We start from the raw sequence: 57,671 nt of genomic DNA, 5'->3' as shown, positions 1-57,671 counted from the left end.
TGGCTATCGAAAATTAGATGTTACAGGGTTTACCTCACCAAATATTCGAGTGTTTGATACGACATTGGATGGCCATCCGGAGTTGATCACCGATCTGCCCATAACGCAAAACGGAAGCTCATATTCAGTGCGAATGCCGTCAAATCGGCCTGCGGTTATGTATGGAGTCGAAGATACGGGGCTGTTACAGTCACCGTCTATCACGATGAATAACGCATCGACTTTAGCTAGCCCGAACAATAACGCTGATATGGTAATTATTTCGCATTCAGCAGCGGATTTTATGGCGGCGTCTGAGACGTGGGCAAACTATCGACGAAGCGTGGCAGGAGGCGGTTTTACTGTGAATGTGATCGATGTAGCCGATATATTTGACGAATTCAGCTACGGTGCTCATAGTGCGACGGCGGTAAAGGACTTTCTCGTTTACGCCAAAAATAATTGGCAAACTTCGCCCCGTTACGTTTTGCTTATTGGCGATGCTTCTTACGATCCTCGCAATTACATAGGATTGGGTTCAAACGACCTGGTCCCGACAAAAAACGTTGATCTCATTTATGAGGAGACCGCAAGTGACGAAGCCCTGGCGGATTTTAACCATGATGGCCTTGCTGAAATGGCGATCGGAAGAATACCGGCTCGAACGGCCTTTGTCATTAACACCGTGCTTAATAAGACAATTGGCTTTGAAACGCCTCTCAATCAGTCCTTAGATCGCGGGGCTCTTTTTGCATTTGATAGGCCGGATGGCTTTGATTTTGATGCTATGAGTCAGTTTTTAGCTGGTCAACTGCCTGCCAGCATGCCAAAAACTTATGTAAACAGGATGATACCTCCGGCTAACACACAGCCCGATCCAAATGGAAATGCCAATCTGCGCAATGCGATGAATGCCGGCAAATACATCGTCAACTACTCCGGGCATGGGTCGGCGGGAACTTGGGCGTCGTCTAATTTTTTCAGTTCTAATGATTCGCCATTTTTGACCAACACGAATAGCCAATCAATCTTTACGATGCTGACATGTTTTAACGGGCTGTTCTTCTGGGCACTTAATGACTCGTTGGGTGAAGCCTTATTGAAGGCTAATGGAGGAGCGGTCGTAACATGGGCGTCGACCACTGAAACCACACCTGATTATCAATTAACGATGGGTGCCAGATTTTACACAAAGCTCGGCGAGGGCAACATCAACCGGATGGGAGATCTTGTCATTGATGCAAAATCGAGTATCGCCGGAAGCGACGTTGGGTATTCGTGGGCGTTGCTGGGTGATCCTGCTCTAAAGGTAAGACAATAATCAGACTCGCAATTCTAATAAAAGAGGCCGTCCAAGTTGGACGGCCTCTTTTGATTGGATGATCGACTATCGGTTTTGCACTCACTCGCTGATCATAGTCAACGGAGTGATCGTAACCAACCCGTTTGCTGCCTCAACGCTTGGAGCACCTTCGTTAAATACGATGCGTTCCCAGGTAAGCGGTGAGTTTGCCCCTAAAGTTCCAACGATCCAGAATCTAAGGTTCAAAAGCGTTCCCGCTTCGGTCATCGGCGTTGTTCCATAAACGGCGACTCTCAATAGTCCCGGCTCGATAGTGTTGTACGCGATCGAAAAGCCTCGGCTAGCAGTTGCGTCCAGACCGACCGGATTGCTTTGCGGCGTCATCACTGCCGGATCATATCTCAAATCGAATTCATACGAGATAATGTTTTTTCCAGTGAGGCCGCTAACGCTAATGGGAATGTTAGCATCGCCAGTCTGACTCAGTATCTTGGGTGCTGCGACCAAAATCGGTCTTTCCGGCCCATTCGTGTATGTAGGACGAAAGCCCGCATTGACCCAATTACCTGTAACATCGCCCATAAGCAAAGCAGCGTAATCTTCGCCGGTGATGCTTGAGGTAACCGACGGATGAGTAACATTTACCGGAATGAATTTCCAAGTGCCGGACGATCCAACGTTTGGTGCAGATACAGCGAATGATGCCACCATTGCAGAATCAAAGGAGGAAACGCTTCCTGAGTTGCTCACGTCTCCAACTATCAGCTGTGTGGCATTTAGTGTGTTCGCCCCAACTACATACTGAGCTATTCTTGCAGCGTCAAACGACGTTATTGAGCCGTTCTGGCCGCCTGATTTAGAAGGCGTAATCGTGTACGAACCTGCCCCGAATCCGCTTAACGAATATGTTCCTAAAGCATCGGTTGTAGCCGATATAGGTGTCGAACCGGCACCGCTTAGAAGAACGTTAGAAACCAATCGTGTTGCAGGTGCTCCGATCGCGTTGCCGTAAGTGACGGTACCGGAGATCGTTGCTGCAGCCGGTGTTGGAGTGTTTGTTGCAGTTGCTGCGGCAGTTGGTGTATTTGTTGGTGTTGAGGTGTTTGTGGGCGTGTTTGTTGCCGTTGCGGTTGGCGTAGAGCCTCCTGCAGCGTTAAATGCGGCGAGGGCATCAATTCGCCCGTAGCCAAAGGAATTATTCGGAATCTGCGTCGAAGGCGTTCCACCGCACGTTTGCGTACCGGTTGTTATGTTTACGTTTGGATTTGCCGTATTCTGCAGTAAAGTTTTTGTCGCTTCTATATTTCGCTCAAGCGCCGGACGTGCGGACCATAAAAGTGCAACTACGCCTGCAACGTGCGGGCCTGCCATAGAAGTGCCGCTCAAATTACCATAACTCGTATCACTTGAAAATGTTGAAGACCTGATGCCCGATCCGGGAGCCGAGATATTTGGCTTGAGGAGGTTTGGTGTATAAAAAAGGCTCGGCCCGCGGCTGCTGAAACTAGAGAGGTTGTTAGAGGTCGGACTTATTGACCCCACGGAGAATGCAGCATTGTAAATCGCGGGAGCGTCTTCCACCGTTGAGCAGCTCGGACCGGCGTTGCCTGCCGAAACTACAACAAAAATACCCGCAGCCTGTGTATTATTTACTATCGTTTCCAACTCGGCACCAGTTGTGCAGCCCTCGCTGGCAGGACAGCCCCACGAGTTGTTCATTACGTGTGGACGAAGCGAAGGGTTCGCATTGTTGCCCGTAAGATCTGTTGGGGCAATGAAGAACTGAAAACACTCAGAGTATGTTGCGGGCGTGCCGTTACCGGAGTCCATATTACGGCATCCGATCCACTTCGCTCCGGGAGCGACACCGACCTGATTGGTGCTGCCGTCATCACCAACGGTAGTGCCTGTTGTATGAGTTCCATGTCCGTTGTCATCGCACGGAGCTAAGGCATTCCGGCCACAGGGATTAACTGCGGGAGATCCTGGAATCTGAGAATGAATAGAATCATACCAGTTGAAATTATGATCGGCCGTCGTGCCGTTCCAGCCACGATACTTGGGTTTAATTGCGGTGTGTGTCCAACGCATGCCGGTATCCTGATTGCCGATGACCATATTTTGACCTGTAAACCCAAGTGCCCACACGGCCGGGGCATTTACATTTGTTAGGCCGGGTTCCACCGTTTGAGGTGCGTCAGGACGTTCCGAACTTTCCTGAAAATCAGCAATGGCAGGATCTTCGATCCATCGTGCCTGCCTGTTAGAATCGATCCGTTTTACATCCGACCTCAAACTGAGTTGGTCAGCCGTAGTACGGTCAACCTCGGCGATCAGCATATTCGCGATCCAATAGGATTTGAACTCCACGCCGCGTGCCGTGAGAAAAGACTTTAGATCACCCTGCGTTTGTTCGGCGTGGGTACGAAGAGTGTTATAAACGTACCAGCCGCGTTCGTCTTGGTCTTTAATGCCGTAAGCGGCACTCAGATCAGCCTGATCCGCCAAAAAGATCACTACAGAGGCTGTTTTGCTGTCGAACAGATCGTCCACAACAGCAGGGGCGATCTTAGATCCCGGTTTGTTTTTGAGAACATTTACAAACAGGGAATCGACACTTGTCTCATTCACCAAAGACGCGTTAGCTTTAACCGTTCGTGTTTTTGTTTCGAAAAGGGCAGTGATGGTTAACAACAACAAGAGCGAGCCAACAAAAATCGCTCTAAAACCAAGCAAAGTTGATCCGCGAAGATCAAAAGTATTGTGTTTCATAAGATTGTATTTCAAGGTCGGACTGCCGTTATGATAACGCTGAAATCGTATTTATTCAAGGTTTAAGTCTGTTCAAATACAAAAAAAGAGCATTGAAAGCAATGCCCTTACAAGAATAAAACTGGTACTCGCGGCGGGATTTGAACCTGCGACTTCTTCCTTCGGAGGGAAGCACTCTATCCACTGAGCTACGCGAGCGCTAGGCGATCTATTTAGGTTGGATGGTAATGCTCTTTATCTTGACCGGATCTAACGGCCGTTCACCGTTCTTTGGAACACCCACGATCGTGTCAGCATTATTCATTCCTTCGATAATTTTGCCGAAAACAGTGTAGTTTTTATCCCATCCGGGATAACGCTGCATGGTTATGTAAAATTGACAGTTTGCCGTGTTCGGATCGTTTGTTCTGGCAGCACCGACAATGCCCTTTTCAAATGGCACATCTGAAAACTCTGCGGGAACATTCGGTTTAGATGAGCCGCCTGTTCCATCACCTTTCGGATCGCCGCCCTGAATTACGATCCCGCTGATGCGGTGAAAGGTAGTGCCGTTATAAAAGCCTTCTTTAGCAAGCTCCTTGAAACGTTCGACCATTTTGGGAGCAATGTTGGAATAAAGCTCCATTTTCATTTTTCCGTAAGCCGGATTGTCCATCTCAATTATCGCAACCTCATTGTCGGCGACCGGAGCGACACCCGTTTTTACGTCAGGTTTATTTGAGTTCGCCTTGGTTGCATTAGCAGGTTTATTCTCACCGCAAGAAATTATGAATATGAGCACCAAAAGAAACAATGGATAAGCGAGTTTTTTCATAATGTAATATTTATCAAATTGAGTTTTTACTGTCCAGAATTATAGTCACCGGTCCATCATTAACCAGTTCAACATTCATCATCGCGCCAAATTCACCGGTTGCAACCTTTTTCACCGATTCTCGAGACTTGGTTACGAAATAGTTATACCATCGTAGAGCAGTTTCTCCTGAAGCTGCTTCTATAAATGATGGCCTTCGGCCTCGACGCGTATCGCCGAAAAGCGTAAATTGCGAAACAACGAGCAATTCACCGCCTATGTCGGCGAGAGAAAGGTTCATTTTGCCTTCTACGTCGTTAAAGATCCGCAAGTTAACTATTTTATCAACAATATAGTCGGCATCCTTATTGTCATCCAGATGTGTGACACCGAGCAAGACTAGCACCCCTTGACCGATCTCGCCCAAAACACAGTTATCGACAGTTACCATTGCCTTCGTCACGCGTTGGATGACGGCGCGCATTATGCTTCTTCAATATACACGCGGTTCATTACGACCGGATCGTGCGGCTTGTCATTGCTGTTTCGATCAACCATCGCTATCGCATCGACCACATCTTGCCCTTCGATCAACTTGCCGAATTTGGTATAGCTCGGCGGCAGCGGATAATCGATGTGCATGATGAAAAACTGCGAGCCGTTCGTGTTTGGCCCTGAGTTCGCCATCGCAACAGTGCCTTTGTCATATATACCGGCGTAGAGATCAGATCCACGGTCGATCTCGTCGTCAAACTTGCCGCCCCAAGCCGATTCACCGCCATAACCTTCACCAAGTGGATCGCCGCCCTGGATCATAAAGTTTGGTATTACACGATGAAAAATAACGCCATCGTAATAATTCTTGTCTGCGAGAAGGCGAAAGTTCTCGGTTGTTTTCGGAGCGTCTTCTTCCAGAAGCTCAAATTTGATAGTGCCCTTATTTGTTTCTAAAACTGCAGTTCTGTTTCCCACTAAATATTCTCCTGATTTAAGATAAAACGTTCTATAGCAGCGGCAACGCCGCTCTCGTCATTACTTAAAGTTGTATAAAATTCCTCGCGTTCAAGCAACTTGGTGTCGGAGTTTCCCATTACGACGGCGGTTCCAGCGTACTCGAGCATTTCAAGGTCATTGAAGTTGTCGCCTATTGTCATCACGTTTTCAGGCAACAGGTTATTCAGTTCAGCCAGCATTGCGACGCCGTGTCCTTTCGAAGCGTCAGCAGGAAGAATATCTATCAGCGTAAAATCAAGACGTGGATAGATCGTCGGCAGGATCGTGACCGAATTACCCAATTCACGGCCAAGCACTGATATCATCGCGCTCATGGCATCGCAACTTCCGGAAAAGGAGATGTGAACGATCTCGTGTTCGTGAAGAATGGCTTCAAGGTTGGGCACGTGAGCTACGCCCTCGCGGCCCGGCGCGCCGCCGTGTAAATTCTCCGACCAACGAAGATATTTCCTCAACGGGAGATTGTCTTCCGAAACGCGGTCATATAGCAGCGTACCGTATCCGCACGGATCGGTGCTGACCAGGGCGTCACCGCCATAGTCTTTTCCTACGCGAACAATTTCAAGACTCGTTTCGGTCGGGAGGGGCGAACAGGAAACCACCTCCTCCGACTGGGCATATTTTAACAACGCACCATTATGAGTGATCAGCGGGGCGTTCAACTCCAACTCCAACCCAACAGGCCGCGCATCGCGAAAGCGTCTGCCAGTTGCGATCGTTACAAGAACGCCGCGCTCCTCTGCAGCTCGTATAGCGACGCGGTTTGCGTCTGAGAGCTGGCCATTGGAATCAAGTGTTGTTCCATCGAGGTCGAGGGCGAGGAGTTTGATCATTGGTTGTTTTGCTCTGCGCGTTTTTCCTGTCGTTCCTTTTCGAGCCACTGCTGATACCTTGCCTTACCCTTCTCAAATTCTGCCGCGGAAGCATAAAACCAATGCGAGCCGTCGTTGCGATCTACATCTCGGACGTAGAATATATAATCGTTCCGATCAGGAAACAGCGCGGCTCTTATAGAACTTTCCGATACAGATGAGATCGGGCCGGGCGGAAGTCCAACTTTTATTCGTGTGTTGTAAGGCGAATCGACATCGAGGTCACTGCGATGTATCGTGCCGTCCCAACGGCCCATCATTTTTGCAATGTAAACATTGGTCTGGTCGATACCAAGCGGCATATTTTTCGACAGTCGGTTGTTGATAACGCCGGCAACGATTGGCCGTTCGCTCTCTACACCAGTTTCGGTCTCGATCAGCGATGCAATTGTGACGATCTCATGCGGCGTGTGGCCGGCTGATTGTGCGAGCGCTGTCCATTCCGGCTTCCAAGTTTTCTTGAACTGTTCGACCATAACTTTGATGATTTGCGCTAGGTCTGCATCTCTAGATAGGCTGTAGGTACTTGGATAGATATAGCCCTCGAGACTCGTGGCCTGAGGGGCAATGTCCTTAATAAGTGATGTGTCGTTCATCATCTCAAGTACAACTCGCGTCCTGCGACCTTCGACCGTTTCTCCTATTGTCTCTACATTAAGAAATGCATTAGGGAATTTCTCGGCGATGCGTTTTGCAATATCAAAGCGAGTAAACCCTTCGGGAATAGTCAGCTTGGTCGTCTGTGTTTCACCTTTCTCGAGTTCCTTGAAAACTTGCAGCGGCGTGATCGGCGAAGGGAATTGATATTCGCCGGCCTGCAAATTGGACGTGTCTCCAAACAGTCGCAAGTAAATTAGCGTGGCAGTATAGTTTGCTATAACGCCTTCGCCAGAAAGTTTTGCGATGATCTGTTTCGGAGTCGAGCCTTTTTCAATAACGATGAACTGATCTGCTTTGCTGTGTTCTTGCGGCGCTTTGACGGCGCTGAAAATCCAATACGAAAATCCTGCGCCGGCCAGCACCGCAACTATCAAAAGCACAAAAACTATCTTTACAACCTTCATAACAATAAAATATCCACGAATGCCCCTGACGGCGATATCCGTGGATAAAAATCAACTCAGAAACCTCATTTCGCGGCTAGATATTTTTCAATAGCTGCAGTGACTGCCTCGCTATCGGGCTTGTCCTTTGAACCGAACCGCGCGACAACCTTACCGCTGCGATCGACGAGAAATTTATTAAAGTTCCATGATACATCGCCGCTGAATTCGGGGTTTGTCGCCTTGTTGGTTAAGAAGTTATACAGCGGATGCTGGTCTTCGCCCTTGACGGAGATCTTAGCGAACATCGGGAATGTTACCTTGTACTTTAGAGTGCAGAATTCTTTTATCTCAGCCTCAGTTCCGGGTTCCTGTCCCATAAAGTTGTTTGCCGGAAAGCCTAAAACCACCATGCCTTTGTCCTTGTACTTATCATAGAGTCCTTGCAGACCTTCGTACTGCGGCGTGTAACCGCATTTGCTGGCCGTGTTGACGATCATTATAACCTTGCCTTTGTAGGTGTTGAGTTTAACTTCCTGACCGTCGATATTCTTCATCTTGAAATCGTAAATTGATTTCTCGAATGTCGCGGTCACAGGTGACGGATTGAGTATCATCCCGTATTTGTATACAACGCTTGCGACCGCAACTGCGGTCAACGCCAATATTACTATTCCTATCTTCAACATAATTTATTTCTCCAATTCTCGCGGTGAACGCGGTGGTTTTGGCAACTCTTCGGGAACCTCGCCCGTTGCAGCGAAAACCTCTTTGAATGCACCGACGCTGGCGAGAACTCCGCTGGTTTCCATAGGCATAAAGATAACCTTTGAATTTTGCGTCCGTGCCATGTCGCGCATCGAATCAACGTATCTCGAGGTGATCAAATACTGGGCGGTCTGACCGCGGTCGCCGATCGCGCTTGCGATCTGGGCGATTGCCTGAGCCTCAGCCGTAGCGTTCACAAGTCGCGCTTGGGAAGCGCCCTCGGCGTCGAGAATAGCTGACTGCTTGTTTCCCTCAGAACGTGTTACGGCCGCTTGTTTTTCACCTTCGGCACGCGTGATGGCGGCTTGCTTATCACCTTCGGCTTGCAGGATCAGAGCTCGGCGATTTCGCTCTGCGGTCATCTGTTTTTCCATCGTTATGCGGACATCCTCTGGAGGATTGATGTTTTTGACATCGACACGCGTTACCTTTACGCCCCATTTGTCGGTTGCCTCATCAAGGATCAATCGTAGCTTTCCATTTATTTGGTCACGATTTGAGAGCGTATGGTCGAGGTCCATTTCGCCCATAACCGAACGCATGCCGGTGATCGTAAGCTGCACGATCGCACCAACAAGATCGGCAACCTCATAAACGGCCTTGCTCGGTTCTGTGATCTGCCAATAAACCACCGAATCGACATTTATCGTCACATTGTCGCGAGTAATGACAGGCTGCGGCGGCATATCAATGAACTGTTCGCGTAGATCAATAAAGACTGTTCCGGGACGAGTGCCCGACCAATAGACCGCACGCGGTGCGTCGAAAAAAGGCCAAATAATATTTAATCCGCTGGCGGCGATGCGATTAAACCTGCCCAGGCGTTCGATTAAAAGAACGCTCGATTGCGGCACGATCTTCACTGTTTTATACGCAACGACAAGTAAAGCTATGCCCAAAAAGGCAAGAAAAATTGCTCCGACACCGAAAAGTTCTGTCATACAAACCTCCGTAAGTAATCACTGCCAATATATCTCATTACGGGCCGAAACGCGACTGTAAAGGAGCGTGCCTTGGGGAATATGCACGCTCGTCAACACTCGCGTTTCTGGCCGCAGTTTCCTATAATTCACTCATCTATGACAGTCACACTCGTCGACATCCAAGCCGCTCGCGAACGCCTAAAACCCATTGTGATTTCGACGCCGATGATCGCTGACGCGCGGCTTTCGCGCGAGATCGGCGCGAACGCTTTTCTCAAAGCAGAAAATCTGCAGAAGAGCGGTTCGTTCAAGATCCGCGGGGCGTATAACAAAATCTCTCAGCTTACCGATGATGAAAAGAAGCGCGGAGTTATCGCTGCGTCGGCGGGAAATCATGCGCAGGGCGTCGCTATGGCCGCGTCGCTAAATCACATAAAGTCCACAATCGTTTTGCCGGTAAATGCGCCGTTGACTAAGATAATCGCGACGAAGAATTTCGGTGGTGACGTTGTTCTGCATGGCGAAACGTTTGACGAGGCCGTGGCGTATTCGCGGGAATTACAAACCAAACACGGTTACACATACGTTCACGCGTTCGACGACGAACTCGTGATCGCCGGACAGGGAACTATTGGTATTGGAATTGTTGATGCTTTGCCGGACGTGACAACGGTCGTCGTTCCGATAGGCGGTGGCGGATTGATCTCGGGCATTGCGACGGCCATAAAAGAGCTGCGGCCTAACGCAAGGATCATCGGAGTTCAGGCTGAGAATGCGTCGTGGGTCAATCCTTCGCTAAAGGCAGGCCACCCTGTTATGGCCGAGATGGGGCAGACAATCGCGGACGGCATTGCGGTAAAAAGTCCCGGCAAGCTGACGTTTCCGATCATTCAGAAGCTTGTCGATGAGGTCGTCGATGTTAGCGAAGAGGAAATTGCGAGGGCTATATTCTTTTGCGTGCAGAACAACCGTCTCGTCGTGGAAGGCGCTGGCGGAGCCGGACTTGCCGCGTTGCTCGCCGGTAAGGTTAAGGTCAAGCCGGATGACACGGTTTGTGCGCTGCTCTGCGGCGGCAACATCGACGCCAATCTGCTTGCGCGTGTGCTCGAACAGGTTTTAGTTCGACAAGGCCGCTACATTATGCTCAAGCTGCTCGTTCTTGATCGTCCGGGAATGCTCGCGACGCTGCTTGCGGCGGTTGCCGAAATGCGGGCGAACGTGATCGAAGTCTTTCACCGCCGTGCGATGTGGCTGGCTCCGCTTGGTCGCGTCGGCATCGAGATGCTCCTCGAAGTCCGCGACAATGAGCACGGCCGAGAAGTCCAAAAACATCTCGAAGACGCCGGCTACCAAGTCGAACGCGAAGGCCATGGCGACTGGGAGGAATAGCATGCGAATTAGATTCACCTATTTATTTCCTTTATTTTATTTTGTTCTTAGCGTTCTCGGGCCGTTCCTTGGACCGGTTGCATATATCATTGTATTTCTTGGAATGCCGTTGACCTTTATTGCAAATGATTGGTATATAAAATATGGCGACCCGACGTTTGTGGCGATTCTCGGTGGAACGCTGCAATGGTTGATTATAGGTCTTTTCCTCGATCTATTCATCAAGTATTGGAACCGCTGGTTGGGACCACATTAAAATTCACATCTAAAGGAAGTTAGGGCGATTGGGAAGAATATCCAGCCTGCGGAGCGGGCGGCATAATTTTAGCCACACGTGCTAACGTGTGGAAAAACGCCGAAAAAAACAACGAGCGTGCGAAGCATGCGACATAGTATGCCCGTGTGTTTCACCCGCTCTAATCATTTTGTGACGCGAAACCCCACGTTCCGCTACGCTACAGATGGGGCTACAAATATGCCGTCTGCTCCGCAGACTAAAACCAAATTTCATCGTTACAATGCGAGAGAATTAGCCGCCAAACGTCAATTTCGAGTCGCAAGAGCGTGTTTTCACGAAAATAATGCCCTTTGTCACGACGACAATGTGGTTTATCGGTCTTACAATGGCAATTGTCAGCGGTACGATGCCAATCGGCGGCCTTACAAAGCCGATTGTCAGACTTACAAAGCCAATTGTTAGCCTTACAAAGCCAATTGTCAGCCCAACAAAGCCAATTGTTAGCCTTACAATGCCGATTGTCACCCTTACAAAGTCAATTGTTAGCCTGAAAAAGGCGATTGTTAGCGTGAAAACGTATTTGGTTTCGCTTTCCTGCGGGTGATCGGGGAAGGCTTTTGGTCATTTTACGGGCAGAAACGCGAGTGTTTACGAGCGTGCACTGAGCAACGAGACTTCTTTGTTAAATGCACGCTCCTTTACAGTCGCGGTTCAAGACGGTGAAAACGCCCCAAAACGCTGAAAGTAGGCGTTATTTTCCTTGGATAGCAACTGAATGTTGTTATACAATCGACGGCGCGGAGGAATCGAGTATGAACAACCACCTAACGGACCGAATTCTCACTTTTGCCTTGGTAATGATGGCGTTTGCTATTTCTGGTTTTTCTCAGAAGGTTGAGGATGGGTGGAAGGGTTTGCTCCCGTTTAAGTCGACAAGGGCCGACGTTGAAAAGATTTTTGGGAATGGTAAGCCAGAGCCCGACCGCTGGCTACGTGAGGTTTGGCAGTATAAATACGATAGCGCTGAAGCAGTAATCGGGGTTGTCTATTCAGGAGCTCCCTGCGATAAAAAAACTCCGTTCGTTAATCGTTACGATCTTCCCGCCAACACTATTCTTCGATATAGAGTGCAATTGAAACAACCCGTTCCGATTACAGAACTCCGTTTTGATGCTGACAGGTTCGATCAGCGTGATCCATTCAAATATGAAGATGTGGAATTTATCTATTGGAAGTCGAGCACTTTTTACGACCTTCATCTCGAGGGTTTCATATCGGCGGGTCGAGATTACATAAAGTACATAGATTATGGAACACCGTTTAAGGAAGCCGAGAAACGACGTTGCACTAAAACTGTCGACTAGGAATCACTAATTTCTAAAACGTCGCGTCTGGGTCGTATTTTGTTTCGCTTTCGTGCGGGTGGTCGGCGAAGGCTTTGGTCATGCCGAGGCCGAAGTGGTCTACCTGGACGGCTCCGTGGCGGTGCATGATGTCGGCGGCTTCGTCGCGGCGGGGCGTTTTGTGGATGTGAACCGTCATTACGCAATGGCCGTCCTGCAATGCCGCCTGGTAACGCTGCATTATTATCCGGTCGAAGGTGATGCCGCGAAACTTTCGCAGGAACTGTGCCGCAAGGCCATGCTCTTCGCCGGTGAAATCGTAGGTCTCGGCTCCCGGAACGCCGCAGAACAGTTCAATGTCATTAGCATCAAAGCCGTCAGCCTTCAGATCCTCAGCCGCCGCGACCCCGGCGTCGGAGTCTTCGAAAATGCCCATCATCTTGTAAAGCGGATCCGGCGTGAATGCCTGTTCGCTGTTGATATCGACGACTTTGGTCGTGCCTGCTTCGCTGCTCATAAACGTTTCCTCCTGATTTTGTTGCTATAGGTTGGATTCTACGCCTATGTGATCGGGTTTGCCAATAAATGCGTATGGTCAGGCACGCGTGTCCGTAGCCCCCACGTAAGTAAGGGCTCATCTAGGTCAAGGAGAGCCCTTACTTACGTGCGGGCTACGGACACTTAGGTTCTCGTCGTAAAGTTCGCGGTAGATGCGGTAGTTTTTCATTACCTTGAAGACGTAGTCCTTAGTCTCGGCAAAGCCAACCTCGGCCGCGAAGATGCCGGGCTCTTTTGGCTTTGAGCGTTTCCACCAGCGGGCAGCGTTGTCTTCGCCGCCGTTGTAGCTTGCGGCGATCGCTTCGTAAAGACCGCCAAACTCTTCTTTGAGTGCCGCAATGTATTCGCAGCCGATCGCAATATTTGTGCGAACGTCGTAAAGATCGTCGGGCTGGATCGAGGGAAATCCGGCTTTCTGGTTGTACTTCAACGCGGTGTCATAAACAAGTTGTAATAAACCGCGAGCTGCCGCCTGAGATTTGGCGTCGGCACGAAACGAACTCTCCTGTTTCATGATCGCAAGAATAAATCGCGGGTCGATTTTACGCTTTTTTGTTTCCTGCAAAACCTCTTCGCGAAAGAGGACAGGGAAATCAACGTTGGTCGCTGTTACTTTTGCAATGCGTTTAACGCGGCCGGTATTTATTTTTTCCGACGCAAGCCCACCATAGAAAGAGCCATTGACGTCCGCGATCGTCCCGAACATCGCCAATGCCTCATTACGTCTGCCAGCGTTCTCAAGCGCGATGCCGCGAAGATATTTGACTTCGTCGAGACTCGTCATTGAGCCTGCAAACTTCGATTGCGACTGCATAATAGCAGCGGTCACTTCGGCTTCGTTCCAAAGCCCACGATAGATATACATCCGCAAACGGCCTTGCATCGCATTCGTCTCTGTCGGCTGTCCGGCGAACTTCGTGCGTTTTATCGACCCATAAATTTGCTTCGTCGTATTTACCAGCCTCGCGCAATGCGTCGATGATATTCAGGTGAGCACCGTCGATCCGCTCACCTGTTGGATACATAATCGTGTATTGCTCATAAATCTTCGCGGCCTCTTCGTTGTTGCCGAGCCGGACGTTGCACGCGCCTTTGAAATTCAAGCCTTCGCGCCCGTCCTTTGTGCCGGGATATTCACGAGCAGCACGGTCGAGAAATGGAATCGCTTTTGCGTACTCGCGTTCCCAGTAATACGAACGGCCAGTCATAAACAACGCGCCGGACATCGAAGGATCTGTCGGATAATTATCAAAGATCTTCTGAAAATGCTCACGCGCCTGAGGAAATTGTCTGTTATCAAAATACGTCTGTCCGCGCTGTAAATGTTCGGCGGCCGACAGTGTCGGAAGTTCACCGTCTTTTGATTTATCGCTTCTATCTTTCCCGATAACGCCGCGCAAAGCAGAATCGGACTGCTGGCAAAAAGCCGCCGAACAAAGCAAGAGTGAAAAAAGGATGATGCGAAGTTGTTTCATGTCTATTTCTATTATTTTCGATAAACGAACATTTCTTTGCTATTATTCGTAATTGGGCGTGTAACAAACAACGGGCCATCTATGACGACTTGCCAAAATTGCGGAAAACTCAACTCTGAAGACACCAACTTCTGCCGTTTCTGCGGAACGAAATTTACGTTCCAGCAGCCGGCACCGCACAACCCGTATGGTCATTCCTCTCCGCGTCCTTACGCGTGGAAAACTGATGAGTTTCAAACTCAAACCGAGCCTCGTCAAACGGAACATATGCAAAATCCGATGCCTGCGCCGCTTGCTTATCAGGCACAGCCCATGGCCAACGTATTTTCGTGTCAGCGTTGCGGCAGCCGACACGCTCCTCGTTACGAGAAGAGAATTTCCACTGCAGGCTGGATAGTGTTTTCCGTTTTACTGGTATTCTTCTTTCCATTGTTCTGGATCGGGCTTCTTATCAAAGAGGATGTCCAAGTCTGTCCGGTTTGTGAATTCAAGGCTCCCAAATCTCCGCAACTCTATCGATAATAGTAACCTTTCGGATGTTCGATCTTGACCTCTGGATTAGTGCTATGAACGAGTAGTTTGTGATAGCCCTTTTTCATATGCGTAGAAAGGTAGGTCAATGAAAATTGCCGATTCAACGCGAGTACCATATCTTTAAAATATGGAAGGTAGCTTATGGGTGCGATCGACCCATGTGAAAATGACCGCCCGCCCGTTTCCTCAGATAACTTATCAAGAGCACCCTGTCCAGCCAAAACAAGCGGCGAATCAGTATTATTCGAAAGCGTTGTCGGTGAATAAAATGAATAGACCGCTACACCTTTTCTTTGAGCTTTTAATATCGATTGTTCAAGATCAAAACTCTGTGCGACAGAGGCGAGATTCATGCCTTCGCTTGTGTCGAAGCCGTCGGAAAACAAAAGGATCGCACGTCTACCCGCCGGAACTCCGTCAAACCGTCCCAGCACTTCTGATACGCCTGAATATGGACTTCTCGGTGACATGTTTGAACTGCCGGAAACTATTCGCAGCGATGAAGCAGCCTTTTCAAGATCGTCGGTGAATCTTTGGCGTATTTCAACCGAGCCTACACGCGTATAGGCGATCATAACCCGCGTTCCCTTTGGCAGTTCTCGAATAAATTCTTTAAGGTCCTTGATCTGAAGATTAAAGGTTGTCGCGAGGTCTTCCTGAATAACAAAGGCGATCGATAGCGGTGAATTTGTGACGCTGCGTATCGACAGTATCTGCTGCTCGTCCTTATCTTCTTTGACTATAAGGCGATCTGCCTGCACGTATTCTTCGGCCTGTTTTTCCTTTAGTTCTTTCTTTGTAAAGATCGAGATCGGAATGGTCACAGTACGAACGGGCTGCTTCTGTTCGGGTTTTTGAGCCAGAACATCGAACGAGGTTGCTGCAAAAGTGATTAGGATCAGCAAAAATATTCTTTTTTCATAAATACTTCACCGCACCTTCGAATATTATTATATTTCTTAACAAAGCTAAACAATCTGATGCCAAAAGTGCCGTAACGGTTTGCGCGCAAGATTACATTTATTGCGCTAAACTTTAATCTACTGGCGTCTATGTACGACATTCAACCGAGCGATCTGGCACGAGGCCGAAAACTAAAAATTGGTGCTTTTGCGGCGCCGGTGATACTTACTGTACTCCCTGCGGCAGTAACTTTTCTGCTTATGCTGCTGGCGGCGACAGGGCCTCCGGCCGCTGCGGTAATTTTGTTTGTGGGCGCAATTGCGACAGTCATCGGCTTTATTATCGGCCTTACAATATCAGTAGTTCTTTCTCAAAAGCGCTCGGCATGGACGCGTGAAATGCGTGAATTGATCGCCGCCGATGGCATTAAAGCTGAGGAGATCGACTGGTTTAGGAACGAACTCAAACCAAGCGAAAAACGTGCCTTGAAGGCTGTCGAAGCTCGCGATCTCATGCTTGCCGATGCTTATCGTGAAACACTCGCGTCAAGATTGACCGCGACTCGCATTGTTAAGTCTTCAAAACGAGAACTTCTCCTGGCAAAACGGCGACAAAGTTCGCTGAAACAGTTAAAGAGTGCACGTGCCGAGGAATTTCAGATCGAGATCAGTAAAGATATTGATAAGATCGGCAAGATAAACGACGAGGCAAAATTGATGCTCGCCGAATCCGAATCACGTCTCCAGATGATCGAAGCCGCCTCAGGCCGGGGCGGACACCTCGCCGACGCAGAACTCGCACTCAAAAAACTTACCGCAAGGGCTGCTGAACTGCCTCTAGCGCTTGAATCCGCAAAGATGACCGAAGAAATAAGAAAGGAACTCGAACAGTTGCCGGAATAAAAAAAGCTGTCCTAAAACAGGACAGCCTTTTTAAATTTGTCGGCGAGAGGTACCGCGTAACCGTTCGAACGTATGAATTGAACCTGTATTTACAGGTGGGTGGCTTTCTGCTCTTGCGAACATCAGAGCCGCTGTCTATGGCTTATCTCCGTAAAGAAAAGCACCGATCATCGGCATTAGCCTCCCGGTATTCATATGTTGGCTCAATTATGTATGCGTCCGTTGTCGAGGAACGCAGTGAACTTCTTTCGCCATCTTGAATATTACACTAATCAGAGAAGCTTGCACAAGAAAAAAGCACTAAGAAGAATCCAATTCTCTTTGTGCTTTTCTGAATTTTGAATTGTGATCACTGTTCGGTGGCGATGTCATGAGTCACGTCAGAGCGATGTTTCAAGATTCGATCAAGTAATTCCGAACATTCGGAACTTCGCGTCGCCAACTGGGCATCATTTTGTGCCTGAGTATTTTTAAGTTGGTAAAACTCGTCGGCAATATGCAGGGCAGCAAGTATCGCTACCTTGAGCGAATCAACAGTCAACGTCCCGGATGATATCTCACGCATCTTACTGTCAACATAGTCTGCCAGATCCAAAATGTACTGATTATCGCCATCAGAGCGAATGCTGTAGGTCTGATTGTAAATCTCTACTCTAACAGTCTGTTCCGTCATGTGATCTCCGTTATCTTCCAACTGCTGCTGCGACATCGGAATCAATAATGGTCATAGCATCAAGCATTGCTTCGATTTTTAGCTGAATAGAATCACGTTCCGATAACAAAACTGCGATCTTTTCCTCAAGATCTGCTTTTTCAGCCACAGCATCTGAGGCTGTTTGCCGCAAAGACGAAGCTTCGCGCTCGAAATGCTCTTTTTCATCACGCATTTTCTTTGCGAATTCAATGGTGAGGTAGATCTTGTCTTCGAGGTGCGAGAATTTTTCCATTCCCGTTAGGGCATTCATTAGGCAATCTCCGGTGTTGGGCAGTAAAAACTTGTGTATCTGATTATGTTTGGTTTTGAGAAAAACTTCAAGTAAAAGATGAAGGTTTCTTAAAAGCGAGGTTTTATTGCCAATTTTTGTTCAATATTTGCAAGAATTTGTTGATGTACGGCCTCAACTTCTTCTTCGACCAAAGTGCGTTCATCGCTGCCATATTCAAATCTCACCGTGATCGAACGCTCATTTTCAGCCATCCCTTTGTCAAAATCATCAACAAATTGAATATTTCGACAAAGGACAAAATTTCCTTCGTTAACTGTTGCTCGGATATCATTAAATGTGACTATTTTAGGAGCAATAAATGATACATCCCGCGTTACAACTGGAAATCTCGAAAGTGGTTGATACAAAAGAGGAGCTAAGTCAATGCCGAAAAGAATGTGCAGGTTAATTTCGGCGACGTACACGGGTTGTTTCTTAAACTTATATGTATCAGAAAGCTCGTCATTCAAACGGCCAAAGTAGCCGATCGATCTTCCACCCAGAAGAATCGACGCTGACTGTCCAGTGCGAAGATGATTTACTTCCGCAGGAACAAACTCCGCATCTTCAAAGCCGGCAGCATTAAGAGCGGCTTCCACAGCCCCCTTTGCATCATAAAAATCCAATTCCTTTGCCGGCATTGCACGATATTGGTTCATATCGCCACCGGTAACCACGAGCGAAAGCAACTCTTGTTCGTTTGGCAAACCGTCTTTCTGCGACGGCGCAGCAAAACACTTACCTATCTCAAAAAGTTTAACGTCGCGTCGCTGGTGATTAATGTTGTGTCGAACTGCTTCCAACAAACCGGGAAGAGAGCTCGGCCGCATTCGCAAGGCTCCTTCGATAACAGAATCCTGCAATGTCACAAACTGTTCAGAAACCTTCTCATCGAGCAGTCCCGGCACGGTTTCAAATTTATAGTCGAAACCGGTGTCGATAAAACTATAGGAAATTGCTTCATCAAAACCGATGTCCGCAAGCGTCTGACGAATAAGTCGCTTACGCGATTCTGTGAGTTGATATTCGCCGGCATGAAAGGCAGGCGGAAGCTCGTTGGCGATGTTCTCGTAACCGGCGTGGCGAGCAACTTCTTCTACAAGGTCTTCCTCAATAGCAATGTCGTGCCGCCACGAAGGCGATAGGTAGATAGATGGCTCGGTTGATTTGATGCCGAGCTTTTGCAGAATACGATTGCATTCTTCCTTTGCAACCTGTAACCCAGTTAAACGGTCTACGGCGGCCGAAATATCTTTTGATTCGATCCGAGTCGCAGTAAAAATAGTCGGATAGATGTCTATAAACTCACCTGCCTCACCGCTCGCGAGTTCACAGATCAATTCAGTGGCTCGGTTAGACGCTCGAATTAAATTTTCAATGTCAACGCCGCGCTCAAATCTGTAGCTTGCTTCCGTCGCGAGATTGAGCTTTCTTGAAGTTGCCCTGATATTCTCGCGTTTAAAGTACGCAACCTCAAGTAACACATTAACCGTGTCGTCTGTAATACTTGAATCAAGTCCACCAACGATGCCAGCGATTGCAACCGGTTTTTCGGCATCGCAAATGGCTAAGATGGTTTCATCTAATTCACACTCTACATCTTTGAGTGTCATTATCTGCTCGCCTTTGCTCGCACGACGAACGACGATGCGATTTCCAGCCAACTTGTCGAGATCAAACGCATGCATCGGCTGGCCGAGTTCGAGCATGACGTAATTGGTTATGTCCGCGACGTTATTTATCGAACGTTCGCCGAGGGCTTCTAGTCTTTTTGTCAGCCATTGCGGTGACGGGCCGACTTTTACGTTTTTAATGATGCGTGCCGTGAATCTATTACAAAGTTCAGGAGCTTCGACAGAAATAAGATTCGATTCATTTGCCTGATTAGATACGTGTGGTAAATCCGCAATCCGCAATTCGCGATCTGCAATCACAGAGAGTTCTCTCGCAATACCAAGATGCGACAGACAATCGGGACGATTTGATGTAAGGTCAATATCGAGAACAAAATCCTCACCGTGCGCATGCACACCCTCGACCGTCAGCCCAACGCGCGTCAAAGCCTCGGCCACCTCATCGGCGGACGGTTTGATATCGATCAGATCTATTAACCATTTGTAGCTGATGTTCATCTGAACTGCTCCAAGAATCTAACGTCATTCTCGAACATATGCCGAATGTCATCGATGTTGTACATCATTGCGGTCATGCGTTCGAGGCCGAAACCGAATGCGAAGCCTGAATAAACCGTTGGATCGACGCCACAGGCTCGGAGGACATTCGGATGTACCATTCCAGAACCGCCGAGCTCGATCCAGCCGGAGCCTTTACATGGACGGCAGCGTTCGCCTTCGAATTTGCCGGTGCCGTGACATTTGAAGCATGAAAAATCAAACTCAGCAGATGGTTCCGTAAAAGGGAAGTACGAAGGACGAAAACGCGTGACTGTGTCCTCGCCAAAGAGCCGCTTGAGCCATTCCGTAACTGTGCCTTTAAGATGCGCCATCTTGATACCTTTATCGACGCAGAGCCCTTCAAGCTGATGAAACATCGGCGTATGCGTCATGTCAGGCGTGTCGCGCCGAAAGACTTTGCCAGGTGCGAGAATACGAAGCGGAACACCACGTCGTTTCATCGCTCGTATCTGCACAGTTGAAGTTTGGGAGCGCAACGCAAATCCATCGGTCGTGTAAAATGTATCCTGCGATTCGCGGGCTGGATGGCCTTCGGGAATGTTAAGCGCATCAAAATTGTAATAGTCAGTCTCGATCTCGCGGTCGTCCTCGATCGCATAGCCCATCGAAACGAAAATATCTTCGATCTTTTGTCTAAGGATCGTGATTGGATGAAGGTGTCCTGTGCGAGGCCGTCGTCCGGGAATTGTTACATCGAGCCGTTCGCGTTCGATCTTTGCCTTTGAGATGACTTCGTTGAGCTTTGATTCGGCGTCTTCGATCTTTGAAACGATCTCTTTCTCTACAGATTGAACAAACTGCCCAAAATTTCCACGCTCTTCCGGCGCAACTTTTCCGATCAGCTTCATCGCTCCTGCGAACGCCGATTTTTTGCCGGTGTGCCTGATCTTTAGTTCGTTCAGATCGCGCAGCAGAGCCTCGGCATCAACGGATGCAATGCCTTCGACGCTCAAATCAGCAAAGCGTTCGAACTCCTGCTCGAACGCTTTCCGTGTCTCCTCTACTGTTTGTCTTTCTTCAGACATTTCTTCAGACATTGAGAATCTGCGTAAAGCTAACCTGCTTCCTCAATCTTAAAATGGGGATTTTGAATTATCCCAAAAACATTGCCGAACGGGTCCAAAACCGATGCGACAATGATGCCGCCTCCTACGTCGTTTGGTTCGGAATCAACTTTCGCTCCTTTTGCCGTCATTTCAGCAAACGAAGCTGCCGCATCAGCTACGCCCCAATAAATGCCGACGTTGTTTCCAACAGTGACGCCGTCCATATCCGGATCGAGGCCAAGTTCGTAACCGCCGACACTGTAGCCAACGTAAAACGGCTCGTCAAAGTACGGCTCGATACCCAGCATTTGCGAATACCAGGCTTTTGCTTTTTCAAGATCGGCGACCTTATAAACGGCCGTTCTTAAGCCCTTTATCATTAATTTACGCTGACGGTTGCTGCTTACCGATCGCGTCCTTTGCTTGCCCGACGATAGTCGCAAAAGCCTCAGGCTGTTTGACCGCTAGATCTGCAAGGACCTTTCGGTCGAGTTCGATCTCAGCGAGATTCAAGCCGTGAATGAACTGCGAATATTTGATGTCATTCAGACGGCACGCTGCGTTGATGCGGACGATCCACAGTTTGCGAAAATCACGCTTTTTCAGCTTTCTGCCGGTGTAGGCAAAATTCAAAGCGCGTTCGACCGACTCTTTGGCCGAGCGATACAGTTTTGATTTAGTTCCACGATAACCTTTAGCTAAGGCTAATATCTTTTTGCGTTTCTCAAGACGCTTATTTCCACGTTTTGCTCTTGGCATTTCTTCACTCCTTCGTCGTGAAATTGAGAGTTGATAATGGACAATGAAAAATGTCCGAAATTCTCAATTATCAGTTTTCAATTCTCAATTAATCTCGTCCGTACGGCAGCATCTTCTCGACGCGTTTCTGATCGCCTTCGGACACCAATACGTCAATATCAAGATTACGTTTACGCTTGCTCGTTTTCTTTGTCAAAATGTGACGGGCATGGCTGTGGCCGCGTTTGAATTTGCCCGACGCTGTCGAGCGAAAACGCTTCGCCGCGCCTTTATGTGTTTTTAGTTTTGGCATTACCTTCTCCTGTTAAATCTCAGATCTTAAATTTCAAATCTTAAATGGTGGACAGTCTCTGTATTTATTAAAATATTTCGTCGTCGTCCTTCGGCTCTTCTTTAATTTTTGCCGGAGCTTTCTTTGCTGCCGGTTTCTTTTCTTCAGTAGGCTTTTCCGCCTTTTCAGCTTTTTTCTCTGCTGGGAAATCTGCCGGTTTCTTATCCGGAACCTTAGTCTTTTTAGGAAGGAAGATGGTGAACATCTGATAGCCTTCCATTTTGGGATAAACCTCGACTTCGGCGAGGTCCGCCAGATCCGCAGTCAATTTCTTAAGTATCTTTGCTCCAAGCTCGCGGTGCGTCATTTCTCTGCCGCGAAACGCTATGGCAGCTCTTACTTTGTCACCTTCGCCGAGCCATTGACGTGCGTGCTCCATTCGATACTGATAATCGTGATCGTCGGTGCCGGGGCGAAACTTGATCTCCTTGACCTGAACTGTGACCTGTTTCTTTTTCGCTTCGTGAGCCTTCTTTTTTTGCTCATATAGAAACTTGCCGTAATCGATGATCTTGGCCACAGGAGGCTGCGCATTCGGAGCGATCTCGACCAGATCGAGCCCTCGTTTCCGGGCTTCCTGGATCGCATCACGCGTATCCATTACACCCAATGTTTCTCCCTCATCGGTTACGACTCGAACCGACGGAACTCTGATTCGTTCGTTCGTGCGGTGAAGCGGCTCCCGAAACCTCGGCTTAAATCTGTTTCCACCAAATCTTCTAGCGATAAATACCTCCGAAAGTGTTTAGCCTGTCTTAGAGACTTCGCTGGCTTTTTTGCCGCGTTATCATCTCCTTGAACTCTTCCAACGACATCGCGCCGATGTCACCCTGTTTTCTCTCACGAACTGCGACCTGATTATTTTCCAATTCCTGATCGCCGAGAACCAGCATATAAGGAATCTTCTGCAATTGTGCATTCCTGATCTTTGCACCGATTTTATCAGATATTGTATTCGATTCCACGCGAAAACCTGCACTGCGTAATTCAGCGGCCACCTTTTCCGCGTATTCATTGATGCGGTCAGTGATCGGCAGAACCGCAACCTGAACCGGTGCAAGCCACAATGGAAAAGCACCAGCGTAATGTTCGATCAAAACGCCAAAGAACCGTTCAATCGAACCAAATAACGCCCGATGGATCATGAACGGACGATGCTTTTGATTGTCGTCACCTGTGTATTCCAGCTCAAATCGCTCAGGCAAATTGAAATCGAGTTGAATAGTTCCAAGCTGCCAGACACGTCCGATGGCGTCTTCGATCTTAATGTCGATCTTCGGCCCGTAAAATGCGGCCTCGCCTTCGATACGTTCGTACGTTATCTCGCGTTCTTTCAAAGCACTCGCAAGCTGCTCTTCAGCGGCTGCCCAATCTTCGTCAGAGCCAAGATAACCTTTATTTTCAGCACCGCCCCGAACCGACAATTCAAATTTAACTTTGTCAAAACCGTAAGTCTCAAAAACCTTAATAGCAAAATCTAAACAGTCAGCAACCTCTGCATGAACCTGATCAGGCCGAACAAAAAGGTGAGCGTCATCCACCGAAAATCCACGCACGCGCATCAGCCCGTGCAATGTTCCCGAAAGCTCGGCTCGATAAACCGTACCCATTTCGGAATAACGCTGCGGCAGGTCGCGATATGACTTCGGGCTTGCCTTGTAAATGCCAATATGGAAAGGGCAGTTCATCGGTTTGAGCCGATATTCCTCATCCTCAATGCTCGTTGGTGCGTACATCGAATCGGAATAATTGCCTTCGTGCCCGCTCGTCACCCAAAGATTGCGTTTCGCGATATGCGGAGTGAAAACAAAACTGTAACCGCGCTGTTCCAGTTCTTCGCGCAGCAGGCGTTCCATCTCCATGCGGACAATTCCGCCTTTCGGATGCCACAAGATCAAACCCTGTCCGTAATTGTCGTCGATCGAGAACAGATCGAGTTCGCGGCCAAGCTTGCGATGATCGCGTTTCTCGGCCTCTTCACGCTGCTTGAGCCATGCGTCGAGTTCTGCCTGAGTCGCAAACGCAGTTCCGTAAATACGCTGCATCTGCTCACGCTCAGCATCGCCTTTCCAATAAGCGCCGGACAAAGCGAGCAATTTGAACGCCTGCAATTTACCTGTATGCGGCACATGCGGGCCAAGGCAAAAATCGATGAAAGGCGAATTGTCGATGTAGTAAAGGCTTGCGGTGTCAGAAACTTTGTCGTCGATCAATTCACACTTTAGCGGCTCTTCGCGGCCCTTAAATATATCGAGTATCTTAGCCTTTTCAACGATCTCGCGGCGATAAACGAGATTCTGCTTCGCCATTGCCTTCATCTTCTTTTCAATGACAGGCAGATCTTCTTCGGTCAGATTTCGCGGAGCAATAACATCGTAATAGTAGCCGTACCGCGGATCTTCCATTAACGCCGGACCAACGCCGAGCTTTGTTCCGGGAAACAGATCAAGGATCGCCGCCGCAAGCAAATGTGCAGTCGAATGTCGGATCAATTCCAGCCCGTCAGTCGAATCGGCATTCACCACCTCGATGGAAAGCACTTCGTCGGTCGCGGCCAACTCGCGATTCAGATCGACTTCCTCGCCGTTAACTTTCGCGGCAAGGGCCTTCTTCAAAGCGTCACGGTCAAATGCGTTTATCGCATCGGCGACAGTCGCAGGCGCAGGAATCGAGCGCCCAATTCCGTTGTATTTTACGTTTATATCGCTCATAACACTGTTGATCGGAAATGCAAAAGCCCGCACGTTAGTAAGGGCGGTACACGCAACTTGAATGATTCGCCCTTACTTACGTGCGGGCTTACGCATTTGCGAGTCGCTCAAACTAAATCTAAATGATCAACAACTTCCTACTACTAACCAAGATCAGATCCGATAAGAGCGACTTTGCTTTGAGGTTCAACAAACTTAAGTTTGTTGAACTTCTATTGTCCCGCCATTAGAAGCGGGTCGTAGTAGTTATAAAAACAGCAAAGTTCTTCGTAAGCATCTTATCGAAAATTTGTAAATGGTAGTCTCTAGCAGACTCGAACTGCTGACCCCTACCTTGTCAAGGTAGTGCTCTACCAACTGAGCTAAGAGACTATACCTCGTCGCAAATCCAAGAGAAAAGCGAACAATCAGAATGCCAAAAGGAGGGAAACGTGTCAAGTATATGAATAGCTAATTCAAAAGGAAAACTACCGATACTTCAGCACTGATGCTTATGGTGCCTGGGGAAAATGTTGCGAGGTCTTTCGTCACCACTGTCGGGCGGTTACTAACAATTCCATCTCTAACAAATGTATTTGAGCTGAGAGCACCACCAGCAATCGTAAAGGAACTTGAAAACTTTCCCTCTTTGATAAGTATCGCCTTACCAATGGTCTGATTTATAGCGCCTGCCATTGCAGAGGCTTTTTCATAAGCCGCTTTCATCGCAAGTTCACGCGCTTTATCCTTGTATTTTCGCAGTTCTGAAGATTCGAAAGAAACATTATTTACTTCAGAGATGCCGGTTCTCAGAACTTCATCAAGAAAGCCTTGAAAACGACTGATGTCAGTCATTCTTACATTGACCGACGTGGACACTTGATAACCCAGGAACACTTTTGTACCGATTTCCTCACCGTCTTCGTCATAAGTACGATTTTTGGGATCGCGAATGAACTTATTCTTCATTTCAACAGAAATGTTCCTCGTTTTGACGTCTTCCGCCTTAACGCTGAATCGTTTTGTCAGATCAATTACTTGAGATAGAGCAGTATCCGCCTCTTTCTTTGCAATTTGCAGATCCTTGTTCAATTTGGTTATATCAAGTGAAATGGTCACTTCATCTGGTTGGACAAAGATCTCGGCACTCCCGCTAACCTCAATTGTAGGCGGTTTGTTTTCACAAACTTGTCCATAAGCATTATGAAAAAGGGTTACAAACAAAAGTGTTAATAGTATTTTTCGCATCGTCTATTATATTACTTATTGATTCAAATTACGCGACTCCACTGCATAACCGAGTCATCTCGACTTTTACAAGTTTCCGCTTTATATCGTCGACAGACTGTTAGTCTGCTGCGGTTGGTTCTGAATAATGTGTTCTTAATAATAACGACATCATCCAGACAAACAGCCCCGCATCTATCGTGTATGGAATTCTGCGGAGCCAGAAATTTGTAATGAGCAGTTTGTCGATTGCCGGAATTGACAGGCCGGAGTTGCTCAATTCTATCTGTATCGGGATTTGGATCGTAACCGTCGAGATCCAAACAAAGACCTGCAATCCAAAAGCTGTCCATAGTGCCCAGACGGGAATCGCCTGTGGCCGAAACCAGAGCAATAGACCCGTCAGCAATGTTCCCAAAACCATAGGAGCAACCAGATAGCCAATTATCAGCGGGCTAATTGCATTGTGATATGTGAGGAATTCATTCGGCCCGATCAATTTCCAGGTTGGATAGTTGACGAAGCTTTCAATAAACGACGCACCCATTCCGTAAAACACGAACGCAAAAGTTATAAGGAAAAGCCATATCGACCCTTTTGGCGATTTATCCATAATTGGTTCTCCATCCTTCAGATTAACGCCACGCAGGAGCAAAACGTTCGATTAGACATCTAGCCTCGGGTTGATTTCGCTGAACTCGATGATCCTTGTAATTGCCAATGTGGCGTCTTGAATAAGTATGAAAAATTCGCCGTTATAAGCCAAGTGGCGATGCAGCTGCCGACCATTCCGTCCATCCTGCCAACGCCGCCGAGCATGGACCATCGCTAGGAAATATTCTTATTTTTTGATGGCTTTTGGGGGAGTAAAAGTGGCTTTTTGAGGTTTAAAAATGGCTTTTTGGGGGTCGTGAGATGGCTTTTTTGGAGATGATTCCGATAAACCATTGCTGATCATATATTTAGCCTGGCATCGCAATTTTTTTTAAGCGACCCTTGGTTCTTGTCGTTGATTCACATCGTCGTCAATTATATCCGGCATTATCACCCTTATTAGAACGGCTTAACCCGTCCGTTTTCTAGACTAACGAGTCACGATCCTTCATTCATCAAGCGCCATTTTCAAATCTTATGCAACACCTGAACAAAACCGATGCATACCGATCGCGACGAGCTTTGTGGTCCGATTATCAACGTCATACGTCGGATTAACCTCGCTAAACTCGATAATTTTTGTATTTGCCAGCGAAGCGGCGTATTTTACAAGCGTGATAAATTCACCGGCACGCAGGCCGAGTGGTGATGGAGCGGATGTGCCGGGAGCGTCTGCGGAACGGACTGCGTCGAGGTCGAAGCCGAAAAATGTATTCAGTGATGAACTGTGGCCGATGAATTTTTGCCGGATCTGTTCCTTGATCTCGAGGTCGGCTTCGGTACGTGAGCGGAGCAATTCGAGGCTGATACGATGCACGCCGAGATCGCGGATATATTCGTAATAAACCGGAGAGCAAAAATGCGTTTGATAGCCGACCTCGTAAAAATAGGTTGGCAGCAGATGTTTTTCTTCTAAAAGCTGTCGATACGGCGTGCCGCTGTTTCTCTGTTCCGCGATACGAACGTCGAGTTGGGCATCAATATTTACGCCGATCCACTGCTCAGGCCCGAAAACCTCAGCCATCGCCGCTCCATCGGGATACGAAATATCATTTCCTCCACCAAGCACGATCACACGCTTGTCATCTTTCAATACCTGCGTGACAACCTTAAATTGCGTCTCGTGAGTTTCTTCTAAACTACTGCCGATAAAGACATTGCCGAGATCAAAGATCTTTTTCTTAATATTAAACGGCGTCAGTCTGTAAAACTGTTCGCGTATCTTGTCCGGGGCTGTAGCCGCTCCCACACGTCCGTTGTTTCGACGCACACCTTCATCCTGCGGACAGCCCAGAATGACAATATCCGCCGATGCGTAATCAGCTTCTTCACGACCAACTATTTCACCCAGACGCGGATCGTTCTTGTCATTTCTAGTAAAAAAAACGGTAGGATCAACTTTTGTGGTTTGCTCGAAAATAGTCTCCATATATCAGATTCTACTTTATCATCGGGATTCTAACATCATTCTTCTCAGCAAATTCTATAGCCTCTTCATACCCCGCATCGACATGGCGAATAACGCCCATTCCGGGATCAGTAGTGAGGACGCGTTCAATCCGCTTGGCGGCGTCGGGCGTTCCATCGGCGACGATTACTTGTCCGGCATGAAGTGAAAAGCCGATTCCAACGCCGCCACCGTGATGCAGCGATACCCATGTTGCTCCGCCCGCGACGTTTATCATCGCATTGAGATAAACCCAGTCGGCAATAGCGTCGCTTCCGTCTTTCATCGATTCCGTCTCGCGGTTTGGAGAGGCGACGCTGCCACAGTCCAGATGGTCACGGCCAATGACGATAGGCGCTTTTAGCTCGCCGGATGCGACCATTTCGTTTAATTTCAGCCCAGCCTTTGCACGTTCGCCGTAACCAAGCCAGCATATGCGTGCAGGCAAACCTTGAAATTCAACTTTCTCTTGAGCCATCGTCAGCCATTTTGTTAAATGATCATCATCCGGGAAAAGATTCATTATCGCTTCGTCCGTTTTATAGATGTCTTCCTTATCGCCCGAAAGAGCGACCCATCGAAACGGTCCTTTGCCCTCGCAGAACAGCGGACGAATATACGCAGGAACAAAACCGGGATAATCGAATGCATTTGCGATACCGTTGTCCTTCGCCCTTTGTCTCAGATTATTGCCGTAATCAAAAACAATGGACCCACGCTTTTGAAATTCGAGCATTGCTTCGACATGTATAGCCATCGAATCCATCGCGCGTTTTTCGTATTCACTCTGATTTGTCTTTCTCAGTTCGTTCGCCTGTTCGATATCTAAACCAACCGGAATATATCCATATAGAACATCATGAGCCGAAGTCTGATCGGTAACAACATCAGGAATTACGCCGCGTTCGAGAAGTTGCCAAAGAACTTCAGCCGCGTTGCCATGCAGGGCGATGGACTTTGCCTCTTTTGCATCAACCGCCGCTTTAGCTAAGTCGAGTGCATCATCGAGATCTTTCGCCGCTACATCGACCTGCTTCAAAGCAAGTCTCCGCTCGATACGCCACGGATCAACATCAACAAGTAAACCAACACCGCCGTTAAACGTAATAGCTTGCGCCTGAGCTCCGCCCATTTCACCAAGTCCGGCTGTAAGCACAAGTTTTCCTGCAAGCGAACCCCAACCATGCTGCCGTGCCAGTGATCCGAAAGTCTCATACGTGCCCTGCAAAATTCCTTGCGTTCCGATGTAGATCCATGAGCCTGCAGTCATCTGACCGTACATCATCAGGCCGTCGCGTTCGTATTGATCGAACTGCTCCTGTGTGGCCCAATGCGGAACGATGTTTGAATTAGCGATCAAAACGCGTGGAGCGTCAGTGTGGCTTTTGAAAACGCCGACCGGCTTGCCAGACTGGACTAAAAGCGTTTCATCTTCATTCAAGTCTTTTAATGAACTCAATATCGCGTCGAAACTCTCCCAATTTCGCGCAGCCTTGCCGCGTCCGCCGTAAACGATCAAATTATCCGGGTCAAAGGCCACGTCCGGATCAAGGTTATTCTGGATCATGCGATAAGCGGCCTCGATCAACCAATTTTTGCAGCTAAGTTCAGTGCCTGTTGGGGCGTGTATGATTCTGGACATAAGTTCTTTTCGAATATGATAACCCAATTTGTAACGGCAATAAATTCTAAGGTGAATCTTATTCAGTCTGAGGCGCGTATATGTTAAACTTTCACAAATTTTACAAGTTGGTAGGATAATTCTATGAAAAACCTAAATGCGATATTCCTTTCTGTAGTAACTTTATTCGCTTTAAGTAATCTCACCCTTGGCCAGACGAATAAGCCCGCAGAAACGGTAAAATACGATGCAGAACTAGCAAAAAAGCTCGGCGGTGACGAGCGCGGAATGAAAAATTACGTTCTTGTAATTCTGAAAACTGGACCCAAAGATGGCGATTTCAAAGGTAAAGAACGCGACGATATTTTTGCGGGACACATGAAAAACATTGGGCGTCTTGCTGACGAAGGTAAGTTGGCGGTCGCCGGGCCTTTTATGAAGAACGACAAGGGGTATCGTGGACTCTATATCTTTAATACGGCAGCCATCGAGGAAGCTCAAAAAATGGTTGAAAGCGATCCGGCGGTTAAGGCGGGGATATTGATTCCCGATATGACTCTTTGGTACGGTTCGGCTTCGCTGATGGCAACCCCCGAAATTCACAAGACGATCACCAAGCCAAAACCATAAATGCATAAAGCAGAACTCATTATTCACAATGCCGGACAACTCGTAACGTGTGTGTCCGGCGGCAAGTCGAAACGCGGATTGGCGATGCTTGATGTCGATATCATCGAAAATGGAGCGGTTGCGATCGCCGGCGGCAAGATCATTGGCGTCGGCGGGTCGGCTGCGATATTTGATTCCCATTCGTCTGACAACATAGTCGATGCCGAAGGCCGTGTTGTTTGTCCGGGCTTTGTTGATCCGCACACGCATATTGTTTTTGCGGGCGATCGGCTGAATGAATTTGAATTAAAGATCAAAGGTGCGGATTATCTTGAGATCCTGACAAACGGCGGCGGCATTATTTCAACCGTAAAACATACGAGGGCTGCAACCTTCGACCAACTCGTTGAACAAAGCAACAAACGGCTAGACAAAATGCTCGCTTGCGGAACAACGACTTGCGAGATAAAAACGGGCTACGGCCTCGACACAGAGACAGAGCTAAAAATGCTCGCGGTGATCGAACACTTAGACAAAACTCATTCGATTTCCGTTGTTCCGACCTTTCTTGCAGCTCATGCTGTGCCGCCGGAATTTAACGAAAACGCGAATGCTTATGTCGATCTGATCTGCGCTGAAATGCTGCCGCTTGCTTGGAAATGGTATGAGCAATCGCATTTCAAAACAACCAGCACACCGTTTTTCTGCGATGTATTTACTGAGAGGAATGCGTATGATCTTGCCCAATCGCGGCGTGTGTTAGAGACGGCACGAGATTTGGGATTCGGTATAAAAGCCCACGTTGATCAGTTTAATAATCTAGGCGGCAGTCGATTGGGAATAGATCTGGGTGCAGTGTCGATAGATCATCTCGATGCGATCTCGGATGAAGAAATAGATCAGCTTGCCGCAACCGAAACAGTCGGCATTGTCATACCAACAGAAAACTTTAACGCTGGCAAAACGCAATTTGCCAACGCAAGAAAAATGATCGACGCCGGATGTGCCATTGCACTTTCAACGGATTACAATCCGGGCTCAGCTCCTTGTCCATCGCAGCCTATGGCGATGGCAATTTCGTGTCGTTACCAAGAATTACTGCCTACAGAAGCATTGAATGCCGCAACAATAAATGCCGCTTATGCGATAGGCCGAGGTGACACGGTTGGCTCGATTGAGGTTGGCAAACAAGCAGATCTTTGTATTCTCGATTCTAATGATTACCGCCAAGTGGTCTATGAATTTGGCGGTAATCTAGTCCACTCTGTAATTTCAAATGGAAAAGTCGTCCTGTAAATCATTCGGCGATTTTGTGTTAATCTCTCATTGTTTATGACCACCGAGATCATCATTGACGGCGAAAGCCTCACATTTGAACAAGTTATCGCTGTTGCCTACGGAAAACCAGGTGAACCGCGTGTCGCGTTGTCCGATACAGCGAAAGCAAGCGTCAATCGCTCTGCCGATGCGGTGCAAACCCTGCTTGACCGTGGCGAGATCGCGTACGGCATTACGACGGGTTTTGGTGCGTTCAAGGACAAGATCATCAGCCGCGAAGAGGTCGAAACGCTTCAGCGAAACATCGTTTTAAGCCACGCTGTCGGCGTCGGAAGGCCGTTTGATATTCCGACTGTTCGGGCGATAATGCTGATCCGTGCAAATACGCTTGCTCGCGGGTTTTCCGGTATTAAACTTTCAACGCTTGAACTCATTCTCGAATTTCTCAATCGCGGCGTCCATCCGATCATTCCTGAAAAGGGAAGTCTCGGGGCCAGCGGCGATCTTGCGCCGCTCGCTCATTTTGCCTGCGTTCTTATCGGCGAAGGCGAAGCTGAATACAACGGCGAAACGCTCAATGGCCGTGACGCTCTCGCAAAAGCAGATCTTGCCCCTATCACACTGGCAGCCAAAGAAGGCCTTGCACTAACAAACGGCACGACTGTGATGACAGCGGTCGGAATTCTTGAAACCACAAAAGCCCGAAAACTTGCAGCACTGGCCGACGTGAGCGGCTGCCTGAGCCTCGAAGCTTTGAACGGAACGGTATCAGCGTTTGACGAACGCATCCACGCTCTCAGGCCGCATCCGCGTCAGATCGAATGTGCCGCAAATCTCCGCAAAATATTGACCGAGAGTGAATTCGTGCGCGATTTCGATCCGGCAAATGTACAGGACGCCTACACGCTGCGATGTATGCCACAGGTTCATGGAGCGTGTCGCGACGCAGTGCTTTATGCCGAATGGCTATTGAAACTTGAGCTAAACGCCGTCACCGATAATCCGCTCATCTTTGTCGATGACGCCGACAAGATAGAAGTCATCAGCGGCGGCAATTTTCACGGCGAACCACTCGCACTCGCATTTGATTATCTCGCGATCGCGTTGACAGAATTTGGAAACATCTCCGAACGCCGCATCATGCGTCTAACGGATGAGGCATCGAACTCACATATTTTACCGCCGTTTCTTACCGAACACGGCGGGATCAACTCCGGCTTTATGATCGTTCAATACACGGCAGCGGCCCTTTGCACCGAAAATAAGATCCTTGCACATCCGGCGAGCGTCGATACTATCCCGAGTTCGGCGAATGTCGAGGATCATGTTTCGATGGGTGCGACCGCGGCGCTGAAATTAAGAACTGTGGCAGAAAATCTCGAAACGATCCTTTCACTCGAAACATTTTGTGCGGCACAAGGCGTTGATTTTCGTAAAAAAGTGATTGGGTCTGACAAGAATTTGGGTGTCGGAACGAGACTGCTTTATAACAATATCCGCGCAAAGGTCCCGTTCATCGAAACTGACGTATATATGAAACCTCACATCGAATCTGTGATCGAAGTGATCCGTGAATTTTCGCCTGTATAGAACATGCAGAAATCCCTTATAATATTGGCTACATTTCTTATGGGAGCAGGCTGCTGGTCTGTCGGTTCAAAAGCTGAACCCTCTGATGCCGCAAACACTTCGCCGACCGACACTGCAAAAATGACAGAACCTCAAATGACAAAAGGATTTCTGGACAATTTGCCAAAGGCCTTCGAACAGCCGACTGACGACGCAGGTAGATTACTGCTTCGCGAATACGGAGCGGTCTTTCTCGCTCGGAATGGTGCGACCCCACCTAAGAAAGTTGTATTTAAAGACGAGGCCGACGTGTCTGCATTTCAGTCGTCGCTAAAGACCTCATCTGAAACTATCGGTGGCTACAAGATCGAACTGCAATCGTCGGCGATGACCGCACTAAAAGCAGCTATCGCCGAAGCCCGCTCGGCTCGCTTATCTATCTCGCCTCGCGGTGCCGATTCCGCACGACGCAGTTACACGCACACGGTTACGCTCTGGGCCAGCCGCGTAAACCCGGGATTGACATATTGGACCGGCAAAGACCGCATCACAAAAGTCGAGGCTAAACGGATAAGATTATTGTCGCCATTTGAGCAAGTTCCTGAAATATTAAGACTTGAACAGGACAGAATTTACTTTGCCAAAGACCTGCAAAAATCTATCATCTACTCGGTCGCACCGCCCGGCACATCACAGCACCTTTCGATGCTCGCTCTCGACGTAAAAGAGTTCGAAAACGCAAAAGTACGATCCATCCTCGCAAAACACGGCTGGTATCAAACAGTAGTCTCCGACTTGCCGCACTTCACCTATCTAGGCGTTCCCGAGACCGAACTCAACGGCTTAGGCCTTAAAATGGTAAAAAGCGGCGGTCGGGTTTTTTGGATTCCGGATATCTAAAATTGCGAGACTGAAGAAATGGTACACCCGGCAAGATTCGAACTTGCGACCCTCTGATTCGAAGTCTCGTAAAGGAGTTTATCGTGGTTTTTTCAAGTTTGGGTTTCTTCGTTTCCGTTATATTTTACTTTAGTTTGGTTGTAATCCGTTCTTTTGTGATTGGCTGATTTGGCGCACACGTGGCGCGCAAGCAGCGCGTACCTTGAAAGTATGTTCCGACGGAAATGAAAAGGAATATGGAAAGGATCGATCTCGAAGATAACCATTTGGCAGGGAATTAACGCCGCCCTTTATATTCGAGGGCATAATGTTTACGTCTCAGTGGTCATATTAGTTGACCAGTAAGACTGACCCCTCATAAGGCCCTCCCGCCGGTAGGTACCGCGATACATTCGAAAGTATGGATTCGTCGCGTGCCGGCAGTAGGGTTCTTAGGGGGTCGAGTTGTTTAAACGCCAGTCACTTTTTGTTCAACAAGCGTTCTCTTATCTAGCCCTGATCTGCCGGAGAGAGGAGATCTCTACCTGTCCTCCTATTGCTGGCAGAATCGGATCCCCTTCATTGAACATAAGCCTCTGCCATATCAAGGGCGATGACGAACCCGGTACTCCGACTGCCATGAATCTGAGATTTAGAAGTACGCCGTTGCCGGTGATCGGCATTGGGCCGTAAACAGCGACTTTCAAAAGCCCCGGTTCATTCGTGTTGAAGACGGCCGTCATGCCACGGCTGACAGATCCGACCAGATCTACCGTATTCGTCTGAGGTTTTAACACGAGAGGATCGTATCTTAGATCGAACTCATAGGCTATGATCCCTTTGTTTGCTATTCCGTCTACCTGGATCGGTATTATGATCTCGTGCTTAGCCGTTGTTGCCATATTTGGTGCCGTAACACCTATATTTCTCTCCGGCCCGCCCTGCATCGCCGGACGACCGCCGGGCAAAGAAGTGGGATCATCCCAGTTCCCGGAAACATCGCCGAAAAGCAGTGCAGTGTAGTCTTCACCCGTGATGCTGCTGATAATTGATGCATGGAAATTGCTCGTGGGGCTGAACTTCCAGGTTCCTGATGCGCCAACCGGTGTGTTTGAAACAACATAATGTGCGATCTCTGCCGCATCGAAAGACGATATTTCGCTGTTTCCGCTGACATCGGCCACAACCAACTGGCTGCCGCCTAAATACGGGAATGGCGGCCCGACGACATGTTGAGCCACTTTCGCTGCATCGAATGAGCTTATGGCAGCATTTGCTCCGCCAGTTTTGGACGGCGTGATCGTGTAAGCACCACCGCCGAATCCGCTGAGCGAATAAGCTCCGCTTGGAAAAGTGGTCAAAGCAGAGACTGAAATCGAACCGGCCCCGCTCAGCAGCACGTTCGCAACAAAACGCTGCGAAGGCGAGCCGATAGCGTTGCCGTATGTGACCGTCCCGGTGATCGAAGGCGGAACGGTCGGCGTTGCCGTCGGTGTACTTGTTGGCGTGTCTGTTGGTACATTTGTCGGCGTGTTCGTCGACGTTGTCGTTGGTGTCGGAGTGGTTAAGACACCGGTCGGGAAAAACTCCGAAGTATTCCCGTTCGCGTCAGTTACACTCGAGGTCAGCAGATCGCCTACGGTAAAGCCAAGGACAGTTGCGTCTCCAAGATCAACAGTCTTTCCGCCGTTGGTGAAGTCTAGAACAGAAAAATAGTCCGAGTTGAGAAAAGTCTCGCCCTGACCTGAGATGTCCGCTTTGAAAAATTCAACGTATAACCCAATTGGGCCATAGTTCGAGAATCCCGGAACCGAATCGACAAAGTACGTCACGTTCAGGTGGCCGCTCCCATCTATCGAATACTGGGAAATCTCGGGATAGTTCTGGAGGCGGTTTGGCCCTTCGTCGGCGTCCACGCTGTCATTGGGGTTGTGGCCGAGCGGGCCGATGTCGATACCAAGGCCGGAATTTCCATATATAGAATTGGGATCGATAAGATTACATCCGCCTGCGGCCGGATCGATCCAGACGCCCGGACCGGTGTTTTCCGCAATGATATTGCCCGCATCCGGCTCAGTGCCGCCGATCTCGGTAAGGCGTGCTCCGCCGGTTACCAGAATCCCGCCGCCGCCGTTGCCAAAGCCGCTACCGCCGCCGGGAATGGTCCCTATGATGGTTTTCTTTATGGCGTTAACTGTTGACTCACCTAAGATCTTTATGCCTGAGCCGACGCTGCCGGACACTATATTTCGCAAATTATCGGTTGGCTTGCCAATGACAATTCCATTTGCGTTATTCAGCAGTATGCCCGACTGGGCATTTGCAAGTCTCACCGGCAGTCCAGACACCGCGTTTTGTAACGAGATAAGATTGCCACTAAATTGAACTTCGGGGTTTGATGGCGGAAGGGCAGAGCTGTTTGTGCAGCCCACAGGATTGCCGATACCATCGACAAAGACACCGTTCGCTCCATTGGAAACCATCGTATTTTCAATCACCTGCACGGGAGCATCAACCAAAGGTGCGGATGGCTTGTCTTGCCGTGTATTTGGGCGTGGATAATTTGGATCTTCTTCGACCTTTATGCCGTTACCTGCATTGCCAAAGCCGGGCGTTGGAGTGTCGATGCCGCCGATGATATTTTTTTGAAGGCGATAGATCGCATTGCTTGTCCCCCGTAATTTGATCCAGACGGCATCGTTGCGATTGCCTGAGATGGTGTTGCCCAGGTTGGCCGCGGACTCAGAAGGCAGATTGCCAATATAAATGTCCCTTGAGGTTGATGCCAATATTCCGTTCAAATTACCAAGCGGTAAGGAGTTTCCTCCCGGCAGTTTGACGATGCCGATCGAATTTTTCTGAATCTTTGCCATGAATGACAAAATACCTGTTTCTCTGTGAAGTGGTGCAGGATTTTCAAGATTGAGCATCTGGATGCCGTTGCCATTATTTCCGCTTATGGTGTTTTCGGTGATTTCCGTTTGTGATGCATCGTCTCTCAACGTGATGCCGTTTCCCTGATTCGGCACGGGAATCGCCTGGTCAGTGGTGCCGATCAGGTTGTTTTTGACAATATTCCCCATGGTGTCGTTGCCTTTTATGACAACTCCGTCGCCGGTGCTGCCGCCGATAATGTTGGCGAGGTCCGCCGTGTCGCCACCGATGATGTTGTTTGTCGCATGGAAAAGATAGATCGCATTTGTATTACCCAAAACTTCATCAACCGACTTTTTGAGACCGATCCTGTTTCCTTGAACTTTGTTGGTGGACGGAAGGTCGTAAACGGACGGATTGGCATTTCTACTTCCGATAAAAACTCCGTATCCAGTTGTAGGATCTGGATTGATATTCCCGGAAATGACATTACCCTGATGGCCACTCGCACTTCCGCCGATTAGATTGTTTTGGGCCTTATCGAGCAAGGCAATGCCGCCCAGACCGTTGCCAATAGGAGATGTGCCGTCGACGTTAGTTCCTATCAAATTATTTTGGACCTTATTATCCATAGCCGGCAAAACACCTGTCGGACTATCAGGCAGCAAGTCCTTGAAAGCCTGCATCTGAGCAGGTTGATTACCGCTTATAGAAATACCGAATGTGGTATTTCCTGAAACAAGATTACCAATTATGCTGTTTTGGCTCGCACCCACAATCGCAATACCCATTCCATTTGGCCGAGCCGCAAATCCGTTTGCGTCCGTTCCTATTTTATTTCGGGCTACAGTATTATTCGTCGCACCAATTCCGATCAAAAGTCCAACCCCTGCAGTTTGACCGGAGATAGCATTGTCTTTTATTTGGGACAATTGAATATCACCGACTAGAGCAATACCCAAGGTGTTAGGGAACGTTTCGTCACTTTGGTTTATCCCTATTCTGTTTCCTGTTATTGATACACCTGAGAGAAAAGCTGCCGCAGTGCCGGCAGTTATGCCTACTCGAATGTTTCCGGCGATCACATTGGGGGCGGTCAAGCTGCCGACGGAGGTGTTGCCGGCATTAACCACGACACCTACTATATTTGGAATTGCTGTATGCTGGTCGCTCGAAAGGCCGATTACATTTCCCAGGATGCTATTGCCAACACCCGCTGACGCATCAACTAGAACTCCCGTCGGGACTACATTCGGATCCGTTTGTAGATCTTGGCCGGAGATAACATTTCGTGCCGCTCCGAGGCCGCCCACAGTATTACCTGTTGCACCGGTCACAAGCACAACTCCATTTCGTCCGTTATGTACAGACATGGCTCCATTTGGGTCAGTTCCTACAAGGTTTCCAATTACACGATTGCCGGTTGAATTCTCAGTGATCGCAACGCCATCGCTTAAATTGCCGGAAATAACATTACCCCTGTGAGAAGCATCACTGCCTCCAATCGTGTTATTGTTCGATCCCGCGATAATTATACCGACACCGTTCCCGCCGTAAGGGGCGCCATTATTTTGGATGAGGTTGCCATTCTTGTCAGTTCCGATGTAGTTTCCGGTAACCTCATTTGTCCCGCCAGTGGAGATTAAAATGCCGACATTATTTCCTGATATCAAATTGTCCGGCGACGAGCCGCTGTCCCCGATATGATTGCCCGAACCTTGGACAACTACGCCAGCGGGTTGTGGATGTGCAATATCAATCGTTAATCCGTCGGGATTGATGCCAAGATAAGAGCCATAAACGGTAATCCTATTGCCAAACAGGTAAACTCCTGAGCCGAAAAAACGATTCACGGTAACGCCGCCAAGTCTTGAACCGTCGCTTCCCGCGGCAAACACAATTCCGAAAGAACTCCCGGCATTTATACCACTTATCTCTATGATCGGCGTGCCTGGATACCCGGGCTGTGATTCTCCTCGGATCGAAACAGGCTGTGTTATATCAGGTAACTGGCTTGCCGGTGAAATAGTTTGTACACCGCTGCCAGGTATATTGAACTCAATGGTGTCAAAGCCCGGTCGGGCGTTTGCCTCCTCGATCGCTGCTCGAAGTGTGCATTGCAGGCCGCTGTTGCTTGTATCGACATCGCAAAAACCATCTGTAGTGTCGGCATCAGGTTCGTCGCCGGTGACGTTTACGATGATCGGCTGGGCGCAAGACACCGTCGGCGAAGATAGAAACTCATCACGCGTCAACCCAAGCGTACATGCGCCGCCTGCGAGGCATGAAAACTCCGAGGTGCTGCCAAAGCTGTCAGTTGCAGTGCCGGTGATAGCGGCTCCGTTTGGCACCGTAACGGTCGATGTAAATGTAAACGAACCACCGCCGTTGCCGTTGGTCGTGACGTTTTGCGAGCCGATGTAGTTCTCGCCTTCGCCGCTGCCGCTCGGGCCAGCGGCTCCGTTTGAATAGAAATCGATCCGATATGTACGACCCGGGTTGCTGCCTAGTGCGCCGTCAACTGTGACGGTACCATTGCCGTTAAATATAGGTGTAAAAAGTATCGGGAAATTCTGCAGGTCGTTAGGCCCGACATCTGCGTCCTGACAGTCGTTCGGATTTGGCCCGTCGCCGGTCGTGCTTGTTCCGGTTCGTTGAAGGTCAATACCTAGTCCGCCATTGTCGTGAATGTGGTTTTGACTGATATTCACGCCGACTGGGATGAAACCTAGGTCATTGTAAGGGCTGGTCAGAAACACGCCTGCACCGTTGTTGTGGGCAATGATATTTGCATCAGCCGGTGAGCCGCCGATCTTGGCGCCGCCGAAATAGTCGAATATGCCGTTTGCCTCATTGCCAAGCGGCGCGCCGACTTTATTGACGCCGATATAATTGTTTGAGATGAGCAGGTCGCCGCCAAAATTGCGCAGTCCGATGCCCGAATTGTGATTGCCTGAGATAACGTTTCGCGCCGGAGGCTCATTGCCGCCGATCGCAAGGCTGCCGAATCCGTTTGTGACAATGAATGCCGCCTCGGCAAACTCGGCATTAGCCAAAATATTGGTTCCCGTCGTGTCCGTTCCGATCAGATTGTTATATACGTTGCAGTTTGCGAAGCCAAATGTGTAAGCTCCGCAATTGGCGCCGGAACCGACATTGCCAGAGAGAAGATTCCCGCCGAATACATATCCGCCGTTCCCGTCCGATCCATAGCCGCCGATATACGAAGTAGTCGGGTCGTAGAGAGCTCCGCCCATGCCAATGCCAATGATATTTGGCAGTGATTGAGTTCCGGTGAGATCAGTGCCGATAAAATTGTTAAATGCCCCGACAGTTCCCCAGCCAAATCTAAGTAAAGCATTGCCCTGGGCAAAATGCGTGGTGGTATATTGGCCCGATAGCAAATTGCAGAAACCGGTACAGCTACCACCCAGCGTCGTCCCGCCCGGAGAGCCGAAATATGAATAAGTGTCAGAGTTGACGATTAAAACGGTGCCGGTTATGAAGCCTATGCCGGAATGTACATTGTCCTGTGTATTTGGTATCGAGACTGTTCCGGTGATGTCCGTGCCGATGTTGTTGCCGACGATGGCACAATAGCCGCCTTCGCTGTAAGGCGATCCGGGAAAGCCGCAATAGATCGCGTCGAGGCCGTTGCCGGAGATGATATTCCGTCCGGATTGCGTGATCGAGCCGATGAACGTTGACGTTTGCGGGATGGTTCCGATCGCCTTGCCGCAATTGCCAAGTGGCTGCAAGCCGTCGGCACTAGTTCCGAGCCGGTTGCCCTTGAACGTATTAAATTCCGTAAGCAGTACGCCGGTAACAAGATCGATCAGAGGAGCAACAATTATTCCGTCGCCATCGCAGCCGGGATAATTTGGATTGCCCGGCTGACGATCTGTACCGTTGCCGGAAACGACATTGCCTTCGCCAGCTCCGTCGCCGCCAAATTTATTATTCGATCCCGACAGGAACACGCCTGTACCATTTTGAAGGCGCACATTGCCATTTCGCGTGGTGCCGATCAAATTTCCAAAGATATTGTTATTATTTCCGGCCGTAATATCGAGGCCGAGGCCGTTTAAAGTACCGGTAGTGAGGCCAGACATCACGTTTGTGATAATGTTGTTATTATCCGCATCAAAAATAAGAACACCCGTGCCGCCATTTTTGGCAATAGTTCCGGTCGAGTCAGTTCCCAGATAATTGCTTTGTATAAGATTGTTGCTTGCGTTTGGTGACAAGGCAGTGCTTTCGATGGTAATCGAGTTCGATCCCGTGGTGCTGCCCGTATTAGGGTCCTGGAATCCCTGAAAATTATTTATTGCAAGATCGGAGACCGAGCAATTGCTCGCCCTGATTTTGATACCGTCCGCGATTCCAGCCTGGCCGCCGGTGATCTCAACCAGTTTCGCTCCTGTATTATCGGTCGGGGCGGCGAGACGCGTGCCGTTTGCCCTTATGACCGGAAGCTGCGACAAAGGCGTAATGGTATGAACTCCCGCCCCCGGTATTAACAGAGCGATCAAAGAACCGGGTTGGCCGTTCGCCTGTGTGATCGCGGTCCGCAGCGAACAATCGCCAACTCCATCACACGGCGTACCGACATCATCAACTGTGTTCACGATGATGACAGCAGTCGGATCAGTCTGTACAACGCTGGGAATACCTGATCCGGTATGCAAAACAACAAGGTCGTCCATTGCGTCGCCGTTGATCCGCATCGGTAAGACGGCTTGCGTGGCAAATTCACTTTCGAGTGCGACGACCTCGTTACGCAGCACGCCGTTGTCATCTTTTGGTTGAGTGAAGATATTGATCGTCGCTCCTGCAAGGATCAGATCATCGCTGCCGCTCGAAGAGGTGCGTGAATTTAATGATCTTTTTGCTGAGACTGAACCTTCACTGAGCCTTGCGTCTGTGACCAAAGTCTCAAGACTCCACGCCGCGAGGTTCGATGGGCGGGCCGAAATAGTTTTGAGAAAGCCTTCTTTTGCTTTTTCGCTTTTTGCACTTGCCAATGCGGCGCGTTCCGATGCCAAGCGCGCCTTTTCTGATGGTTCAAGAGCCGCATATTGCTTGCCCTTTTCCGTAAATCGATCGAGGAGAGCCTTTTGCTTGTCATCGTTCGACGCCCTGCCGTCGACGAGCAACGCACCGCCCGGATCAGAGGCTGAAGTGTCAAGGACCGGTTCGGGCAGCGTTCCTATATTTACTGCGTCAACGTCAACTGGCAGGAATTGCGGCGTATTGGTTTTGGCCGAATAAGGAGCGCGAGTGCGAGTTGCTGATTGGACTGGTTTCAGCCGAAAAATATTGCTGCCGGAAAGAATCGCGAGCGACTTTTGTCTCTCGCCGCTAAAGTTACCTATCGCCAGGCCTTCAATGGTCGAAGGCATTTGTTTACGCTCGACGATGGCCGCCGGACGTTTGATTCCCGATCCTTTTAGAACGTCCCAAGGATAAGCTTGGCCGCGTTCGCTGATCACAGTTAAGTTCGTTCCGCCGCCGACGGCGATGTCCGAATAGTGATCGCCGTTAAGGTCGCCTATAGCGATCTGAGTCGCCGGAGACGCAAGCTGAAACGCCTCAGGTTTATATTTGAAGGCGCTCTCAGGATGCTCGAAAACTAACATTTGAGCGCCTTTTTTATTTGTCACAGTAACCGCAACATCGGCCTGGCCGTCCGCTAGCCCTATCTCGCCGACCACAAAGGCAGTTATGTTGCCGTCCAATGCGATCGTCCTTGGAGCTGAGAATGTTCCGCTTCCAAAACCGGCAACGAGCGTAATCGTCCTCGAACCAATTGCGGCGGCAATGATGTCTTTTTTGCCGTCGGCGTTGAAATCACCTGCTTCCAGATAATCCGGCGACATGCCGAGCGTCGCCGCGTTAGTCGATGCCGAAAACGGCTCTGGTGTTTCGAGGCCTTGAGCATTTAACAGGAGCGACCGATTTGCTTCAGGGTTGCCGTGATACAGTCGAATATTTCCGCCCGAATCCGAGACGATTAGGTCCGCTGTGCCGTCAGAATCAAAATCCGCCGATGCGAGCAGTTTTCCGGGAGCGGTGGCTTGTCCGTCATTTGTTGCCAGATCAATTCCATCGGCAAGGCTTATGTTTGGAAACCCAACGCCTTTCTCACGAGAAGTATCGGGCTTTTCATTATGTTTGACATTTGCCTGATCGCTCTCAGTTTGGAGTTTTGCCGGTGTTTCCCATCCAAATAGCAGCAGGCAGGAACCAAATAGAATGAAAGCAACCGTGATCGCAGCTCGATAGGGTGTGGCAAATCGTTTTCGGGTGTTCATAGTGGTCATAGCTCCGTTAAATTATTTCTCACCTATACAGGGCGTAAATTGACCGCATTTCACCTAATATTTTTTTCAGTAAATCTCATTCGTGTTATATTTCAATGTAAATAACTGTTATGCAGGAAGTTACGCGACTCTTAAAAGAGATAACCGATGGCGACGGAAAAGCGCCTGAGGAACTCTTGCCGATCGTTTACGACGAGTTAAAAAAACTCGCTAGCAGCTATATGCGAAACGAACGAGAAGGGCACACCTTGCAAACAACGGCACTTGTCCATGAGGCATACATTCGCTTGGTTGATTGGAAGAATGTGAGTTGGCAGAACCGGGCTCATTTTTTTGCAGTTGCGGCACAGTTAATGAGAAAGACCCTCGTCGATTACGCCCGCAGCCACCGGGCTGAAAAGCGAGGTTCCGGTATACAAAAGATCGTTCTTGACGAAGCCATCACATTCGCCGCTGAGAATGATCTCGATTTGCTAGCCCTAGACGAAGCACTTTCCATGTTGGAGAAGATCGATCCTCGGCAGAGTCGAATTATTGAAATGCGTTTCTTCGGTGGACTGACGATCGAAGAAACTGCCGAAGTTATGGACCTCTCCGCGGCAACCATAACTAACGAATGGACGATGGCACGCACCTGGCTTTACTCTCGGCTAAAAGGCAACGACTAATGACATCGCCGGAAACCTGGGAAAAGATCAAACGGATATTTCATGAGGCTCGCGAAATGGAGCCTGACAGCCGGCTCGAATTTGCCAGAGCAGAATGCGGCGATGATTCGCAAGTTTGGAACGAGGTAGAGCGTTTACTTTTGTCCTTGGACGACTCGGAAGGTTTTATCGAGGAATCCATATTAGCGTCTTCCGCTTCATACTCCGGTAAAAGGATAGGCAATTATCGCATTGTCCGCGAGATCGGACGCGGCGGTATGGGCGTCGTTCTGCTCGCAGATCGCGAGGGCGGCGAATTCGAACAGCAGGTTGCCATCAAGATACTTAAACGCGGCATCGATTCAGATGAGATCGTGCGACGCTTCAGTCAGGAACGTCAGATACTCGCGTCGCTGAACCATCCGAATATCGCCTGTCTGTTGGACGGCGGAACGACCGATGACGGTTTGCCATACTTTGTTATGGAGTACGTCGACGGTGTACCGTTGATCAAGTATTGCTTTGAAAATGCGTTGACCGAAGATGAAAAGATCCGATTGTTTCGTGATGTCTGCGCCTCGGTAAGTTTTTCCCATGGGCGCCTTATCGTTCATCGGGACCTCAAACCGTCGAACATTCTCGTAACGAAAAACGGCATACCAAAATTGCTGGATTTCGGGATCGCAAAGATACTCGGTACCGAAGCGGAAGCGACCCGTCTGACGCAAACCTCCAACCGCCTTTTGACTCCAGAATACGCAAGCCCCGAGCAGATTCGCGGTGAGGAGATCACGACCGCATGCGATGTTTACAGCCTCGGCGTCATCCTCTACGAACTGCTTACCGGTAAGTTGCCTTACAATTTCATGACACGATCCGCTGAGGAGGTTTTTCGTCTGATTTGTGATGTTGAGCCGGTCTCACCGGAAACGACCTCAGGCCTACGGATCGACTCAGATCTTAAGAATATTGTCCTCATGGCGCTTCGAAAGGAACAAGATCGTCGCTACGAATCTGTTGAAAAGTTTAGCGAGGACCTTAGGCGTTACGAAGCACACCTCCCGGTCACCGCCCGTGCCGACACATGGAAGTATCGTTCATCAAAATTTGCCCGGCGAAATCGCGTTGCCGTCGGGGCCGGCGTGTTGATCTTTTTGAGTTTGGTTGTGGGGATCGCGGCTACCGCCTGGCAGGCCGCCATTGCCCGACTCGAACGCGATAAAGCGATGATAGAGGCAAAAAGATCTGAGGGGTTGAATGCGTTTCTTCAGAGCATTCTGGTCTCACCCGATCCTGAGACAGACGGGAAAGATGTTAAGTTCATCGAGGTTTTGAACGCGGCGGGCGATAGGATTGAGAACGAATTTTCAGGTCAGCCGGAGCTAAAGGCCGACGCTCTCAACGTTATCGGATACACATATAACCAGCTTGGTCTATACGACATGGCTGAACCCAAACTGCGTGAAGCGAGAGAACTGAATCTGGCCAATCGTGGAGCCTCTGATGTGCATACTTTTAAGAGCAATGCTCTGTTGGGCGAATGTCTAGGAGAACAGAATAAGACGAACGAAGGAAGAGGTTTTTTAGAAGAGGCAGTTGCACAGGGGCGTGCGATCTACCCAGCTGGAAGCTCGGACCTTGCTTTCGCTCTGATGACGCTTGGGGAAGATTATAACCGTGGAGGTGAACCCGAACGAGCTAAGCCGATCCTTGCGGAATCTGCGGCGATGTATCGTTCGGCGGAGGGCGATGACAGTCCAAATGTAGTAACTACGATGCTCGCTCTTGCACGCGTTCGGGAATTCACCAATGACTATGCCGGTGCCGAAACAGATGAACGAGAGGTGTTGCGTATTTCCCGCAGGCTCCCGAAAAAATTCGACATACGCACGTCGCAGGTACTCTCCAATCTTGGTAATATCCTGAGGATAAACGGAAAGCTCGATGAAGGTGAGGTATTGTTGCGAGAAGCAGTGGAACGCTCGGTCAACATACAGGGCGAAGCTTATAGCTCCGCACAGGCAAGGTATTATTACTCAAGACTGCTTCTCGAAAAAGGTGACCTAAAAGCAGCCGAGGCCGAGGCTCGTAAGGCAGTTGAAACGCTAACCGCGATAAAATTACAGAATTACACACTGCGGTTATCTATGAGTGTACTCGGATTAGCGTTGACGAAAATGGGCAGGTCGGGCGAAGGGGAACAATTGATAAGGAAAGCCCTTACTGACGAAACAAATCTACAGCCGAAAGACGAGCGCCACGTCGCCGTTTTTCAAATGACCCTCGGTGAGTGCTTGCTTTACCAAAACAAATTTGCCGAAGCAGAAACCCAACTCATTGCCGCGCATAATATTTTGCAGCAGAGCTTTACAGATCGCAGTGCCTATACAAGGCAAGCGGCCTTAGATCTTGCCACATTATATGAGAAGTGGCATAAACCCGATCAGGCCGAGGCGTTTCGCGAAATCCGATCCAAATAGAATGTGTCCTGTTAAAATCACCGACAAGAGGTCTTCCCGAAAGATTTCGACACGTTTTATTCATTTTGACTCTCGACACCAAATTCTTGCCTTATTGCCAACGCTCAAAAAAACGCTTCAAATATGCTCAAAACATTGTTCGGCCATGTGATTTTATGAGTTGGCGCATACACGGTAAGAAGCCATGCTCATAAGCATACAATTTGTAACTGCTAAACTATCCATTTAATAGAGTTATATGGTACACCCGGCAAGATTCGAACTTGCGACCCTCTGATTCGAAGTCTCTGAAAGGTGTTTTTCGGGGTTTTACTCAGTCTGAAATTGTGCTTTTCAGTTAGATTGTAGTTTAGTTTCGTTGTCCTGCCTGCGTTTGTGTTTGGCTGGCTTGGCGCATACGTGGCGCACCAATTTTAAGTACTATTTCTGAAGTCGTTCGTTGATCTCCGATGAGCGTCCGTTGAAAGTTAGTCTATTTCAACCGCTGAAACCTTTATGATTCCAATGACAAGGTTTGCCGCAGGATCGCCCTCGTTGAACATTATCCGCTCAAAAGTGAGCTGCGAAACTGTTCCCTCCGCTCCGACTGCGAGGAACCTTAGATTTAGCAGCACGCCGTCTTCGTTGATGGGTATCGCTCCGTAAACGACAACACGCAAAAGGCCGGCGGACAGTAGGGCGAAGGCAGAAGCAAAAAGAAGCGGGCCGGAGCGAGGTATCACAATTGAATTGCCAACACTCATTGCTGTTGAAAAAGAGGTTGTTATTCCGATAAATGTTCGGGGTATTGCGAACAAAGGCGTGATCTCGTATGAGTTTGATCTCAGATATGATCCTACGGTGATACAGCCGCTTGTTGATACAGCTGATCTGAAAGGCACTGCGAGTCGCGGGCTTTCTTTTGTTACAAATGCTTCGGAGCCGGGGCTTTTGAGGGTTGTGGTTTACGGGGCCTATCCGATCGATGAGAATGGCGTGCTGCTGAATCTCAGATTTACGTCCGTTGGTTCGGCCGGTTCTATTTCGCCGATCTCGTTTGATCGGATAATGTTTAACGAGGGCGACACGCAAGGGTCAGTGGCTAATGGTCTGGTCGAGATTGTGGGGAATTAAAAAGGAGAAGAATTAGAGGCGAAACAGCACGATTCAGCCAAAGCGGAATATCTACCGCGTGCTGCCTTCAGGTACGTCGATAGTCCGTGCGATATCACATCCTGGACAACGGAATTGTATGAACATTTTACTCTCCTCGAAAACTCCAAAGTACAATTATTGTACTCAATAGAATCAACAACTTACAGACATTTTGACCTCAAAAGTCCAATTCTTCAAGACATTTTGGCCTGACAGTTTCGCTGTTTTTCTATTCCTAATCTTCCTTGTAGTTGTTCATTGCCCAAAGTGAAATACAGGCTAATGTTGCGTGATTCTTTGGCCAAATCTCAAGTTTTTTGTCCAACTTTGCTTGTTTATTACGCTTAGATATATAGAACTGATAACAAAGGATCTGTAACTTACCGGGGATTTGCTGAAGATGAGGTCGCGCGAAAGATTGCGCATCTAATATTGAAGCATTCGTACAGATACTGCGAACGACCTCGATGGAGACCAATGAAGAACAGAAGCGACGCACGAAATTGCAGACGAACTAACAGCTTTTTGAGCTTTAAGACGCTTATTATCGCAGGATTTGCCGTGGTGATGTTCCTTGGAATATCGTCGCTTGCTCGGTATACGCGAACCGGAGCGACGCACGAATGGGACAAGAGTATGCCGACGCTTAACGGCGAAGCGGCGGTAGATTATCTTAGGAAAGATTCAACCTACGGCTCGCTCACTGAGGCGAAGTCGTCGATAAAAGTTGACGACGCCTTAGAGTCACCTGCGGTCGTTACCGATCCGCCGAGCATTGGCCGGGATATATATAACTATATGCCCGAGATGAAGGGAGACTCGGCGATCGGAAAACTAAAGGCGATGGGCAACTATACGTCGCTTTTGGAAGCGGTAACCGCAGAGCGCTATCGCATCGAGACGACCGGCACGCAAACAACCGCGCGCAACGACGCGAACGCTTTGGAGATTAGTTTCACCGAAACCGGATTGCGGCTCAAATCAACAGTGAAGGATCGCACGCGGACATCGAACTGGCGCCTGGACAGTGTGGGTTACGGCCGGTATCAAACGTCAGCGGCAGCCGGGAATCGGCGAACGGCGGGCAATCGCGCCGAACTGCTGAGACAGGATCAAAAGCTGACCGAATGGTTTGTCAATAGACCGGAAGGGTTGGAGCACGGTTTTACTTTGGCGGCGCGGCCTGAAGTTGAAAATAGTGGGGAACCGCTTCGACTCGTGATGGCCGTCAATGGCGATCTCACTGCGAAGGCAGACGAAGACGGACAAGCCTTGACGCTGACCGACGACGCAGGGACGAGCAGCCTGCGGTATGAAAAGCTCAAGTCATGGGACGCAAACGGAAAAGAACTTTCTTCACGAATGCTCACCGAAAAAGAAGGTGAAGTTTGGTTTGAGGTTGAGGATGCATCGGCTATCTATCCGATAACGATTGACCCGACATTTATTCAGCGACAGAGGATCGATAACCCTGGACTATTCACGAACGTCGACGATCGATTTGGTTGGGACGTAGCCATTTCCGGCGATACAGCTGTCGTGGGTGCATATCAGGCCTCTCGTGATGCAACTACAGCGACGGGCATAGCTTACGTATTCGTTCTACAAGGCGGCGTCTGGACCCTGCAGATCCGGCTCTTTCCGGGATCAAATGGTATCAATGATGAGCAATATGGTACGAGCGTCGCTATATCGGGCAACACGGTGGCGGTAGGAGCTCCCCATACGAAGTTCGATAATTCGGTCGCCGGCCAGGTTCATGGCGCTGTCTATGTTTACACGCGCAGCGGAAATGTGTGGACATTTCAGCAACTGATAAGGGCCGCTGACACCGCCAAGGGCCTCACCTTTGGAGAATCAGTCGCTCTCGAAGGCGACCAGCTAGTGGTTGGAGCTTCCCGGAGATATCCGCAACTCCCGCCAGCCCAAACCCCTGCGGCCGGAGTCTATTCCTTCGTCCGTGTTGGCAATACCTGGGCTCAGCAGCAGAAATTGACATGTTCAAATTGCCTGGGGTTTGGCCAAGAGGTCGTCCTCGAAGGGAATACTCTGTTGGCACCTTCCAAAAATACGGTTATTGGCACCTCCGCGGGTCCAGGACTCGTTATGGCCTATACCCGGATCGGTTCATCGTGGGGAGCACCTCAGCAACTTGTGCCGAAAGATCCATCGGTAAATTCGTGTTTCGGGAGCTCCGTCGCGGTCTCAGGAGACATAGCCGTTTTCGGAGCGGATGCAGGGCGTTGCAATAGTACCCAATTGCCGGGATCCGCCTACATTTTCACGCGAGCCAGCGGATCATGGTCACAGTTTCAAAAAGTGAATGCCAGCGATGGTTACAACAACGACAACTTTGGACGAGCAGTCGCGATCGAGGGTGAAACGATCGTGATCGGAGCTCCCGGAGATGAAGGACCGGGCAGTACGGTCGAGGGAGCCGCATACGTTTTTACCCGTGGAACCGTGCAATGGTTTGAGACCGACCAGATCAACGACGCATCGTTGGCGAGAGCATATTTCGGAACGTCGGTGGTGATCAAGGGCGGTATCATGTTCATCGGCTCCCCCGGTGCGTCGACCAACCCAAACGGAGCCGTTTACACATATGATGGGGGCAATGTTCAAACAACTATGCGGCGGCCGAACCTAGGCGGGCTAACACAGGGAAGTGTGAATCAAGGCCTGAACGATATCGACGCACCCCTCATATTTGAGACAACGCCTGCAGATCTGACCGCGATGCCAGGCGTGACAAAGGGACTCGTCGCAGACGGAGTTACCCCGCTTCTTTTTGAGTTGACTGTGCCAATAGAGGCGTTTCCCGGCGGCGGTGAACTTCAGTACCGCGTCGAAGCGGAGATCATGGGCGGCGGTACCCTTGACGGGGTTCCGATCGCAGACAGGCTGCTGGCTTTGAATTCAGGTGCCTGGACGACCGACCGCGATCTAACATTTACGGCGGCCGCCAATACTCGTTATGCATACCTTTTGCCAATAGGTTCCGACCAACTTCATTTCGACAGCGGCACAAACGAGCTCAAAGTCCGGCTAAAATTTACCAACCTCGCCACCCAACTGGAGGCCGGCCAGAAGGTCTTTTATATTCGCAAACCTCCGATCGCTTTGATCCACGGATACAATACCGATGGTGAATGGGGCGACATTTTTCAGGGCGTCCTCAGCACGTCGAGACCGCGAACGCTCAATGGTCAACCAGATTTTATTCGTACCATCAAATACGGAAACCTGCCGGTCGACTATCCGGCGACCGAGCTGCAAAATACGGTCCTTCCGTTTCATCAGTTGGTGCCACTGGTTTGGAATGAGTTTGACGAGATGCGTTCATCGATCTTGACAGGATGGGCAATGACGCGGCATGATGTCGTCGCACATAGCCAGGGCGGGATATTGACGCGCTTGCTCAGTTCAAAAAACAGCAATCCGTTCTCGCCACAACCTTTTCGCAACCCTGATAATTTTAATCGCGGACGCTTTCACCGTGTTGTTACTATTGGTTCGCCGCATAACGGCACGAGGATCGTAAGGTACATGTTGGCGTTACAGGGCCGGTTTCAGGGCACCTCGTCCGGTCGCAGATCGCTCGGAATCTCCGGTTTGGTGTCAAATTTTCTGATCTCAAATGGCACGGCCCAGAACAAGTTCGACCCGGCGGGGCCTCAGATCATGCACATCAATCAGCCGGGATCGAGTGCACCATGGGCACCGGATCCGGCGGCGAAGTTTCATCTTGTTCAGACGACCGTCAACTATGGCCTTGCTCCAAGTTTCTCGGCGTTCAGCTATTCCGACTACGGACTGGGATTGAACAATGCCAACGGAGGCCTAGTGCTGCCGCGCGGATCGGACGGCGTCGTCGATTTTGACAGTATGACGGGGACGACACCCGAAGCGGGACAAAGCCCGCCAGACAACTCTTATCAAATGCCATCGAGTCTTCTGGTCTCGCACGCCTTCGTTGACCCGACGGGTTTTAGCATCGATCTCGGTGCAGGTGTCGACCTATTCGGGGGAACGGCCGGCCAGGTACAGGCATCCGAGGTAGCTCTGCACACCATACGTGCGCTCGATCAAGACCCTGCCCTGCCTGCGTCTGAACGTGTTTTCGGGTCATTTCGCCTGCCTGCTCCGATCCCTCAATCAGTCGTCGACAACATTCAGACAGCGGCCGAAAACGTAACGCCAGGCATTGCAGAAAGCATCGGTTTGATCGTCAGTAGATCAAACCAAAATGATCGTATCGCTGGTTCTGTCACAAGAACGTACCAATTCAATCTGCCAGCGGGCGAAACGTTTGCCGCACCAGTTTTCTGGTCGGCCGAACGTTACGGGGTAAACGGGATATCAGCTCAAGGAGTTTCGGTCACTTCAGTCTCTGGGCAGCCTGGTCAGGTGTCGCTCAATATTGATATGGACGTGCTCGGAGACGTTGCGCTTTACGGAACGGCGACGACCGTCAGCGGAAAAGTGATAACCGGCCAACCGATACTTGCTTTCTCCACCGAACCGAGTGCACCCGCATTTAACCTTACATCCATCGAGATCAAACCCAACACGGGAGAGTATCCCGTAGGCTCTGGTATCCAACCGCATCTCCGTGCGATCTACTCCGACATCAACACTCCAAGCAATCCGCCGCTCAGCCTTCTCAGATGGATAACCCCGGCCGAACTAAATGTTACAGCGTCCAACCCGAATGTCCTGAATGTAAATGACAGACTGTCGTGGAACTTCGTTGGCGAGGGCCCGGTAAATGTCGATATAAGTTGGCGCGGAAGATCAACCACTGCGTCATTTGTGGGCACAAGCAGCGGCACTGGCCCGACGCCGACAGCAACACCGACGGCAACTGTGACGGATACACCAACGCCAACGGCGACAGCGACAGATACTCCTACACCTTCGAGCTCTCCTGCGATTATCGGAACCATTACTTATGGAAATGCAATTCCTGCGGCTACACGTTTTGTGTCAAACGTACTGATCAGCGGTGCGGGTTCGCCGAACGTTTCGACAACGACTGCCGCTCCGGACGCAAACGCGGGGCAATACGCGCTGACTGGTTTCGGTGCAGGCTCATATACTGTGACGCCGACAAAAACGGGTGGATCGAACAGCATTACTTCATTCGATGCCGCCCGGATCTCACAGCACGTTGCAGGGCCGCCTAACCCGCAGTTGACAGGTAATCAGTTGATCGTTGCAGATGTCAGCGGAAACACTTCGGTCACGTCGTTCGATGCTGCGATGATCGCAAAATTTGTTGCCGGACCGCCCTACGTCGCACCGGGAATCGGTTCGACATCGACCTGGAGATTTACACCGACAAACAGAAACTACGCATCGGTTGCAAGCAGCATTTCAGGAGAAGACTTCTCAGCACTACTGATGGGCGAGATTTCGGGAAACTGGAACAACACAGGAGCGAGGCCTTTTGATGGTAAACAGTTTGCAGAAGCAGAAAGCAGCGGGCGGGATATTGGCATCACGGTTGGATTGCCAGCCCTGACTGCTGTTTATAAAGAGATCGAGGTTCCGGTAAATGTTAGGGGTATTGCGAACAAGGGCGTGATCGCCTATGAGTTCGATCTCAGATATGATCCAACAGTCATACAGCCTTTGGTTGATCCGGTAGATGTGAAAGGAACAGCAAGCCGCGGGCTTTCAGTTGTGACAAATGCGACTGATCCCGGGCTTTTGAGGGTTGTTGTTTACGGCGCTTATCCGATAGACGGCGATGGCGTTCTTTTGAACCTTAGGTTCACGCCAGTCGGTAAGCCCGGTTCAGCATCGCCACTTTCGTTCGAGCGGATCATGTTCAACGAAGGCGATCTGTTGACAACAATAACTTACGGACGGGTCGAGCTTTCAGTTGCAGCGGAGAACGAGGACGAGATCAACCGAAATGGAAGTCAGACCATTCCAAGTAAAACAGTTTCGACGGGAGCGTTAGCAAGCGTACGTCGAAAATTTCGCGCATCGTTGTAAAGGTAGGAGTTACCAGTTTGGGCATTCCAGGCTCGCAGGAGTATTGGAAATCAATATAGGTCTATTTATTTCGCCGGAGAAAAGAAAAATGTTAAACCGTTCCAAGTCGTCTCATTCATCGTTCGTCCGTTTCACCACTATCACACTCATGATCGGACTCGTCCTCGCACTCGCGATCACGGCCTTAGCGGGTGCAGGCTTTGCTGATTCATTTGCTTCGTTCTTTGGATCTGCTGCCGAAATTACGGCTGCCAGCGAAGGAGCGCCGGAACCGGCCGCGCCGATACTTACGGCGGGTACGTGCGAAACAGCGGGACCTATCGAAGTAGAGTCGTCGGGCGGAACGGCGGCGGGTGTGCCGACGGCATATGCCACACTGAGCGGCGCGGCCGGAACGGGCGCCTTTGCAACGATCAACGCGGGTGTCGTTCATACCGGCACTATAACTATTGATGTTTGCGGAAATACGACTGAAGGAGTGGCAACGTCTACGCTGAACGCCGGTAATGTAGCTCCGGCGTCATGGACATCAATCACGATGTCGCCGGCAGGCGGCGCGGCGCGGACGATCTCAGGTGCTACGACGGCCGGCAATCCGCTGATCGATCTCAACGGAGCGGACAATGTAACGATCGACGGGTTGAATACCGGCGGCAATTCCTTGACGATATCGAACACAAACAATTCGACGACGGCAGGCACTTCTACCATTCGCTTTATCGGAGGAGCGTCGAACAATACGATCACAAACACCTCGATATTCGGTTCATTTCGTAACGCGACCCTTATTCAAAATGGCGGCAATATATTCTTCAGCACGGACACCGTATCCGGCAATGGAAACGATAACAACACGATCTCGAATAACAATATCGGTCCTGCAGGTACGAACTTACCTATCAAGGCAATTTACTGTAATGGTTCTGTTGACACAACTGCCCAGCAAAATAGCGGAATAACAATTAACAACAACAATATTTTTGATTATTTCCACGCATCCGGGAGCAGCTCGGGCCTGTATGCAAATCAGGGCTGCACTGAGTGGGCAGTGACCAATAACCGGTTTTATCAAACGGGTACCCGAACGTTTTCGGCAGGCGTTATACACAAGGCGATCGACCTCGGCGAGTCAAACTCGATGGCAGGAGCGACCGTTACAGGCAATATCATCGGTTATGCTTCGAGCACGCAGACCGGCACATATACGCTGACCGGTTCATTCGGAAAATTTCATGCTATCCAGTTCAACGGCATCACGGGCGCCGCAGTGTCGAATATCAGTAACAATACGATCGCAGCCGTCAGCCTGACCGGCGTTTCGTCATTTCAACAGGGCCTAAGCAGTCCGTTCATCGGCATTTTGATCCGCCGCGGAAATGCGATCATAAATAGCAATACTATCGGCAGTCAGACAGCTACCGGATCGCTGAATTTCTCAACAAACACCACAAACCAAACTGACGTTTTCGGCATTTACGCCGTCGGCAATGACGATTGGACCGCGAACAGCAATAACATCGGCGGCATTTCGGTGACAAACGCTGGTTCCGGAAACTTTTCGATCTATGGGATGCGATCGAACACGATCGACGGCACGACATTTACGGGAACGTCTAACAATGTCGGCGGAACAGTGGCAAACTCGATCTCACTCAATGCGACCGGCACAGGTTCGCAGGTGGTCGGAATGTATACGTCCGAGGCAAACGCCGCATGGACATCGAACACGGTTCGAAACCTGACCACTAATGTCGGAACCGGCACGACCATTGGCGCTTCCGTGATCGGTATGTTCCCGAACCCGACTGTGGATCACACGTTGTCGCAGAACACCATCCATACGCTGACCAACAGTAATACGACAGGCGCGAGTGTTGTGACCGGCATACAGTTCACAGGCAGCACGGCAAATGTCGTAGAGAGGAATTTGATCTACAACCTGCTGGCACCGACGACGAGTACGTCGGCTGAGATAAACGGTATTCGAGTAGGCGGCGGAACTACATCATATCGAAACAACATGATCGCCCTCGGCGCTAATCAGGCGATTGCCATCGGCTCGACAGCGACAAACACCAGCACGGCAGGCATCAACGGAATTAGTGGTGCTCTCGGAACCGACGCCATTGTTCACAACAGCGTTTATATCGGCGGCACCGCGAGCTCCGGCGGCGGCAGTTCCTACGCGTTTAACGGAACCCAGACGGTAAATACCCGCAGTCTCCGCGACAACATTTTCTTTAACGCCAGAACCAACGGCGGCACGTCAACCGGTAAGAATTACGCCATAAAGCTAAACGGAACCGTTGCAAATCCCACCGGCTTGACCATAAACAACAACGTATATTTCGCTAATGGAACGGGTGCCGTATTTGGATTCTATAATTCTCTAGACGTTGCAAACATCGGTGCGTGGAGAACGGCCGTCGGGCAAGACGTAAACAGTTTTGAAAGCAATCCTCAATTTAATGATCCCACAAATGCGACACCCGATCTGCATCTGCATCCGACAAACTTGACGATTGCCGAGGGCTCCGGCGCAAATGTCGGCGTGACGCTGGATTACGACGGACAGACGCGAAGTGGTTTGACGCCGGTTGACATCGGCGCCGACGCCGGAAATTTCACCGGTGGAGCATCGCCGACGCCGACCCATACTAATACTCCGACGCCGACGAATACCGCTACGGATACTCCAACGCCAGCGAATACATCAACCTTTACGCCGACGCCGAGCAACACGGCAACGGATACTCCGACGCCAACGAATACACCGACCGCAACAGCAACAAATACGCCGACCGATACACCGACCAATACGGCAACGGATACACCGACACCGACGGCTACAGAAACATTCACTCCAACGCCTACGCCGACGGCAACGGCAACGGAAACTCCGACATATACGCCTACGCCTGCTGATACGCCGTCAATCAGTGGAACGGTGACTTACGGCAATCCTGCGTCGCCTACGACGAAGTTTATCTCGAATGCGACGGTAGCAAGTAGTGTAGGTTCGCCAAATGTGCTTACGACGACCGCGGCACCGGGCGGAACTGCGGGACAGTATACGCTGACGGGCTTTGGAGCAGGAAACTACACGGTCGGAATTACGAAGACTACGGGGCAGAACGGCATTTCGTCGGCGGATGCGGCGAGGATCGCTCAGCATGTTTCGGGTGTTTCGCTCATTGCAACCGACCGTCAGAGGATCGCGGCGGATGTGACTAACAACGGTGCGATATCGTCAACCGATGCGGCGCAGATCGCAAGGTTTGTGACGGCTCTCGGGCCGCCCATCGGCCTGACGAACCAATGGAGGTTCTTTGTCCCGGACGTATCACAACCGACCTTCCCGGTCGGGGCGTCACCGGGGACTCGGAGTTACACAGACCCGATCGGTGTTCAAACCGGCCAGGACTACATCGGCATTCTTGTCGGCGAGGTCACAGGCAACTGGAATCCGACCGCCGCGAGACCGGCAGGAACAATGAACAGCGAAAACAACTACAGAACGGCGAAACCGATCATGGTCACGGTTCAGCAAGTTTTGACAGCAGTGGATAAGGAGATCGTTGTTCCGGTGAATGTTGAGGGCATCGCAGACAAGGAAGTGATCTCTTATGAGTTTGATCTTCGGTATGATCCTTTGGTGATGCAGCCATTGGTTGACCCTGTTGATGTTTCGGGAACCGTAAGTCGTGGGCTTTCGGTTGTGGCAAATGCGACTGAGCCGGGACTTTTGCGAGTTGTTGTTTATGGGGCTTTTCCGATAGATCAGAATGGTGTGCTATTGAATCTGCGATTCACAGTTGTCGGAACGGCTGGTTCGGTTTCGCCGCTGACCTTTGAGCGGATAATGTTCAACGAGGGCGACACGCAAGTGTCAATTGCTAATGGTCTGGTCGAGATTGTAGGTAAATGAAAAGGCGGTGATTAGAGGCGACACGACACGATTCAGCCAATGCGAAATATCTACCGCGTGCTGCCTATCCGGCACGTCGATATTTTTTCCAATATCACATCCTGGACGACGGAATTATATGAACATTTTAGTCTCCTCGAAAACTCCAAAGTATAATAATTATACTTATATTACGCAAC

42 protein-coding genes and 2 tRNA genes (1 of these 44 cut by a window edge) are annotated in these 57,671 nt (G+C 49.7%); 14 read left to right on the top strand and 30 right to left on the bottom strand.

From position 1 onward, the window contains the following. Window positions 1-1,300 carry the 3' portion of a hypothetical protein gene (locus IPL32_16080; GenBank protein MBK8467335.1) on the top strand. Its footprint begins 1,343 nt before the window's first position, so the window shows 1,300 of its 2,643 coding nt (coding positions 1,344-2,643); the start codon falls outside the window, past its left edge; the stop codon is at window positions 1,298-1,300. A gap of 81 nt (window positions 1,301-1,381) precedes the next feature. Here IPL32_16080 and IPL32_16075 read toward each other — a convergent pair whose 3' ends face one another. From IPL32_16075 to IPL32_16035, 9 genes are all read right to left on the bottom strand, one after another. Next, on the bottom strand, window positions 1,382-4,054 hold the full coding sequence (locus IPL32_16075) for a S8 family serine peptidase (protein ID MBK8467334.1): 2,673 nt from the start codon (window positions 4,052-4,054) through the stop codon (window positions 1,382-1,384). A 122-nt stretch (window positions 4,055-4,176) separates the two neighbouring features. After that, window positions 4,177-4,252, bottom strand: a tRNA-Arg gene (locus tag IPL32_16070). A 10-nt stretch (window positions 4,253-4,262) separates the two neighbouring features. Further along, window positions 4,263-4,868: a peptidylprolyl isomerase gene (locus tag IPL32_16065; protein ID MBK8467333.1), complete on the bottom strand. Its 606-nt coding sequence runs from the start codon at window positions 4,866-4,868 to the stop codon at window positions 4,263-4,265. 13 nt (window positions 4,869-4,881) lie between these two features. Further along, complete coding sequence (locus tag IPL32_16060; GenBank protein MBK8467332.1) at window positions 4,882-5,331, bottom strand: D-tyrosyl-tRNA(Tyr) deacylase; 450 nt, start codon at window positions 5,329-5,331, stop codon at window positions 4,882-4,884. Further along, complete coding sequence (locus IPL32_16055) at window positions 5,331-5,819, bottom strand: peptidylprolyl isomerase (GenBank protein MBK8467331.1); 489 nt, start codon at window positions 5,817-5,819, stop codon at window positions 5,331-5,333. The genes IPL32_16060 and IPL32_16055 overlap by 1 nt, the downstream gene beginning before the upstream one ends. Next, window positions 5,819-6,694, bottom strand: a complete 876-nt coding sequence (locus tag IPL32_16050) for an HAD family phosphatase (GenBank protein ID MBK8467330.1) — start codon at window positions 6,692-6,694, stop codon at window positions 5,819-5,821. Before IPL32_16050 ends, IPL32_16055 begins: the two co-directional genes overlap by 1 nt. Then, entirely contained in the window at window positions 6,691-7,797 is a 1,107-nt protein-coding gene (gene mltG, locus IPL32_16045) for an endolytic transglycosylase MltG (protein ID MBK8467329.1), read from the bottom strand. Before mltG ends, IPL32_16050 begins: the two co-directional genes overlap by 4 nt. Before the next feature lie 65 nt (window positions 7,798-7,862). Further along, the gene (locus IPL32_16040; protein MBK8467328.1) at window positions 7,863-8,393 is read right to left on the bottom strand and encodes a glutathione peroxidase; all 531 of its coding nucleotides are present in this window, start codon (window positions 8,391-8,393) and stop codon (window positions 7,863-7,865) included. 75 nt (window positions 8,394-8,468) lie between these two features. Beyond that, window positions 8,469-9,485: an SPFH/Band 7/PHB domain protein gene (locus IPL32_16035; protein ID MBK8467327.1), complete on the bottom strand. Its 1,017-nt coding sequence runs from the start codon at window positions 9,483-9,485 to the stop codon at window positions 8,469-8,471. A gap of 138 nt (window positions 9,486-9,623) precedes the next feature. On the opposite strand from IPL32_16035, the gene IPL32_16030 reads away from it, so the two are divergent. The 3 genes from IPL32_16030 (at window position 9,624) to IPL32_16020 (ending at window position 12,458) form a co-directional block, all read left to right on the top strand. After that, complete coding sequence (locus IPL32_16030; protein MBK8467326.1) at window positions 9,624-10,856, top strand: threonine ammonia-lyase; 1,233 nt, start codon at window positions 9,624-9,626, stop codon at window positions 10,854-10,856. 1 nt (window position 10,857) lies between these two features. After that, window positions 10,858-11,112 carry a hypothetical protein gene (locus IPL32_16025; protein ID MBK8467325.1) on the top strand — a complete coding sequence of 85 codons (255 nt, stop codon included), beginning with the start codon at window positions 10,858-10,860 and terminating at the stop codon, window positions 11,110-11,112. Window positions 11,113-11,906: 794 nt separating this feature from the next. After that, complete coding sequence (locus IPL32_16020; protein ID MBK8467324.1) at window positions 11,907-12,458, top strand: hypothetical protein; 552 nt, start codon at window positions 11,907-11,909, stop codon at window positions 12,456-12,458. Window positions 12,459-12,471: 13 nt separating this feature from the next. Here IPL32_16020 and IPL32_16015 read toward each other — a convergent pair whose 3' ends face one another. The 5 genes from IPL32_16015 to IPL32_15995 form a co-directional block, all read right to left on the bottom strand. Beyond that, complete coding sequence (locus tag IPL32_16015) at window positions 12,472-12,954, bottom strand: hypothetical protein (GenBank protein ID MBK8467323.1); 483 nt, start codon at window positions 12,952-12,954, stop codon at window positions 12,472-12,474. 126 nt (window positions 12,955-13,080) lie between these two features. Continuing rightward, window positions 13,081-13,824, bottom strand: coding sequence for a lytic transglycosylase domain-containing protein (locus tag IPL32_16010; protein ID MBK8467322.1), 744 nt, complete (start codon window positions 13,822-13,824; stop codon window positions 13,081-13,083). Then, the gene (locus tag IPL32_16005; GenBank protein ID MBK8467321.1) at window positions 13,733-14,470 is read right to left on the bottom strand and encodes a tetratricopeptide repeat protein; all 738 of its coding nucleotides are present in this window, start codon (window positions 14,468-14,470) and stop codon (window positions 13,733-13,735) included. Before IPL32_16005 ends, IPL32_16010 begins: the two co-directional genes overlap by 92 nt. A gap of 154 nt (window positions 14,471-14,624) precedes the next feature. Next, window positions 14,625-14,900, bottom strand: a complete 276-nt coding sequence (locus IPL32_16000; GenBank protein MBK8467320.1) for a hypothetical protein — start codon at window positions 14,898-14,900, stop codon at window positions 14,625-14,627. 82 nt (window positions 14,901-14,982) lie between these two features. Next, complete coding sequence (locus IPL32_15995; GenBank protein MBK8467319.1) at window positions 14,983-15,909, bottom strand: hypothetical protein; 927 nt, start codon at window positions 15,907-15,909, stop codon at window positions 14,983-14,985. A gap of 147 nt (window positions 15,910-16,056) precedes the next feature. On the opposite strand from IPL32_15995, the gene IPL32_15990 reads away from it, so the two are divergent. Continuing rightward, complete coding sequence (locus tag IPL32_15990; GenBank protein MBK8467318.1) at window positions 16,057-16,809, top strand: hypothetical protein; 753 nt, start codon at window positions 16,057-16,059, stop codon at window positions 16,807-16,809. 349 nt (window positions 16,810-17,158) lie between these two features. On the opposite strand, the gene IPL32_15985 is transcribed toward IPL32_15990, so the two are convergent. The 14 genes from IPL32_15985 to hutU all read right to left on the bottom strand — a co-directional run bounded on the left by IPL32_15985 (window position 17,159) and on the right by hutU (window position 29,786). After that, window positions 17,159-17,482 carry a cell division protein ZapA gene (locus IPL32_15985; GenBank protein ID MBK8467317.1) on the bottom strand — a complete coding sequence of 108 codons (324 nt, stop codon included), beginning with the start codon at window positions 17,480-17,482 and terminating at the stop codon, window positions 17,159-17,161. A 10-nt stretch (window positions 17,483-17,492) separates the two neighbouring features. Next, window positions 17,493-17,774 (bottom strand): hypothetical protein, encoded by a 282-nt coding sequence (locus IPL32_15980; GenBank protein MBK8467316.1) that lies wholly within the window; start codon window positions 17,772-17,774, stop codon window positions 17,493-17,495. A gap of 89 nt (window positions 17,775-17,863) precedes the next feature. After that, window positions 17,864-19,927, bottom strand: a complete 2,064-nt coding sequence (pheT, locus tag IPL32_15975; protein ID MBK8467315.1) for a phenylalanine--tRNA ligase subunit beta — start codon at window positions 19,925-19,927, stop codon at window positions 17,864-17,866. Beyond that, the gene (pheS, locus tag IPL32_15970; protein ID MBK8467314.1) at window positions 19,924-21,015 is read right to left on the bottom strand and encodes a phenylalanine--tRNA ligase subunit alpha; all 1,092 of its coding nucleotides are present in this window, start codon (window positions 21,013-21,015) and stop codon (window positions 19,924-19,926) included. The genes pheT and pheS overlap by 4 nt, the downstream gene beginning before the upstream one ends. Before the next feature lie 29 nt (window positions 21,016-21,044). Next, a complete protein-coding gene (locus tag IPL32_15965) occupies window positions 21,045-21,416 on the bottom strand; it encodes a VOC family protein (protein MBK8467313.1) in 372 nt (123 codons plus the stop codon). 4 nt (window positions 21,417-21,420) lie between these two features. Then, on the bottom strand, window positions 21,421-21,795 hold the full coding sequence (rplT, locus tag IPL32_15960) for a 50S ribosomal protein L20 (protein ID MBK8467312.1): 375 nt from the start codon (window positions 21,793-21,795) through the stop codon (window positions 21,421-21,423). 88 nt (window positions 21,796-21,883) lie between these two features. After that, window positions 21,884-22,087, bottom strand: coding sequence for a 50S ribosomal protein L35 (gene rpmI, locus IPL32_15955; GenBank protein MBK8467311.1), 204 nt, complete (start codon window positions 22,085-22,087; stop codon window positions 21,884-21,886). Window positions 22,088-22,154: 67 nt separating this feature from the next. Further along, entirely contained in the window at window positions 22,155-22,853 is a 699-nt protein-coding gene (locus tag IPL32_15950) for a translation initiation factor IF-3 (protein ID MBK8467310.1), read from the bottom strand. Between the two features lie 28 nt (window positions 22,854-22,881). Beyond that, window positions 22,882-24,837, bottom strand: a complete 1,956-nt coding sequence (gene thrS / locus IPL32_15945) for a threonine--tRNA ligase (GenBank protein ID MBK8467309.1) — start codon at window positions 24,835-24,837, stop codon at window positions 22,882-22,884. A 296-nt stretch (window positions 24,838-25,133) separates the two neighbouring features. Next, a tRNA-Val gene (locus IPL32_15940) sits at window positions 25,134-25,209 on the bottom strand. Window positions 25,210-25,287: 78 nt separating this feature from the next. Further along, window positions 25,288-26,064, bottom strand: a complete 777-nt coding sequence (locus IPL32_15935) for an SIMPL domain-containing protein (GenBank protein ID MBK8467308.1) — start codon at window positions 26,062-26,064, stop codon at window positions 25,288-25,290. Window positions 26,065-26,164: 100 nt separating this feature from the next. After that, window positions 26,165-26,656, bottom strand: coding sequence for a hypothetical protein (locus tag IPL32_15930; GenBank protein ID MBK8467307.1), 492 nt, complete (start codon window positions 26,654-26,656; stop codon window positions 26,165-26,167). Between the two features lie 516 nt (window positions 26,657-27,172). Next, window positions 27,173-28,126: a formimidoylglutamase gene (locus IPL32_15925; protein MBK8467306.1), complete on the bottom strand. Its 954-nt coding sequence runs from the start codon at window positions 28,124-28,126 to the stop codon at window positions 27,173-27,175. 10 nt (window positions 28,127-28,136) lie between these two features. After that, complete coding sequence (gene hutU, locus IPL32_15920; GenBank protein ID MBK8467305.1) at window positions 28,137-29,786, bottom strand: urocanate hydratase; 1,650 nt, start codon at window positions 29,784-29,786, stop codon at window positions 28,137-28,139. 123 nt (window positions 29,787-29,909) lie between these two features. Between hutU and IPL32_15915 the strand changes: the two genes are divergently transcribed. Genes IPL32_15915 through IPL32_15900 form a run of 4 tightly spaced genes read left to right on the top strand, consistent with a single transcriptional unit; the run spans window position 29,910 to window position 34,121 of the window. Continuing rightward, entirely contained in the window at window positions 29,910-30,395 is a 486-nt protein-coding gene (locus IPL32_15915; GenBank protein ID MBK8467304.1) for a hypothetical protein, read from the top strand. Then, window positions 30,396-31,670, top strand: coding sequence for an imidazolonepropionase (locus tag IPL32_15910; protein ID MBK8467303.1), 1,275 nt, complete (start codon window positions 30,396-30,398; stop codon window positions 31,668-31,670). Window positions 31,671-31,706: 36 nt separating this feature from the next. Next, complete coding sequence (gene hutH, locus IPL32_15905) at window positions 31,707-33,242, top strand: histidine ammonia-lyase (GenBank protein ID MBK8467302.1); 1,536 nt, start codon at window positions 31,707-31,709, stop codon at window positions 33,240-33,242. 24 nt (window positions 33,243-33,266) lie between these two features. Continuing rightward, complete coding sequence (locus tag IPL32_15900; GenBank protein MBK8467301.1) at window positions 33,267-34,121, top strand: hypothetical protein; 855 nt, start codon at window positions 33,267-33,269, stop codon at window positions 34,119-34,121. Between the two features lie 485 nt (window positions 34,122-34,606). Here the strand turns inward: IPL32_15900 and IPL32_15895 are convergent, their stop codons facing one another. Beyond that, window positions 34,607-43,288, bottom strand: a complete 8,682-nt coding sequence (locus IPL32_15895) for a VCBS repeat-containing protein (protein ID MBK8467300.1) — start codon at window positions 43,286-43,288, stop codon at window positions 34,607-34,609. A gap of 119 nt (window positions 43,289-43,407) precedes the next feature. Here IPL32_15895 and IPL32_15890 point away from each other — a divergent pair, with 119 nt between their 5' ends. After that, complete coding sequence (locus tag IPL32_15890; protein ID MBK8467299.1) at window positions 43,408-43,965, top strand: sigma-70 family RNA polymerase sigma factor; 558 nt, start codon at window positions 43,408-43,410, stop codon at window positions 43,963-43,965. Further along, window positions 43,965-46,424 carry a serine/threonine protein kinase gene (locus IPL32_15885; protein MBK8467298.1) on the top strand — a complete coding sequence of 820 codons (2,460 nt, stop codon included), beginning with the start codon at window positions 43,965-43,967 and terminating at the stop codon, window positions 46,422-46,424. Before IPL32_15890 ends, IPL32_15885 begins: the two co-directional genes overlap by 1 nt. Before the next feature lie 467 nt (window positions 46,425-46,891). On the opposite strand, the gene IPL32_15880 is transcribed toward IPL32_15885, so the two are convergent. Continuing rightward, complete coding sequence (locus tag IPL32_15880) at window positions 46,892-47,167, bottom strand: hypothetical protein (GenBank protein ID MBK8467297.1); 276 nt, start codon at window positions 47,165-47,167, stop codon at window positions 46,892-46,894. Here IPL32_15880 and IPL32_15875 point away from each other — a divergent pair. From IPL32_15875 to IPL32_15865, 3 genes are all read left to right on the top strand, one after another. Further along, window positions 47,154-47,537: a hypothetical protein gene (locus IPL32_15875; protein ID MBK8467296.1), complete on the top strand. Its 384-nt coding sequence runs from the start codon at window positions 47,154-47,156 to the stop codon at window positions 47,535-47,537. The genes IPL32_15880 and IPL32_15875 overlap by 14 nt on opposite strands. Window positions 47,538-48,035: 498 nt before the next feature. Continuing rightward, on the top strand, window positions 48,036-53,564 hold the full coding sequence (locus tag IPL32_15870) for a hypothetical protein (protein ID MBK8467295.1): 5,529 nt from the start codon (window positions 48,036-48,038) through the stop codon (window positions 53,562-53,564). Window positions 53,565-53,652: 88 nt separating this feature from the next. Then, the gene (locus IPL32_15865) at window positions 53,653-57,492 is read left to right on the top strand and encodes a hypothetical protein (GenBank protein ID MBK8467294.1); all 3,840 of its coding nucleotides are present in this window, start codon (window positions 53,653-53,655) and stop codon (window positions 57,490-57,492) included. Window positions 57,493-57,671: the final 179 nt, after the last annotated feature.

The organism is Chloracidobacterium sp. (assembly GCA_016711345.1).
Taxonomy (GTDB): Bacteria; Acidobacteriota; Blastocatellia; order Pyrinomonadales; family Pyrinomonadaceae; genus OLB17.
This window is presented reverse-complemented; position numbering and strand designations above follow the sequence as displayed.

Excerpts from the sequence above, each read along its gene's own strand:
- IPL32_15965 (MBK8467313.1), bottom strand. The coding sequence starts at position 21,416 with ATGATAAAGGGCTTAAGAACGGCCGTTTATAAGGTCGCCGATCTTGAA.
- IPL32_15885 (MBK8467298.1), top strand. The coding sequence starts at position 43,965 with ATGACATCGCCGGAAACCTGGGAAAAGATCAAACGGATATTTCATGAG.
- IPL32_16060 (MBK8467332.1), bottom strand. The coding sequence starts at position 5,331 with ATGCGCGCCGTCATCCAACGCGTGACGAAGGCAATGGTAACTGTCGAT.
- IPL32_16050 (MBK8467330.1), bottom strand. The coding sequence starts at position 6,694 with ATGATCAAACTCCTCGCCCTCGACCTCGATGGAACAACACTTGATTCC.
- IPL32_16005 (MBK8467321.1), bottom strand. The coding sequence starts at position 14,470 with ATGAAACAACTTCGCATCATCCTTTTTTCACTCTTGCTTTGTTCGGCG.
- IPL32_16040 (MBK8467328.1), bottom strand. The coding sequence starts at position 8,393 with ATGATACTCAATCCGTCACCTGTGACCGCGACATTCGAGAAATCAATT.
- IPL32_15990 (MBK8467318.1), top strand. The coding sequence starts at position 16,057 with ATGTACGACATTCAACCGAGCGATCTGGCACGAGGCCGAAAACTAAAA.
- IPL32_16015 (MBK8467323.1), bottom strand. The coding sequence starts at position 12,954 with ATGAGCAGCGAAGCAGGCACGACCAAAGTCGTCGATATCAACAGCGAA.
- pheS (MBK8467314.1), bottom strand. The coding sequence starts at position 21,015 with ATGTCTGAAGAAAGACAAACAGTAGAGGAGACACGGAAAGCGTTCGAG.
- hutU (MBK8467305.1), bottom strand. The coding sequence starts at position 29,786 with ATGTCCAGAATCATACACGCCCCAACAGGCACTGAACTTAGCTGCAAA.
- IPL32_15880 (MBK8467297.1), bottom strand. The coding sequence starts at position 47,167 with ATGAGTGTTGGCAATTCAATTGTGATACCTCGCTCCGGCCCGCTTCTT.
- IPL32_16035 (MBK8467327.1), bottom strand. The coding sequence starts at position 9,485 with ATGACAGAACTTTTCGGTGTCGGAGCAATTTTTCTTGCCTTTTTGGGC.
- IPL32_16025 (MBK8467325.1), top strand. The coding sequence starts at position 10,858 with ATGCGAATTAGATTCACCTATTTATTTCCTTTATTTTATTTTGTTCTT.
- IPL32_15935 (MBK8467308.1), bottom strand. The coding sequence starts at position 26,064 with ATGCGAAAAATACTATTAACACTTTTGTTTGTAACCCTTTTTCATAAT.
- IPL32_16000 (MBK8467320.1), bottom strand. The coding sequence starts at position 14,900 with ATGGAAAGAAGAATACCAGTAAAACGGAAAACACTATCCAGCCTGCAG.
- IPL32_15895 (MBK8467300.1), bottom strand. The coding sequence starts at position 43,288 with ATGAACACCCGAAAACGATTTGCCACACCCTATCGAGCTGCGATCACG.
- IPL32_15870 (MBK8467295.1), top strand. The coding sequence starts at position 48,036 with ATGAAGAACAGAAGCGACGCACGAAATTGCAGACGAACTAACAGCTTT.
- mltG (MBK8467329.1), bottom strand. The coding sequence starts at position 7,797 with ATGAAGGTTGTAAAGATAGTTTTTGTGCTTTTGATAGTTGCGGTGCTG.
- rpmI (MBK8467311.1), bottom strand. The coding sequence starts at position 22,087 with ATGCCAAAACTAAAAACACATAAAGGCGCGGCGAAGCGTTTTCGCTCG.
- IPL32_16065 (MBK8467333.1), bottom strand. The coding sequence starts at position 4,868 with ATGAAAAAACTCGCTTATCCATTGTTTCTTTTGGTGCTCATATTCATA.
- IPL32_15890 (MBK8467299.1), top strand. The coding sequence starts at position 43,408 with ATGCAGGAAGTTACGCGACTCTTAAAAGAGATAACCGATGGCGACGGA.
- IPL32_15980 (MBK8467316.1), bottom strand. The coding sequence starts at position 17,774 with ATGAATGCCCTAACGGGAATGGAAAAATTCTCGCACCTCGAAGACAAG.
- pheT (MBK8467315.1), bottom strand. The coding sequence starts at position 19,927 with ATGAACATCAGCTACAAATGGTTAATAGATCTGATCGATATCAAACCG.
- IPL32_15925 (MBK8467306.1), bottom strand. The coding sequence starts at position 28,126 with ATGGAGACTATTTTCGAGCAAACCACAAAAGTTGATCCTACCGTTTTT.
- rplT (MBK8467312.1), bottom strand. The coding sequence starts at position 21,795 with ATGCCAAGAGCAAAACGTGGAAATAAGCGTCTTGAGAAACGCAAAAAG.
- IPL32_16020 (MBK8467324.1), top strand. The coding sequence starts at position 11,907 with ATGAACAACCACCTAACGGACCGAATTCTCACTTTTGCCTTGGTAATG.
- thrS (MBK8467309.1), bottom strand. The coding sequence starts at position 24,837 with ATGAGCGATATAAACGTAAAATACAACGGAATTGGGCGCTCGATTCCT.
- IPL32_15865 (MBK8467294.1), top strand. The coding sequence starts at position 53,653 with ATGTTAAACCGTTCCAAGTCGTCTCATTCATCGTTCGTCCGTTTCACC.
- hutH (MBK8467302.1), top strand. The coding sequence starts at position 31,707 with ATGACCACCGAGATCATCATTGACGGCGAAAGCCTCACATTTGAACAA.
- IPL32_16075 (MBK8467334.1), bottom strand. The coding sequence starts at position 4,054 with ATGAAACACAATACTTTTGATCTTCGCGGATCAACTTTGCTTGGTTTT.
- IPL32_15915 (MBK8467304.1), top strand. The coding sequence starts at position 29,910 with ATGAAAAACCTAAATGCGATATTCCTTTCTGTAGTAACTTTATTCGCT.
- IPL32_16030 (MBK8467326.1), top strand. The coding sequence starts at position 9,624 with ATGACAGTCACACTCGTCGACATCCAAGCCGCTCGCGAACGCCTAAAA.
- IPL32_15985 (MBK8467317.1), bottom strand. The coding sequence starts at position 17,482 with ATGACGGAACAGACTGTTAGAGTAGAGATTTACAATCAGACCTACAGC.
- IPL32_15910 (MBK8467303.1), top strand. The coding sequence starts at position 30,396 with ATGCATAAAGCAGAACTCATTATTCACAATGCCGGACAACTCGTAACG.
- IPL32_15930 (MBK8467307.1), bottom strand. The coding sequence starts at position 26,656 with ATGGATAAATCGCCAAAAGGGTCGATATGGCTTTTCCTTATAACTTTT.